52 protein-coding genes (1 of these 52 cut by a window edge) are annotated in these 57472 nt (G+C 53.9%); 6 read left to right on the top strand and 46 right to left on the bottom strand.

From position 1 onward, the window contains the following. The 3 genes from GHO25_RS04225 to GHO25_RS04215 form a co-directional block, all read left to right on the top strand. On the top strand, positions 1–858 hold the 3' portion of the coding sequence (locus GHO25_RS04225; RefSeq protein WP_153389995.1) for a P-loop ATPase, Sll1717 family. Its footprint begins 804 nt before the window's first position; 858 of the gene's 1662 nt are visible here — the last part of the coding sequence; its start codon lies off the left edge, out of view; its stop codon occupies positions 856–858. A gap of 536 nt (positions 859–1394) precedes the next feature. Beyond that, on the top strand, positions 1395–2549 hold the full coding sequence (locus tag GHO25_RS04220; RefSeq protein ID WP_153389994.1) for a hypothetical protein: 1155 nt from the start codon (positions 1395–1397) through the stop codon (positions 2547–2549). A gap of 5 nt (positions 2550–2554) precedes the next feature. Beyond that, complete coding sequence (locus GHO25_RS04215) at positions 2555–3553, top strand: hypothetical protein (protein WP_153389993.1); 999 nt, start codon at positions 2555–2557, stop codon at positions 3551–3553. A 793-nt stretch (positions 3554–4346) separates the two neighbouring features. On the opposite strand, the gene GHO25_RS04210 is transcribed toward GHO25_RS04215, so the two are convergent. The 3 genes from GHO25_RS04210 to GHO25_RS04200 form a co-directional block, all read right to left on the bottom strand. Beyond that, positions 4347–4985 carry a hypothetical protein gene (locus GHO25_RS04210; protein ID WP_153389992.1) on the bottom strand — a complete coding sequence of 213 codons (639 nt, stop codon included), beginning with the start codon at positions 4983–4985 and terminating at the stop codon, positions 4347–4349. 87 nt (positions 4986–5072) lie between these two features. Beyond that, positions 5073–6068, bottom strand: a complete 996-nt coding sequence (locus tag GHO25_RS04205; RefSeq protein ID WP_153389991.1) for a hypothetical protein — start codon at positions 6066–6068, stop codon at positions 5073–5075. A gap of 202 nt (positions 6069–6270) precedes the next feature. After that, on the bottom strand, positions 6271–6963 hold the full coding sequence (locus tag GHO25_RS04200; RefSeq protein WP_153389990.1) for an SOS response-associated peptidase family protein: 693 nt from the start codon (positions 6961–6963) through the stop codon (positions 6271–6273). Positions 6964–7112: 149 nt separating this feature from the next. Here GHO25_RS04200 and GHO25_RS04195 point away from each other — a divergent pair, with 149 nt between their 5' ends. Both GHO25_RS04195 and umuC read left to right on the top strand, forming a co-directional pair. Further along, complete coding sequence (locus GHO25_RS04195) at positions 7113–7541, top strand: LexA family transcriptional regulator (RefSeq protein WP_123749945.1); 429 nt, start codon at positions 7113–7115, stop codon at positions 7539–7541. Continuing rightward, positions 7531–8811 (top strand): translesion error-prone DNA polymerase V subunit UmuC, encoded by a 1281-nt coding sequence (gene umuC / locus GHO25_RS04190; RefSeq protein WP_153389989.1) that lies wholly within the window; start codon positions 7531–7533, stop codon positions 8809–8811. The genes GHO25_RS04195 and umuC overlap by 11 nt, the downstream gene beginning before the upstream one ends. Positions 8812–8876: 65 nt before the next feature. Here umuC and GHO25_RS26080 read toward each other — a convergent pair whose 3' ends face one another. The 43 genes from GHO25_RS26080 to GHO25_RS03975 form a co-directional block, all read right to left on the bottom strand. Then, a complete protein-coding gene (locus tag GHO25_RS26080; protein WP_178109976.1) occupies positions 8877–9149 on the bottom strand; it encodes a DUF3077 domain-containing protein in 273 nt (90 codons plus the stop codon). A gap of 401 nt (positions 9150–9550) precedes the next feature. After that, positions 9551–10465: a hypothetical protein gene (locus GHO25_RS04180; RefSeq protein ID WP_153389988.1), complete on the bottom strand. Its 915-nt coding sequence runs from the start codon at positions 10463–10465 to the stop codon at positions 9551–9553. A 2-nt stretch (positions 10466–10467) separates the two neighbouring features. Continuing rightward, entirely contained in the window at positions 10468–10728 is a 261-nt protein-coding gene (locus tag GHO25_RS04175) for an XRE family transcriptional regulator (protein ID WP_153389987.1), read from the bottom strand. 38 nt (positions 10729–10766) lie between these two features. Then, the gene (locus tag GHO25_RS04170) at positions 10767–11060 is read right to left on the bottom strand and encodes a hypothetical protein (RefSeq protein ID WP_153389986.1); all 294 of its coding nucleotides are present in this window, start codon (positions 11058–11060) and stop codon (positions 10767–10769) included. Next, positions 11057–13978, bottom strand: a complete 2922-nt coding sequence (locus GHO25_RS04165; RefSeq protein ID WP_153389985.1) for a conjugative transfer ATPase — start codon at positions 13976–13978, stop codon at positions 11057–11059. The genes GHO25_RS04170 and GHO25_RS04165 overlap by 4 nt, the downstream gene beginning before the upstream one ends. Beyond that, positions 13978–14409: a TIGR03751 family conjugal transfer lipoprotein gene (locus GHO25_RS04160; protein ID WP_153389984.1), complete on the bottom strand. Its 432-nt coding sequence runs from the start codon at positions 14407–14409 to the stop codon at positions 13978–13980. The genes GHO25_RS04165 and GHO25_RS04160 overlap by 1 nt, the downstream gene beginning before the upstream one ends. After that, complete coding sequence (locus GHO25_RS04155) at positions 14387–15865, bottom strand: TIGR03752 family integrating conjugative element protein (RefSeq protein WP_153389983.1); 1479 nt, start codon at positions 15863–15865, stop codon at positions 14387–14389. The genes GHO25_RS04160 and GHO25_RS04155 overlap by 23 nt, the downstream gene beginning before the upstream one ends. Continuing rightward, positions 15855–16733, bottom strand: coding sequence for a TIGR03749 family integrating conjugative element protein (locus GHO25_RS04150; RefSeq protein ID WP_153389982.1), 879 nt, complete (start codon positions 16731–16733; stop codon positions 15855–15857). The genes GHO25_RS04155 and GHO25_RS04150 overlap by 11 nt, the downstream gene beginning before the upstream one ends. Further along, positions 16730–17383 (bottom strand): PFL_4703 family integrating conjugative element protein, encoded by a 654-nt coding sequence (locus GHO25_RS04145; protein WP_153389981.1) that lies wholly within the window; start codon positions 17381–17383, stop codon positions 16730–16732. Before GHO25_RS04145 ends, GHO25_RS04150 begins: the two co-directional genes overlap by 4 nt. Beyond that, positions 17380–17760: a TIGR03750 family conjugal transfer protein gene (locus GHO25_RS04140; protein WP_153389980.1), complete on the bottom strand. Its 381-nt coding sequence runs from the start codon at positions 17758–17760 to the stop codon at positions 17380–17382. Before GHO25_RS04140 ends, GHO25_RS04145 begins: the two co-directional genes overlap by 4 nt. Before the next feature lie 12 nt (positions 17761–17772). Continuing rightward, entirely contained in the window at positions 17773–18111 is a 339-nt protein-coding gene (locus GHO25_RS04135) for a TIGR03745 family integrating conjugative element membrane protein (RefSeq protein ID WP_153389979.1), read from the bottom strand. A gap of 18 nt (positions 18112–18129) precedes the next feature. Further along, the gene (locus GHO25_RS04130; RefSeq protein WP_123749957.1) at positions 18130–18369 is read right to left on the bottom strand and encodes a TIGR03758 family integrating conjugative element protein; all 240 of its coding nucleotides are present in this window, start codon (positions 18367–18369) and stop codon (positions 18130–18132) included. Beyond that, positions 18366–18680: an RAQPRD family integrative conjugative element protein gene (locus tag GHO25_RS04125; protein WP_372240922.1), complete on the bottom strand. Its 315-nt coding sequence runs from the start codon at positions 18678–18680 to the stop codon at positions 18366–18368. Before GHO25_RS04125 ends, GHO25_RS04130 begins: the two co-directional genes overlap by 4 nt. 222 nt (positions 18681–18902) lie before the next feature. Continuing rightward, complete coding sequence (locus GHO25_RS04120; protein WP_153389978.1) at positions 18903–19559, bottom strand: DUF2931 family protein; 657 nt, start codon at positions 19557–19559, stop codon at positions 18903–18905. Continuing rightward, positions 19556–21181: a DUF2235 domain-containing protein gene (locus GHO25_RS04115; RefSeq protein WP_153389977.1), complete on the bottom strand. Its 1626-nt coding sequence runs from the start codon at positions 21179–21181 to the stop codon at positions 19556–19558. The genes GHO25_RS04120 and GHO25_RS04115 overlap by 4 nt, the downstream gene beginning before the upstream one ends. A 221-nt stretch (positions 21182–21402) precedes the next feature. Beyond that, the gene (locus GHO25_RS04110) at positions 21403–22158 is read right to left on the bottom strand and encodes a TIGR03747 family integrating conjugative element membrane protein (protein ID WP_153389976.1); all 756 of its coding nucleotides are present in this window, start codon (positions 22156–22158) and stop codon (positions 21403–21405) included. A 12-nt stretch (positions 22159–22170) separates the two neighbouring features. Further along, the gene (traD, locus tag GHO25_RS04105; protein WP_153389975.1) at positions 22171–24348 is read right to left on the bottom strand and encodes a type IV conjugative transfer system coupling protein TraD; all 2178 of its coding nucleotides are present in this window, start codon (positions 24346–24348) and stop codon (positions 22171–22173) included. 14 nt (positions 24349–24362) lie between these two features. Further along, positions 24363–24863 (bottom strand): integrating conjugative element protein, encoded by a 501-nt coding sequence (locus GHO25_RS04100; RefSeq protein ID WP_153389974.1) that lies wholly within the window; start codon positions 24861–24863, stop codon positions 24363–24365. Then, entirely contained in the window at positions 24860–25417 is a 558-nt protein-coding gene (locus GHO25_RS04095) for a lytic transglycosylase domain-containing protein (RefSeq protein WP_153389973.1), read from the bottom strand. Before GHO25_RS04095 ends, GHO25_RS04100 begins: the two co-directional genes overlap by 4 nt. Further along, the gene (locus tag GHO25_RS04090; protein ID WP_153390018.1) at positions 25402–26091 is read right to left on the bottom strand and encodes a TIGR03759 family integrating conjugative element protein; all 690 of its coding nucleotides are present in this window, start codon (positions 26089–26091) and stop codon (positions 25402–25404) included. Before GHO25_RS04090 ends, GHO25_RS04095 begins: the two co-directional genes overlap by 16 nt. 90 nt (positions 26092–26181) lie before the next feature. Next, entirely contained in the window at positions 26182–26865 is a 684-nt protein-coding gene (locus GHO25_RS04085) for a methyl-accepting chemotaxis protein (RefSeq protein WP_153389972.1), read from the bottom strand. Between the two features lie 1304 nt (positions 26866–28169). After that, the gene (locus GHO25_RS04080; RefSeq protein WP_153389971.1) at positions 28170–32843 is read right to left on the bottom strand and encodes a hypothetical protein; all 4674 of its coding nucleotides are present in this window, start codon (positions 32841–32843) and stop codon (positions 28170–28172) included. A 192-nt stretch (positions 32844–33035) separates the two neighbouring features. After that, entirely contained in the window at positions 33036–35288 is a 2253-nt protein-coding gene (locus tag GHO25_RS04075; protein ID WP_153389970.1) for an SNF2-related protein, read from the bottom strand. A 103-nt stretch (positions 35289–35391) separates the two neighbouring features. Beyond that, positions 35392–36828 (bottom strand): DUF6094 domain-containing protein, encoded by a 1437-nt coding sequence (locus tag GHO25_RS04070; RefSeq protein ID WP_153389969.1) that lies wholly within the window; start codon positions 36826–36828, stop codon positions 35392–35394. Between the two features lie 23 nt (positions 36829–36851). Further along, positions 36852–37451, bottom strand: coding sequence for a hypothetical protein (locus GHO25_RS04065; RefSeq protein WP_153389968.1), 600 nt, complete (start codon positions 37449–37451; stop codon positions 36852–36854). A 76-nt stretch (positions 37452–37527) separates the two neighbouring features. After that, positions 37528–37809 (bottom strand): hypothetical protein, encoded by a 282-nt coding sequence (locus GHO25_RS04060; RefSeq protein WP_123749971.1) that lies wholly within the window; start codon positions 37807–37809, stop codon positions 37528–37530. A gap of 84 nt (positions 37810–37893) precedes the next feature. Next, positions 37894–38499, bottom strand: coding sequence for a DUF3275 family protein (locus GHO25_RS04055; protein ID WP_153335493.1), 606 nt, complete (start codon positions 38497–38499; stop codon positions 37894–37896). Positions 38500–39027: 528 nt separating this feature from the next. After that, positions 39028–39522, bottom strand: a complete 495-nt coding sequence (locus tag GHO25_RS04050) for an STY4534 family ICE replication protein (RefSeq protein ID WP_153389967.1) — start codon at positions 39520–39522, stop codon at positions 39028–39030. 99 nt (positions 39523–39621) lie between these two features. Beyond that, positions 39622–39873: a hypothetical protein gene (locus GHO25_RS04045; protein WP_153389966.1), complete on the bottom strand. Its 252-nt coding sequence runs from the start codon at positions 39871–39873 to the stop codon at positions 39622–39624. Between the two features lie 311 nt (positions 39874–40184). Beyond that, positions 40185–40490, bottom strand: a complete 306-nt coding sequence (locus tag GHO25_RS04040) for a hypothetical protein (RefSeq protein WP_153389965.1) — start codon at positions 40488–40490, stop codon at positions 40185–40187. Positions 40491–40855: 365 nt separating this feature from the next. Beyond that, positions 40856–41092 (bottom strand): type II toxin-antitoxin system ParD family antitoxin, encoded by a 237-nt coding sequence (locus GHO25_RS04035; RefSeq protein ID WP_123749977.1) that lies wholly within the window; start codon positions 41090–41092, stop codon positions 40856–40858. A gap of 23 nt (positions 41093–41115) precedes the next feature. Continuing rightward, entirely contained in the window at positions 41116–41427 is a 312-nt protein-coding gene (locus tag GHO25_RS04030; RefSeq protein WP_123749978.1) for an addiction module antidote protein, read from the bottom strand. Further along, entirely contained in the window at positions 41424–41723 is a 300-nt protein-coding gene (locus GHO25_RS04025) for a type II toxin-antitoxin system RelE/ParE family toxin (protein WP_123749979.1), read from the bottom strand. The genes GHO25_RS04030 and GHO25_RS04025 overlap by 4 nt, the downstream gene beginning before the upstream one ends. A gap of 705 nt (positions 41724–42428) precedes the next feature. Next, the gene (gene pilM, locus GHO25_RS04020) at positions 42429–42869 is read right to left on the bottom strand and encodes a type IV pilus biogenesis protein PilM (protein ID WP_153389964.1); all 441 of its coding nucleotides are present in this window, start codon (positions 42867–42869) and stop codon (positions 42429–42431) included. 43 nt (positions 42870–42912) lie between these two features. Continuing rightward, positions 42913–44220 carry a shufflon system plasmid conjugative transfer pilus tip adhesin PilV gene (pilV, locus tag GHO25_RS04015; protein ID WP_153389963.1) on the bottom strand — a complete coding sequence of 436 codons (1308 nt, stop codon included), beginning with the start codon at positions 44218–44220 and terminating at the stop codon, positions 42913–42915. Continuing rightward, the gene (locus GHO25_RS04010) at positions 44210–45145 is read right to left on the bottom strand and encodes an ATPase, T2SS/T4P/T4SS family (protein WP_178109975.1); all 936 of its coding nucleotides are present in this window, start codon (positions 45143–45145) and stop codon (positions 44210–44212) included. The genes pilV and GHO25_RS04010 overlap by 11 nt, the downstream gene beginning before the upstream one ends. A gap of 11 nt (positions 45146–45156) precedes the next feature. Continuing rightward, positions 45157–45672, bottom strand: a complete 516-nt coding sequence (locus GHO25_RS04005) for a type 4 pilus major pilin (RefSeq protein WP_178109974.1) — start codon at positions 45670–45672, stop codon at positions 45157–45159. 41 nt (positions 45673–45713) lie between these two features. Then, positions 45714–46853, bottom strand: coding sequence for a type II secretion system F family protein (locus tag GHO25_RS04000; RefSeq protein ID WP_123749984.1), 1140 nt, complete (start codon positions 46851–46853; stop codon positions 45714–45716). Beyond that, positions 46843–48333: a GspE/PulE family protein gene (locus GHO25_RS03995; protein WP_372240921.1), complete on the bottom strand. Its 1491-nt coding sequence runs from the start codon at positions 48331–48333 to the stop codon at positions 46843–46845. The genes GHO25_RS04000 and GHO25_RS03995 overlap by 11 nt, the downstream gene beginning before the upstream one ends. A 71-nt stretch (positions 48334–48404) precedes the next feature. Then, positions 48405–48908 carry a type IV pilus biogenesis protein PilP gene (gene pilP, locus GHO25_RS03990; protein ID WP_256677157.1) on the bottom strand — a complete coding sequence of 168 codons (504 nt, stop codon included), beginning with the start codon at positions 48906–48908 and terminating at the stop codon, positions 48405–48407. A 31-nt stretch (positions 48909–48939) separates the two neighbouring features. Beyond that, positions 48940–50271: a type 4b pilus protein PilO2 gene (gene pilO2 / locus GHO25_RS03985; RefSeq protein ID WP_153389960.1), complete on the bottom strand. Its 1332-nt coding sequence runs from the start codon at positions 50269–50271 to the stop codon at positions 48940–48942. 3 nt (positions 50272–50274) lie between these two features. Continuing rightward, positions 50275–52062, bottom strand: coding sequence for a PilN family type IVB pilus formation outer membrane protein (locus GHO25_RS03980; protein ID WP_153389959.1), 1788 nt, complete (start codon positions 52060–52062; stop codon positions 50275–50277). Next, positions 52062–53126 carry a TcpQ domain-containing protein gene (locus GHO25_RS03975; protein ID WP_153389958.1) on the bottom strand — a complete coding sequence of 355 codons (1065 nt, stop codon included), beginning with the start codon at positions 53124–53126 and terminating at the stop codon, positions 52062–52064. Before GHO25_RS03975 ends, GHO25_RS03980 begins: the two co-directional genes overlap by 1 nt. A gap of 900 nt (positions 53127–54026) precedes the next feature. On the opposite strand from GHO25_RS03975, the gene GHO25_RS03970 reads away from it, so the two are divergent. Continuing rightward, positions 54027–56963: a KAP family NTPase gene (locus GHO25_RS03970; protein WP_153389957.1), complete on the top strand. Its 2937-nt coding sequence runs from the start codon at positions 54027–54029 to the stop codon at positions 56961–56963. Positions 56964–57472 lie beyond the last annotated feature (509 nt).

Below are 57472 nucleotides of genomic sequence, written 5' to 3'. Positions count from 1 at the left end.
GAGGAAATAAAAACCTTTCGAAAAATACGGCAGGCAAAAATTATCGCCGCATTAAGGAAAGACCTTCTAGACCAAGTATTCGATAAGACCAGAGATTCAGGATTCCAACAGGAAAAGTACGAATCCTACCTGATGACACTAAAATGGTCAGTTGATGATCTCTCCAATCTAATCGAAACACGACTTAACGAAGTATTCAAAAGCCAGTATACAAGGCAACGAATAAAATTTACGGATTTATTCCCAAAACCTAGGAGAGGTGGTGGCCAGACCTCCATCGATTTTATTATTGAGAGAACTCTCAGGCGCCCTAGGGATACACTGCAGTTCGTCAATGAATGTTTTGCTATCGCTTATGAACGCGAAAGAATTTCTTGGCGCGCAATGCTAGCCGCTGAAGCTCAATACTCAGAAAAGAGATTGAAATCTCTCAAGGAAGAATGGGGTGACGTATTCCCAAGCTTCGAAGATACTGTAGAGATTCTTCGCAACATCAAGTCCACTTTTACGAGATCGATGATCAAAGACACAACCCTTGAAGATATTATGGTTAATCTTAGTGAGGGAGATTCACGCGACCCGTGCGTAGCCATTGTGCGCAAATACTACGAAACAAATAGCACGGTAAAAGAGTCTGAAATACAGACAATCATGCTTTCATGCCTGTATCGAGTCGGAGTCCTTGGGCTCAAGGTCAGTTCATCAGACACTTATATCTGGTCACACGTAGATCAATCCTCAGTAACCAAGGGGGAAATTAAGCGAGCAGAACATTTTAAAGTTCATAAGATGCTTCATCGTTCTCTAGATATAATTGCAGACCAGCATGATATATTTGACCCTGAAAGCATTGATTAATCTTGTTGAGATACGAAGGCTAGGGGGATGCAGCCCAACATGCAGATAGGAGTGCCTACCAGCGTTGAGCGTCCGTTTCTGGCCGATTGCTGCCTTTCACGAAAGGCTGCAATTGGCCATAGGCAGCCTCTCGAAGGTGTCTACAAGCTTAGGGCTATACAGCAGCTCTGAAATGAAGGATTAGAGAGCACATACCATTATGTGCTGCTCTGTCAGCAAAATTCTTTCGTTATCAGGTAGCACATTAACCGAGTGTGTCACTTTCCCCTCTGCTCTCAGAATTCCGATGTCCACCCTTATATTTCCGAAGCTCGTACTAGCGCAATACTAATTATGCTTGTTTAGTCAGACATATCTATCAAGCAGTTCACCTTGGCTCGCTCACGGTTTATCGTTTAAGTAAGTATTTATTTTTATTGACATACTTAGGCTTTTATCAGACTCTTTCGGTTGCGCGACTGCTTTGCATGGGCCATAATTTAAATTTTCTGCCTTCAGGCAGGGCATAGAAGTAGAGCACGGTCAGGGAGAGGGATATGAGATCAATTACGTGTGCATTATTAGATAAAAAAGTAAATTCTTTAAATATTCAGTTTGTAATTGATATTGGCAGCTATGCCGAGTTGGCTGGCAACATCATAGATAACAATCCATACCAGCGTAACAGGGTAAGTAAAAGCGGCAGCATTTATAATCTGCTGAAGGAAGATATTCTTAAAGAGTGCATAATTCCTCCTATTGTGTTGGCCTCCACATCTACATTAAGACCCGGCAGATCGCACGACGAACTTCTAGATGAGGTTCTAGAAGAAGTTGGAAATCTTAAGATTTTAGATGGCTTGCAAAGATCTCTTTCGATCATTGATGTATATAATAATAATCGAGAGCACTTTGATGGGCTTGATAAAAAGTACATGATCAGAGTCGAGGCTTATCTTTCTATTAGTGATAGTGGTATTCTATATAGGATGCTAACCCTGAATACCGGCCAGACTCCAATGACATTGCGCCACCAGTTGGAAATCTTGTTTTCTAAGTATATAGACGAAGGTGTCGACGGCGTAACAATTCTGCGAGAAGTTGACGATGCAGCTGTTACAACAATCAATGCTTATCGTTTCTCCGACTTGATCGAGGGCTATACTTCATTTTTAGAGCGAAATGAACTGCCAATTGACCGATTCGACATTCTTCAAACAGTTAGAACCATAAAATTTATTTCCGATGAAAGCGCCGAGAGAATAGAGTTTACAGATTTTGTGAACTCCTATCGTGCGCTATCGCTCGCCTTTGATAATCAATTTGCGGGCTGGCGATATCCAGAAGACGTAGATGAAGATTTGCGCACTAATGCCAATCCCTTTGGGCGCGAAGTTTACAAAATATTCAATAAAAGCCAGCCATTAACAGGGTTTGGTGCTGCAATAGCGGAATTGATGGGCTCAGGGGTAATCTCAGGCCTGAATGATATCGACGATTTAGTTCCACGCTTGGTTTTTGGTGATAATGATTTACTTCGATTAAACAAGTATTTGGACGATATTCGTGAAGAGTCAAAAAAGATTGGCAATGGCCAGCGAATTTACTTCAAACTATTCTTCAAGTATCTATTGGATCGCGACGGCAGCTCTTACTTAAACGTATCGGAGTCTTTGGAAAAGGCGAGAAATCGAGCTATTGCAGAGGTCTGATTGTCATGAATGACTTGATCGAGCTATCGGATGCTAATGTGCCGCCTGCTTATTTTCAGGATTCATTACCTGAAGTGCAGACAGAATATGGAGTGAGACTATATACGAAATCCGTGCCGGACGAGAAAGAGATCGCGGAGGTTTTTATATCAGCCAACCCTAAAGATGTTCGAATTGGATGGCTGATACCTGTGCTTTCTATAATATCTTCGGAGCATGATAAATATGAGAACAAGTATTTTAGAAAGCATGTATATGAAGCAATGAAAACGCTGCAAGGCCAAGTTCTTCCCGAAAGCATCTACGTATTAGTTTACAGTAAACGTATTTTAGAAAGCGTCGAAATCCACTGCGATGGAGAGTTGGCCTTAGCATTTTTGTTGTATGGCATATATCCATATTACGAAAAGTGCTCGCTAGCAGGCGTGGATTTTAAATTATCGATTACCTCGAAAATTGTTGTCCGCCAATGCTTCAACGGCGATCTAGCAGCGGGTTTCTTCAAGACGTTACTGGGCGAGGTTCTGCCTTCTGAACAAAACGGCTATGCTAGATTCATGTTTTTTTATCAGATATACGAGCTTGCCATGGAGCTCGTATTTTACAAGAAGGTAAATGAGCTTAAGATTCAGCGAAGCCATCTCGGCATTATAAGGAAGCGAATCGATGAGTATTCATCTGAAAGCAAGCTTATAGGATTGCTATATACAGAAATGCAGCGCGAAGAGAAAGACGCCAACTTATCCGCTGTCGCCAAACTAATATTCGAAGATGTAAAAGATGCCAGCTATTACACCGATACGATGAAGTCTGGCATGCTTTATGATATTAGAAATACGCTTGTGCATAGTTACTATAGATTCAATATTGGCGACAATCTTGTTTACTTAGCCTCATACCTTGAAGATGAAATTTTTTATGTGCTACGGTACCTTCATTCTATCGAGGGAATGAGAGGCGAAATCGAGAATAGCTACTTTGGGGGGGGCAGCCTAATCGGCTAAGCAAGCTCTGCACAAAGCAGACCTCCCTTGCAGGAAGTTTTCGGAGTGACTGCTTTTGGCCGATAGCAGCCTGTCACGAAGGGCGGCTCCCGGCCAGAAGCGGACACAAGCCGATTGCATTCGCCTCGGATTAGCCGGCAGCAAAGATTAGGCCCCCTTCTGCGCAAGCCCGGCGCCTGGGCGCTTCTTGAAAGGCGTTGGCGGTCCGATGTAGTTAGGCACAGACCATCTGCTAGATCGGTGGTTGCTTAGCAGTTTCGTGTTGCAAGGTAGTTCACGTTGGTCGCTCCTTAAAAGACCACTACACTTGAAAAAAGAAGCTCATGGAGGCGCTTCGAAAATTTATGCGAAAGAAAGCGCGAAATACCGGCGAAAAGAATCGAAATCAAGAGCGAGAAAGAAACCCCGCGAAAGAGGAGAAACGACGCGCCCTAGAAGAAGAACGCTCAGATGCGCAGCGTAAAAAAACAGCTGAGCTTCTTCGTAGTGGAAAACTAAAGATAAATAAAAAAAGCCAGAAAAGGAGTCTTTGGCATATTTGCCTCGCTGCATAATCCGCCGACTATTAGAAGAGAGGATGTCGTAATAGACGAATATACCTCCTTAAAAAGGAGCCAAAGCTATACCGGCTCGAGTGAGATAATGGCGGGCAAATAAAAAATTAATTGCCCCGAGAGTTGAGATCATATCAAATTTACAGCCATTCACCGATGTATCGAGAGCCGGTTTTACCCAGGTTAACGAGATTGCCATGCAAGCAATGACGTATGGATTTACTTTGGAACTTCGTCATCTAAAACTTTCTTGTCTCTTTACGAGCCTTTTCAGATAACAAACTTATATCTTCATTGGACATCAACAAAAGAATCAGTTTTCTATACTCTTCCAGAACATCCTCCAATTCGTTCAATTCTAGCTTAATTTTGGTAATATTCAAATCTTCGTTTTCTTGAAGGGTCAAAGTTTTCATCACGAGATCCCTCAGTGACTCGGGGCTTTCTTGGATTGGTAACACGGCCCTAAAAAACAAGCCTGCTCCCAAATTGAACAAACTGAAAACCCTTCCGCGCTTAGCACCTATAATTACGGCTATACGCTTTTGTGCTTGAGGATTTATAATGGCCAAGTCGCTTCGCCCAGAAATGTAATTTTGTATCTCCTGAAGTCTCGCGCCTTGCCGCCTAAGCACTGCATTCCACGTACTCAAACGCATATCTAATGCTTCGCTGCTTGCGATACTTATAAAATCAACTGGATCTGGAGGGGCAAAGTCTAATAATTTGCAACCATCCTCTTGCACATCCTTAATAATAAAATAAATTTTCAACAACTCTAAGTTGTTGTTGTTTTTTCTTGCCGTACTTGCGATTGCGTTAAAGGACTTTGCCGTATCAGCTAGAACTTTTACGATAGCAATTATCTCTTTGATCATTGTGCGCCTCGAACGTTTATAATGACTCCCCCCCCCCCCTAATTCCTGTTCGTCGTGCCAGAAGAGGTTGGCCAATCGGACACATATTTATTTGCCGCGAGCCTCATCGACTAATAGCTGGATATGAGAATCGAGTTGATACTCTGCATCGTTGATACTAGATCTGATCTCCTCGGTCTGATTCAGAAAGTCACAGTATTTTTTCAGTGCTATATGAGGATCCTTTTCAAGTTTTAGCGAATCCAGCCGCTTTAGCCAACCTGGAATTGGATCAGATTTAATGGGCCAAGGATAATTGGAAGAAATCCACTCAACATAATCATGAGTCGTGGATGTAGGTCCTCGGTTCTCAATAGCATATTTTTTACCTGCGTCGGTAAAAGCGAAAGGCCAAGCTTGGCAACTAATAACTATAGCGGTACGATCTTTTTGCTCGCTAAAAACGTTCTCAGTTAAGAAGTCTAAGCTGCTATTCGTGCGATCTATTACCTCCTTCATATCGCTATGAAGGTCTGAAATCATAGAGTCGCTCATAGTATCCGCTACTTGTCGGAGCCTTTCCCATGCAGCGTCGAAGGCGGACTTCGGCGCCATGAAACCTATTTTACCTAAGTACTTCGCAGCTCGATGGGAAACTCGATCTCTACTACCTGAAGACCAAACCATAGGGGAGTGATTGGCTAGAACCATACACGCATTTTTGAAATAAAAAAGAGCAAGAGAATGGAGTATTCCATCATGACGGAGGCCACGGTGATAGGCCGTATTCCTAAAGGAGTGAAGATATTGGATGCTGTTGCAGACTGCGTCAGACAGGAATTTTGTTGATCTAGCTAATTTGATTTTTGAATCAAAACGCTGACCAAGTGCGGCAGCTATTAGCTTCGGGTCGTTCCGAGGCTCTGATAATCGTCCCCTCATATCATTTTCATATGAGCGGTCTTTGGCATAGTTGTGAAGGGACAGCTCAACAACGTTATCGATCAGCATGAGCGCGAAACGATCAAAATTACGATCATGCATCGCTAGCTGGTCAAGGGCCAAATCCATTTGATCAATTTGGTCAGCGAAAAACTGCATCATTTTCGTATGCTGCCTGCAATAAGAAAGAATGGTGACAGCATAGCCCCAATAGGGAGCAACCGAAAAATCTCCGTGAATGAGGCAACTTTTGAGCTAGAGAGGCATTGGCATTAATGCCATTTTTTACGGGGATGCGGTGAGACTGCACATGTGAATGGCAGCTTTTGGCCTATACCGGCCTATCACCCAAACCATCCGCCACTTATCCCCACACCGCCAAAATCAACCCAGCCCCATCATTCCTAACATTCCCCACCTCTTTCCCAACCCGAAACCACTCAAACGCCTCAGTAGCCTGGCACCCGCCTAAAGCCAACTCCTCAGCCCTCCCAACATCCAAATCAGCCTCAACCCAGTCCCGCGCATACTCCGGCGCAAACACCAGCGGCCGCCGATCATGAATATCCACCATCCCCTGATCACTCGCTGCGGTGATGATCACAAAGCCATCCCCATCATGAGGTTCTAACCCCGGATGCACTTGTGCAAGCGCTGCAAAAAACATCGGCGCCTGGCTTTTCAAGCGTATGAAGTAGGGCTGTTTCATTTTCGGATCGTCCGGATCTTTGACCCACTCGTACCATCCATCTGCCATGACCAAAGCACGGCCATTGGGCCACAGTTGTTTGAAGAATTTACCGGTGGTGACGGTTTCTACGCGTGCGTTGATCGGATCCGGCCGTTTGCCTTTTGCCCAGAAGGGGGCCCAGCCCCAGTGCATGGGATCAATCCGTAACCCGTCTTCCACGCTATGAAGAATGTTGACGCGGGTACTGGGGGCGATGTTGTAGCGGCCAATGGGGTGGTTGTCATACCCGCTGACGATCTTTCTGTCGCTGGCCAATACGTCCAGGTAATCAGCGATGCCTCGGTACTGCACAAATCGTCCGCACATGGCGAGGGCCTCATGGCTGTAGCGACTGCAGGGAGCGTAGACGCATTAAACGGGATGTTCCTCTCGTCTAAATCTCATTCGGACGTATTGCTCAGATCTGTCCTACGCGGTTAACTGTATATTCATACAGTTAATGAAAGGCGCGCGTCATGAGCTTCACTCTTTTAGGTCCTCTCGTGGAGGGCGGAGTTCCTATACCGCTGTGTTTGTTCAAGATTCCGGCCGGGTTTCCGTCACCGGCGGCGGATCATATCGAGCAGGCGATTTCTTTGGATGAAGTGCTCAATGTGCGCGCACCGCATGTTTATCTGGCGTCTATCGATGGCGACAGCATGCAGGGGATCGGGATTTTTTCAGGGGATTTGGCGGTGATCGATCGCTCGGTCGAGCCCATTCATGGCCACATTGTGGTGGCGCTGCTCAACAACGACCCCATCTGCAAGCGCCTTTGTATGCGAGGCAAAGACATCATCCTTAAGTCCGAGAATTCCAAATACCCGGACCGGCACGTAATGGAAGGGGATGATCTGTCTATTTGGGGTGTGGTGACACACAGTGTGCGCAGTCATGGTCGCTAAGCCCAGTCCGGTTTTCGCGCTGATCGACTGCAACAGCTTCTATGCCAGTTGCGAGCGGGTGTTCAGGCCGGATTTGGCCAAAGTCCCCATCGTGGTGCTCAGCAATAACGATGGCTGTGTGATTGCCCGCAGTTATGACGCCAAGCCGTTTGTGAAAATGGGCGAGCCGTATTTTCAGATCAAGCAGCGGTTGGAGCAGCACGGCATTATTGCGTTCTCTTCGAACTATGCGCTGTATGGCGACATGAGCGAGCGGGTCATGAGCCTGATTGAGTCGATGGTGCCAGCGGCGGAGGTCTACAGCATTGATGAGTCGTTCGCCGACTTTACGGGCCTTCCGGACGCCACTGCGATGGGGCGGGCGTTGCGCGCCAGGATCCTTAAGTGCACGGGTATCCCTGTCGGGGTGGGGATCGGCCCCTCCAAGACGTTGGCCAAGCTGGCCAATCACACCGCCAAGCGCCTGCAGGCGCACACCGGCGGCGTGGTCAATCTGTGTGGGGACTTTGAGCGCGCCTGGGTGCTGCGAAATACGGCTGTATCTGAGGTCTGGGGAGTAGGGCGACGTATGACCGCGCACCTCGAAGGCATGGGCATCAAAACCGCGATGGACCTGTCCAAGGCTGATCCGTGGACGTTGCGCAAAAAATTCAGTGTGGTGATTGAGAAGACCGCTCGCGAACTGGCCGGCACGCCCTGCCTGGAACTCGATGAGCCGGACCCTCCCAAGCAGGAAATCTGTTGCAGCCGCATGTTCGGCAAAAGGCTGACTGAACTGGCGCCGATCAAAGAAGCCGTGGCCACCTACATGATGCGCGCGTCGGAAAAGCTGCGGGCGCAAAAATCCTACTGCAAGAAAGTCAGGGTCAGCATTCGCACCGGCATGTTCAATCCGGATGAAGCGAAGTACGCCAAGGGCGTGATCGTGACGCTGCCATACCCGACTGATGATGTTCGCCTGTTGACCAAGGCGGCGGTCGAAGCGCTCACCCATGTTTTTCAGCCCGGGTTCAAATACAGCAAGGCTGAGGTGTTGCTCATGGATCTACGGCAACCGGGCGAGTTCTCGGATGATCTGTTTGCGGTTAATCAGCCCGCAGAGGCGACCAGGGTGATGGCCGTTCTGGATCAAATTAACGCGCGATGGGGCCGGGGCACGCTACGGGCTGCCAGTGTGCCCAGCAAGCCGGATTGGGGCATGCGCAGGGAAATGATGAGTCAAAGCTATACGACCCGGCTGGATCAATTGTGGCGACTGTCGTGTCATTAGCCGCAGGACACAACCCCACCCGGTAGCGATGGGGCTGCCCATGGGCTGACGCTAAACCCATACCGCTACGGTACGTCTTGCAGCCCCAAGGTCACGTCGTCAATGATCGCTTTCGCCATCTCGCTGAGGTAGTGCGACGCCCAGCGCATGGTGTCGTGGCCATCGTCCATGGCGCCCAGGTACGAGAGCGTGTTGACGCAGTTCAACAGCAAAGAGGCATGCTGCAGGGCTTCTTCACCTGAGACTCCGGCAATGACACTGAACAGGCGCTGGTTCTCTGCGTTGCAGGTGCCAAAGGTGGCGCCGCCAACGGTTTTGATCAGAGGTGAGACATTCATAGGGCACCTCGTTTTGCATCGAGGAGTTGAACGTTGGGCAGGGCGACAGTTCGCGTCTGGCATTTTTTGAGCGGATTGAGAGCGTGCATCTGGCATTACTCCTGTATGTGAGGAGCTGCCACGGTTCGCCGTCAAACGAATTAAAGGTGGCAGCTGTGCGCAGGTTGACGGACCGGGCATACAGGACCCCGGCAGACCCGAAGGTCTCCCACGCACAGCCGCCATAAACAGATAAGCGGGCACAAAAAAGCGCCTGCTATCGCAATGGTGGGCGCTGTGCGCCTGTATGTGCTCGGGCCGTCAAACCCGTTCGCTGATGTGCAGCGACGTCGAAAGGGTAACGCTGGGGTACTTAAAGTGCAACCGCGTATGGGTGTGCAACTCCAAGCCAATGCCGCCACCTACGATTTACCACCCAGAATTTTTTGGGCCATGGCAACCAGCTCATTTTTACGAGGGCGATAAGCTCGGTCTTCTGACACGTTAATAAGCGCCAGGAAGTGGTCGGGATCAAAGGTGATCACCTGCTCATACAGCTCCACGTTGACTTTTTTGCGCTGGGTGAAAACGACCATTTTCATGGTCTCGGTGATTACATTGTCGGTACTGGTGATGGTGTGGTGGATGTAGCTCACATTGATGTTCAGGAAGTCTTTATCGTTTCTCGGTCTTAAGACGCCTTTCTGGCCACCCTCGGCATCTATCTGCGCTTCAGGCAGGTGTTCACGCAATGCCTTCAGCAGAGCTGGATTGTTATGAACCCGCTGCCGGGTGATGGATTTGGCATTGGCCATGTAGGCGAAAATCCACGGGACGTTGAGCAGGGTCGCGGCTTTGTAGAGATGCCCTTGATGATCGCGGTAACTGTTCAACATACGTTCGGCAAAGGCGTTGCCGATTTTTATCCCTGTCGATTCTTCGATCATGTAAATCACTTGGTCAAAGTGATTGATCAGCAGATTTAAAATACTGATAGCGATCTTAGAGCCCGGCGTTCTCCGGCCATCGCGGTCAGGATTGCGGTCGGGGTTGGAGTAAGGGCAAAACTCATACGACTCATGATCGTATTCGGCCAGGTAAGTCACTGACTTTGAGTAGTGCTTGGCGTAGGGATCTGGTGTATGGGCCAGCTTTTTGTAGAGGCCGAGGATCTGGATAGGATTCTCGCAGGCCGGGCACACCGCAAAGTGTAATGACCCTTTCCCGGGCTTGCCTGCCTGGTAGTAGGGTGCTTCTTTCAGTGTGTCGCGCTCAAAGTTTGTCACCGTAATTTTTGTATGGGTTGTTTGGCCCACCTTGGTTTTATACACATCCATCTTCAGATCCTCAGCTTGAGTTCGTAGCGCTGATGCAATTGCACCCACCATTCGACGGGCAGCGTGGGAACGCCTCCATGGTGTTCTGCGAGCTGCAGGCACTGCAACAGGGTGGTAAGTGGCAATGAAAACTCGTGATGAGCGTCTTTAAGCGCAAAAAACATCTCTTCTTCGCACGTGGGGCAGGCTGATTTATCAGGGGTTTCAGCGTTTTTTTGAACGATCGAATTCAAGCATTGAGTCGGGTTTTTGGGGCCTTTCATGGGGCTTTCTCCTGAACGCTATTTGGTTAAAAACTATTTCAAACCGAAGCATCGCCGCGCGCGCCCACCAAACCATGTCTGCTCAGCGCTTCAAACAACGCGATCTGCGCGCCTGATGCTTGCGGATGCTCTCTCAGCCAACTTTCAAGCACGGCCCGTAATTGGCCTTGAATATCGCGACGGTCAACGGCCCGGTTGAGTACTTCCTGCAATTGTTCGATCAGCACGGGGGCGCAGACTTCGAGGGTGTGCAAAGCGTCTTCACCCGGTTGTTGAAGCAACTGTGTGAGGCTTTCGATCAAGTTCTGGGTCAGGGTGTTGAGTGTTCTCATACCGGAGGCTCCAAGGCCGTGGTGGGGGCGGGGAAGGTGATGCTGTGAGGTTCGATGCCGCGCAGCCGGTCGATGCGGGCGGCAATGTGGATTGCGGCGTCCAGTTCATTGAGCCCAAGGCTTTGCATCACGTCGTAGCGTTCTTTCTTTTCTTCGGGCTCGGTCATGGCCAGCGCTAAATAGAGGCTGGGCGGCACCGCGCGGAACAGCACTTCCATGCTTTTGGACAGGAGTACGCCCTCGGTGTATTTGCCGCTCTCCTTGCGTGCCGACAGCATCAGGGCTTTTTGCGCGGGACTCAGTTCGCGGAATTTGGAGATTTTTTCCACTTCATCCGGCGGCATGTTCAGGCAGATCCACCACTCGATCATGTTCAGCATCGGTGCGGCCGCAGGCGGCAGGTCATCGACGTTCTGGGTGGCCAGCCAGAACCAGGCGCCCAGCTTTCGCCACATTTTGGTGATCTTGACCACGTAGGGTGAGAGCAGCGGGTTTTTAGTGATGATGTGGCCCTCATCCGTCAGTTTGACGATGGGGCGGCCTTTGTATTGGTCGCGCTCGGCCAGGTTGTTGATGGTGTTGAGCAGCGAGATGTAAGCGATCGACAGTTGCGCGTTGTAGCCCTCGCGCGCATAGGTCGCCAAGTCGACAATGGTGATGTCGGCCTCGGGCCAGGGTGTCCCTTCGCGGTTGAAAATGTCGCCATCGGCGCCCATGCAAAACAGGTCCATGGACTCGGCCATTTCTTGCATGCGATTGCGCCGGGTTTCAGGTGAGTCTTCAACCTGTGCGGCGGCTTTGAGTGCGTCGCGAATGTCTTGGGTCAGCACCGAACGGCCAGCATGGGCGCAGGTTTTGGCCGCCGCCAGAATGCTGTGGCGGATGGCGCTGCGGTCGGCGCGGGTCAGGCGTTCTTCTTCCTTGGGCTCGCCGCCGGTAATCATCAGGCGAGCAGCGATTTCCAGTTCGCCCAGAATGTCGCGTTGCTCATCCTGGCTGCTGGTGTGGGCGTCAGACGACTCGACATCGTCAGGTGCCAATACCTTGATCGGGTCTGAGCTTTGCACCAGACGTATGGCATCAGCAAAGGGCGCCAGGCTGACCCCGGAACCCGGACTCAGCTTTACCCGATTCACCGTCAGCCCCAGGCGCTTGGCCAGATCGCCGATAAGCCCGAAGCTGTTACCGGCTTCGACAATAAACAAGCGCGGGCGGTACATCGCAATCAGTTGGCTGATGAGGCTGCACAAGGTCGCTGATTTACCGGCGCCGGTTGGGCCGAACACGAACAGATGGGCGTTCATTTGCCGATCGAGCTTGTTCAGCGGGTCAAAGGTCAGCGGAGCGCCGCCCCGATTGAAAAAGGCCAGGCCGGGATGGCCGGTACCGGTGGCGCGCCCCCACACAGGGGCCAGATTGGCAATGTGCTGGGCGAACATCAGTTGCGTGTACCAGTCCAGCGCGCGGCGTTGGTTGGGGTCGAAATTGCCGGGCAGCCAGCGCAAATAGGTGTTCAGCGGTGCCACCTCATCGCGGGGTTCAACCGGCTCCATGCCGGCGCCCAGCAGGGCGGTGCTGAGCTGCAGGCTGCGCTCTTGCAGTTGTGCGTGGTCGCGACCGCGCAGGTAGAACGCCACGGTGCCCCGGTAGAGCTTGTGTTTACGGCCAAGTAATTGGCGGGCGGTGCCTACATCCTCACGGGTCATGATGGAGGCTTGTGTGTCGCCCACGGCTTTGCGCGAGAGTTTTTCCAGATGACTTTCCAGCGTGTCCTGCGGCGTGATCACCAAGGTCATGCACAGAATGGTGTCCTCCGGCATTTTGTCGAACAGGGCGTTCAGTGCATCGCCGCCCTTGCGGGTTTCGCCGGTGAGGTGCCCGGTCTTTGGGGCATCGCGCAAACGATCGAGGATGATCACGCGGTGGGGCATGCCGTCGAAGTACCACAAGCCCTTGTCGGTATCGGACAGCGGCTCGCGATAGAACAGGTTTTGCGAGAAGTCGGTGCCGCTGGCCAGCGGCAATTCGTCTTCCGTCAATCCGGGCACGGGTTGGCAGACCATGTCGAAAAAACGACGAATATCAGCATCGCTGGGCCCCAGATGGTCAGGGCGAGGGTTGAACCAGTGAATCAGCCAGTGGCGGATCGCGTGTGCATCCATACGATGGCTTTGAATGCCCGCGTTGGCCAAGCCGCCCGTCAGGCGATCGCAGATGATTTTGAGATACGGGCCGGGTGCTTGGCCGCGCACGTCTGTATCTGCGCCTTGAATTCGGCGATACACCACCAGCCGCACGCGGCGTTGCTGGCCTCTCCAGGGCAGCATGCTGACCGTGGTGTCTTCGAACAGGCCACCGGGTTTGGAGATGGCGTCCAGGTGTTGTTGCATCAACTGCAGATAAAGATCGGTGAATGCCATGCCCTTGGCGCGCGGGCGAACATAGTCGTGCAGTTGTTGTAAATAATCGTCCCAGTTGGTTTCGTCCTGAGCGTAGAGCTGGACGACCCATGGCGAGGTTTCCAGCTCGTCAAAAGAGTCCTGCAGCGCGTTTTCCAGCGCATCACGGACTTTGCGCAGCCATTGCGGGTCGCGGCCCTCGGTGCCGATTGGGGTTAACTCGAAGAACGCGGCGCGAGAGACGCCGTCTTCCAGCAGCATGGCTTTTTCTGCGGGCAAGTAGTCCACCCAGGGCAGCAGGTCGACGAAGGAGTCATTGACCTCGTACAGCTTGGCCACGTCGGCGGTGGTGGCCGGTGTTTGCTTGGGGTTGCGCCAGTCGTCCGGCGAAGGAATGCCCGCTGCGGCGAGGCGCTCGAAGTAGCGTGCAGTTGCGGCTTCGCAGGCCTCGGAGGTGTTGGCATCGTTAAGGTCAAGCTCTGAGCCTTGGCGCGCTTTAAAACGTTCCCAAAGTCCCATCAATAGTCCTCCGTCCGTTCGCCGGGCATGGCGTATTGCACCCGCTGATACAGCGGGAACACGGTGGAATAGCCTGGAATGGGCGCCGGGTCGGAGCCGGCCAGGTGGGGGAAGACATACATCACCAAATCAGGGTTCGGCAGGCGCTTGAACTGGCTGTAGATCTCGTTTTGAACGGAACGGGTGAAGCGGGATGTGTCTGCCGGGTTAGCCTCCAGAGGTCTGCGCAGGCTTTGTCGGGCATCGGTCAATAGTCGGCCCGTGGTGCTGGTGCTTGATCCGCTGGTGCCTTGTTCCCACACGTCCATCATAGTGTTGTCGCCATGGGGCAGCAGCTCGTCCTTGCTGGTGGAGCAGGCTGAGACGAGCAGGGTAAAGGCAAGGCCAATTCCCCATTTCAACGAGATGTTAATCAAGCGCAGTCGAGACATGGCGGGCTCCTGAGCGATAGTCGACCTTGCGGCCCTTGAGTTCATAATCGAGGGTCAATTGCTGGTCCAGGTGCACCGCGACCTTGGCACCGGGCTGTACGTACACGGCGGCAAACGCTTGCCCGTAGAGTTTGTTGACCCAGCCGGAAACGTCGCTGACGCCTTGGCCGATGATCTTGCTCATCGCCTCACTGCCCGATATCCCGACGGTGCCGACCGTCCCGGTTTGAGGGTTCACAAATGAGCTGGTGTTGCCGTCCGACTTGATGAGGGAGGCGGCCCCGGCACCTGCAGCAGTGATCAATACCTGTGAGCCGATGTACTGCGAGGCGTTGCTTTTGCGTTCGCCGCTGATGCAGGGAATGCCATAGGCATCGCTGATCCAGCCCAAGCCGCCCTGAATACTGCTCTGGCTGCTGTTATTACTGTTCTGGTTGCCTGTCGCTTCATCTTGCGGTGCCGGCAATGTGCGCACGGTGCCGTCGTTGAACACAAAGGTCAGGCTTTTGATTTGCCCGCGTACGCAGGACAACGTCCAATCGCCTGAGGCTGTGCCGCTGGCCACCGCACCGGCCACGTCGGGCAGGTCGATACCATTGGCGGTGAGGTTATCCGGGCCGATCAACACCTTGAACGGGTAGGGGTCGTTGACCGTGCCATCGATGGGCACCCGGCCGATCAAGGCAGACATGGCCACCGAGCCCATCAGGGTTGAGTTTTGCGGCAGGGTGTAGACCTTACGCACGTGTTTACGGGCGTCTTGCGATGAGGGCTCGCCCGTCACGGCTTGGGCCCCGGCGTTTAATGCGTGTTGGCCCCGGTCCAGGGTTTCGCCAAATGAAGTCGGAAAGCTGAAACCATTGGCTTTCTGGTTTGAGCCTGCAGCAATGGGTTTGCCATTGAGGTCCACGGGCGTTGCGTCTTGCGGATCAATCCAGACCACGTCTAACCCCGGTGCGCCTTGATAGGCTTGGCCATCACCCGGATGGACACCGAAGCCGATCGGCAAATCAGAAGCAGAACTGCTGGCATCCGGTTTTTTACTCAGGGTGTTGTATTGCTGTTGCAGGGTGTCAAAGAAGGTTTGGTTTTGCCGCTGCGACTCCTGCTTCAGAACTTCCTGCGCATTTTGCAGTTTGGTTTCGACTTTTTTATCGATGTTTTGCAGGAGTTTTTGCAGCTCCAGATTTTGCTGGTTGAGTGAGTCATTGTTCTTCAATGCATTGCTGACCTGGTCTTTGAGTTGTCGGCTTTCGGCAACAATCGTGCGCAGCGTGTCGCCAGGCGTATCACCGTCGACGCCAAGTTTCTTGGCCTCGCCCGGATTAAGCGTGAGCGTGCCGGCGCCTTGATCACCCGGTTGAGAACCACCGCCGCTGGCCAGCTTGGCCAGGACAATAACCGCCAGAATCGCGAACGGAATGACCAGAAACTTGATCAGCGGATTATTCTTCATGGCGCGCTCCTTTCGGATCGATCTGACCGAGGGTGACGGGCAACAACGATTCGGCCAAGCCATGGCCACGGGTCACCAGGTATACCGTTGTGGTGTCACTGGCATTGCCCTTGGCACCCAGATAGGGATGCTGAAAAGTGGCGGTGACGAAATCGCCCATCAGGTCACGCGGGTCGAGCGCCAAATGCTGGGTGCTGGTGTTGCGCAGCTTCACGGCGGTCACCCAGAACTCGTCGAGCCGCCAAGCCCCCAAGGTTGAGGCTTCAACGGGTAAAACGGGAAGTAGGGTAGTGAGGTCCAGCTGACGTTTGAGGTTGACCTGGGCAATGCCTGCCACCGGCTCAACGGTGCGCAAAGGCGTGTAGAGCATCTGGGCGGCATAGCGCGTCATGACCACGGGCAGTGGGGTTTCGCGCGGGGCAGGTGGCGAGTGTTCTTCGGTGTTCTGCGCGGCGGCGTGAGTTATTTCGGGCCGGGAGCTGGCCTGTGCATAACGCTTGGCCGGAGTTTCACCGGCCACAATCTTCATCGGTTCCAGTGCGGGCTGGTCTGGCTGGCCTGTCGTCGCGATGATGTCCACCAGCATGATTTCACCGGTGGTCATGTCCTGCAGTTGCAGGCGGGTCGGTTCAATAGGCTCTTTGGCCAGTAAGTACAGGGTGCCACCGGTACTTTGTACGCGTAGCTTGTCGACCAGATGACGGGGCAGGCCCACCCGAACGTTTTGATCGACAAAGACAATGCGCTCCTGGCTGACGATTAACGGCAAGGCCAGCGGGATACGTTCCCAGCGCTGGATTTCAACCGCATGGCTGAACCCACTGAAACTCCCCAGCAAGATGGCCATTAGCAGCAAGCGCTTCATCATTGGCCTCCGGTTTGAGTGGTATTTTCGGTCACCTCGATCCGCTGCGGATTGCCGCTGTAGCAGTCCCATGCGAGTCCGAAGGGGTTGGTTTCAGGGTCAATGTCTGAGCGAATGATGTGCAGCGGGTATCGCGCAAAAGCCCGCTTGACCCGCTCGCCGCCGTAATGCTCATCGGCGGTGATGGCCAGGTTCACGGTCCAGTCATTAAGGGTGTTCTGCTGCACATGGGGTTCTTTCTTGTCATCGATCCCGCGCCCGGGAATTTCGAAAACCCCGCGCTCGCGTTTGCGTAATTCGCCACTGTTGCGGCGTAGTTCAAAATCTTTCTGAAGGTAGGCTTTGCAACTCGGTGTCAGATAACCGCCCAGGCGCACAATGTTGTCTGCGTAATCGGTCTCTCCGTCTGTGGGCCAACGGTTCATCTGCTGAAAGATGTACAGCCCGAAGGCATACACTGACTCCGGCGGTATGTCCCACCACAGTCGTGTGCTGCCAGAGCGAAGGTCGGGGGGGACGTGGATGGTCAGGTCGCGAGGCGCGCTCTGCCAGCCATAAGCCATGTACAGCCCGAGCGCGATCAGCAGGCTAATGATCAGGCGCAGGCTGACGATATGGGCCCGTTGAGCATCCACGCGTTTGCGATACGTCATTTGACCTCCGAGCGATGGCACGTCCAGGCACCTGTGCGCGTGATCAAGCGAGCGTTGCTCCAGGCAGGGACATGCCGGACGAGTGCCAATTGCATCTGACGGTAAACCCACGTGTCCGGGCGCCCACGTTTCATGCGCCGCAGTACCCGGCTGGCAATGCCCAGGCCGAGCACCGCACCGAGCATGGCTCCGGCAATGATCAACGCCCAGATTTGCGTCAAGAGCGCGGCGGGAATTCCCACCACCAGCCCGGCCGCGATGCTGAGCACTAACGTGGTCCACATCTCATCGGCGGTCAGGCCGCCCATGATCACGGGCTGGCTGTTCAGCCTGCCGGGCAGGAACACTAACGTGCCGTCATCTAAAAGCTCGGTCATGGCCCGTACCTGTTAAAGAATGGCGGTGGCCTTGGTCACCAGGAAGATGGCCACACCCAGAATCGCCACCCCGACAGCGGCGGTCCCCCCGAGGTCCATCCACTTTTTCTTGCCGAGTTGAATCTCGTGATAAGTGCCGAAGGCATGCCAGGCAACGCCGCAAAAAATCACCGCGCAGATGATCAGGCCCAGCAGAAGAAAGCCGTCATAGGCGTAGTTCTGCATCGTCTGAATCATGTTGACGCCCTCGCCACGCGAAGGCGGTTGAGCTGCAGGCAGACCAGCTATGGCTAATGAGGGCAGGGCGATTGCACCCATTGCTATGTAGGGCGCTGTAGAGAGACGAAGCATGTCCTAACTCCAATACGGTCAACTGAGAACAAAAATGGTGAGAATCATGCAGAGCAAAATGATGCGAGCCGCCGACGGCGCCGCAATAGAGCGATCCAGATTCCCCGTGGCCCAACCCCGGTAGCAGCTCCACAAAGCCCAGGCTCCCCACAGAAAACTGATCGCCACGGTGAAACCAACGAACAACAAATAGCTGGTGGATGCCGGAAACCCACCCGCAGCCTGAAAGGCCGCTGCCTGAGCGCCGCTCATGCTCATGGCTTGCGCCCCTCTGCCGAGTAACTCCCTGAAAGCTCAACTGGATCGCGTGGCTGGGCACGGCTGGGCGTCAGATAGTTTTCAAGGCCGTGGCGGATACGCTCGATGTCAGCAGCCAAACGCGGATAGTCAAAGAAGTAGCGCTGGCCCGGCTCGTCAGCCACTTGGGCACTGCGCCGAGCGGTGTCTTCCAGAGCGTTGAGCTGGCGAATCATGATGGCTAGGTTGGAGTGTTCAGAGGCAGAGGTCGCCAAAGCATGAGCGATCGGCAGGCCGCACCCGCAAGCTGCGATGAGGCCTGTCAGCAAAATGCGGCAGATGAGAAATGTAGGGCGCGGAAACTGGATCACGGCTGATCTCTGGTAATTCGTGTTGCAGCCAGAGTGCCGATTTCAGTCAGGTGCGTGCCGCAAGAAAAGCATATTCAGAGCGGTAGGGATTTCTTCGCAGGGGAATGCTTCAGTTCTTTGTTCTGGGTGAGTCGTTTGAAATGCAACACTATGGGTATTGGCCACGCAGCGCTTCAAGAGGCATTACCAACTGCCATACGGGATGCCATAGCGTTCGACATAACGTTTCGAAGGTTCTTCTTGCGGACGGTATTTTCCATTTGATTTGCCTTGGTACGGGCCCAACGGCTCAATCTCTGCTTGGGCGTTGGAGACCAAGACCCTGCCCAAGCAGTTGTCCTTCACCCAAGCCTTGATAACGCCTCCTGGCGCCACGCCAATTATTGCCAATGCCGAGTAGTTCGCTGCATCATTTGGCCAGTCAGGGCAACGACGCGCAGTGGAGCCGCGCATGATGCTTCGGGCGTTTTCAGGAATTTCGATCCAGCCTTTATAGGTTTTCTGCTCAACGACGGATTGCCAACGCACGAAGATACGTTTGGGCAAATCAGCACCCGTAATAGGGTAAAAGTTACCTCCTATAGTGCCCCAACCCCGGGCGTATTCTCTGCCCAGCCCTGGGTCACCAGACCCAAGCGACCCTCCAGGCCCTCTGAACCATCGACCTTTCATATCCTCGACAGTGATCTGCTCAACCCAGCCAGACATATAAGAAGGGCCAATGTAATCAAGATTCCAAGAATCGTCCTTGGGGTCGTTTGCACCCGACAGTGGGTCGCGGCTGCAGCCGAGGATTATCAAAAAAACCAACAGTGCGCCTGAGATTCTTAAGTGTTTCATAACTGCCACCGGGGTACATGAACATGCGGGTGGCGAACACGAACGCCGTCCTCCATAGGGGAGTTGAGGTACAGCAGCGTGATGGTTCTACCTTTGGCATTACCCCAAGGGTGGTTCCAGTGAGCCGAGGTATGGATATAGCGGCGCCGCAGCAATGTGTCTTCGGCGGGGCTAATGCTGTAATCACCTGCAATGAACTTGTCGCATAACGGCTGGAGTTCAGTTGGGAGGGCAAAGTCAGAATCACTCGGATCAAGGTCTAGAAATGGCACTTTCTTAGCCGTTGCCAGCGTGTGCATCACCCGCAAGTACACCCTTGATAGCTCCCCCCTTACGTGACGTCTGATCTGTAAACCTGCATAAACCCTTTTACTTTCGGGCGTCATCCAGTCTTGGTTGTCGTAGGGAAGGCGCTCGGCTTCAGGGGTCACAATGTGCAGCATATCTTCAGGCCAACCTTCGGCGACCCAGCGGGCTTTTGCCTCCATAGCATCGCGGTAAATGGATGTCTCCAGGATGTTCTGGTCAATTGGCACATCTAGAGTCTGCATGGGTGTCAGCATTAGTGTTTCTTGCGACTGAGGCAGATAACCGCCACCGATGTCCGAGTGCACCCCTGGCAGGTTGATTTCCAGATGGTCCGGGCCGACCTCACTTAAGGCAAAGTTAAAGCGTTTCTCGTCTCTGGCGGTTAATTGCACTACGTTTTGTATAGCGTTTGGATTTAAATAAAGTTCCAACCGAGGGATGTGACGACTGCTTAAATTACCCAGGTTATCCCATCCGACAATTGAGGCAACGGTGTCAAACAACCCGACAAATCCCATATCGATACAGCTGGAGTTGGGAACAAAAGAGTGGCTGAATTTGAGTTTTGTTCTGCGAAGTGATTCGCCCAAGAAACCATTTGAGCCCTTGGTAACATGATTGGCGAAATGTCGAGCAGCAGCGGCTCCCCGACTAAAACCAAAAATATCGAAGGTTATGAATCTGAGTTCAGCATCCGGGTGTTTTTGATATAAATCATTCATTACGGCAAGGATTTTCTGAAACGCTTGGCCAACACGCTCCTCAACGCCTGTCCCGCCGCGTCCTGCTCCAGAACCCAACAAGCTGTCTTTCTCTGCAACCTGGGTGCCTATACCTTCGAGATAGAGTTTGCGGTAGGCGTTTTTATGTTTATCGTGACCTGCCAGCTCGAGGCTTGGGGTGTACAACCTAAACAACTTGGCCACGTTGCTTAGATCATTCCCATAGCTTATCTCAGAGTCGGCCATGTAGGGCTTACAGCTACCGTCCAGATCTTCAGCTCGTACGGGATGGTGGGCACCGCAGCGTATACCGTCGAAGACGTTGCTGGCGTTGTTGCCGGTGCCGTCGAAGAACACACCGATGCGCAGGCTCAGATCGAATTTTTTGGCGCGCTCTTCCTGTTGTTGCTGCTCGTAGTACTCGAAACCTTTTTGGTAGCGGGCTGCATCGGCTTGCGCAATATGATCGTAGCTGCGGTGTTCAGCCTCTTGATCGGCCAGTTCTTTGGCGGTCATGTCGTCGAGATATTTATGACCTCCCTCACCCCCCACATGGCGCCAGATTTTATTGGGTACGTCTTCATTCGCCATCTGAGTACTTTCGCTTTTCAAAAGCGTGAACTTTATGTGGCTGAGGCGAACATGGATGTAGGAGGGATCAGGTAGATAGCGAAGGAAAAAATCGTTATTTGCGTAGGTGCTGAAGGGTGCGGTCTTTTGAAAAACGGTTGTGTCATTGATGCCTGTTTACCGGAGATATCCGCTTGTTCGGTTCGCAGCAGGAGAAGGTGGTTGTGCTCAACGGGATTGAGTTAAAGATACTTTTTGAAGCTTGAGACGGTGATATAGACGGACACGCCTAATAAAACCGCACAAGGCCCCAAAATCAGCAACGGACTGACACTCACGGGCAGCGCCAGATAAACCGTCCACGGCACTACCGTCAGCGGAACAATCGTTGCCCGGGCCTTGTGGTACAGGTAACTCGATTCACGGCCTGAGCCAAATTTGCGCAAATCCCGCCGCACCAACCCGTCGACTAATCCGGTAAACCCAGCCAGTACAAACAACGGAATGGTCAGTGTCAGGATGACGATCCGTACGCAGAATGTGAGCACGGTGTAGAGCGCGGCCAGGCCGTAGTCTTGCAGTTTGATCATCACTCGGCCGATTTCGTAGCGCAGATCGAAGTTCGCGATCTGTTGGGGTGAGGCATTGCGGGTGTATTGGGTCAGTGCGTTGAGGGTGTCCTGCAGGCCGGTTTTGATCATCAGCCAGTCGTAGACGGTATGGGCTAGCAAAGTGGCAGTTCGCCCGGGTTCTTTGATGACGATGCTGTTGAGCATGTCTTGTGACAGCCAGCCCAGTTCATGCTCAAACATTTGCTGAGCATGTCTCCAGCCCACCTCGGGCCAGAAGAAATACAGGCACAGCCATTCGACAAGGATGGCGGCCAGTAGTGAGCCGAACATCACACCCAGGAAGTGAAAGGGAGCGGAGAGCAGGATGCCGAGAAAGGTTTTCTGGCCTTCCTGCTGCTGTTGGGCTCTCTCGGCGATGTCAGCCATGGTTTAACGCCCTCAGGCTTGATCGCTGGGTTTTTCGTGGGTGATGTGCTGAAAGTTGTCCATCAAGTCATCTGGAAGCGACTCGCTCAGTACGTGATACCCCGGTGCTTGCCACCACTCGCTGTTGCCGTTCGCACCCTTGCGCATGCCTTCAGCCAGCGCCTGGAGGTCTTTGGGCATGACTTCATCGGGATCGCTTGCGGGTAACGGCATGCGAATTTTCCACAGGTTGCCGCCTTCAATCAGTGCAAAGCATTGCCCTTTGGGCAGGCTCACAACATGCGCCGGTTCGATCATCGGCACGCTGACGCTTTGGATCTGGTCGTGGGTGGTGGAGGTGAAGGCAGCCTTACCGGCGATTGCATCGTTGGCGCTGCTGGCGGTGGTGCTGGTGAACACCTGAACCTTGGGTAATTGGTTGGTCAGCAGCTCTGCCGTGGCGGTTTCGCGCACTCGCAGCATAAAGAGGTTGTTGAAGTTACCGATGACTTGGCCAGCCTTGGCGCGGCTGCCGATTTTGGCTTCAATGTCGCTCATGGTCTGGGTGTAAGCGGTTACTTGCATGCCTGCGCCGCCGCCTTTGTTGATCATGGGGATGAACTCGTCGCCCATCAGTTCGTTGAATTCGTCGGCATGCACGTTGATCGCGACCTTGCCGCTGGTGGCGCCGGGCAAGCCGTCATCGATGCCGAATTTGTAGATGTGGCCGGCAACGGACACCAGGTCGCTGAACATCGAGTTGCCGACGGCGGCAGCGACTTCGGTATCGGACAAGGCATCAAGGCCCACGTACACCACTGCGCGTTTTCGGATGACTTGCATCCAGTCAAAGATCGGCCGTGGGTCATTGAGGTCCATGTAGTCCGGTGAGAGCAGTTCGGCGATGCGTCCGGTGGTGAGTTTTTCCAGCAGGGGCAGCAGGCTGGCGACGATCTTGTCGAAGTAGGTTTTGTCATAGCGTACGGCTGAGCGCAGGCCGTCCATGACGGGGTCCGACAGGCGTTGTTGGGTGAGGTAGATGTCGAGTGCGACCACGCGCAGCGGGCGATCTTTCATGGCGAAGCTGAGGTTTTTACGATCGATCTTGCCTTCAATTTCGACAATGGTTTGCCAGGCTTTGGGGTCATGCTCTGCGAAGTAGCTCTTGGCGTACTCCTCGAACAGCGCGTCGATGTTGATCACATGTTTGAGGATTTGCTCGTAGTCGGGTCGACGGCCGAGGGCGACCAAGGCGCGGGCGATGATATTGACGAACCGCCAGGCAAACTCGCGAAATGCTGCAGAGTTGCCTTCCCCTGATAACTGCCCGGCAATTCGGGTTGCGACTTCGGAGATCCGGCCGAAACGGCCTACGGCGTTATAGCGGGCCGAGTAATCTGGCCAGCCCAGATGGAACACATAGAACTCGTCGAGTCGGCCAGCGCGTTTGCATTCGATGTACATGCGCTTTAACAGGTCGGCGTCGCCCTTGGGGTCGAAGACAATCACCACCTCGCGATCGAGGTTTTGCTGGGCAGGGACCTTTGCCTTTGAAGGCCGGGTTCGCCGAATATCCTGGGTGATAAACAGCTCGGCCAAGCGCGTTTTGCCCACGCGTGTGGTGCCCAATACCAAGGAATGACCCACCCGTTCACCCAAGGGCAGGCTGACATCGCCCTCGTGCGGCTCTATGCCGTGTAAGCGGGGCAGGCCGCCAACTGGAGGCAGCGGGCGCACCGGGTTGAGTGCGATGTTTAACGCCGTGGCCTTGGCCAGCAGCTTGAGTGGAAAGGGCGCAAACTCCAATCGCTCCTCGATGCGGCGAGCCCACTGATACAGCGCAGTGGGTTCGACATACTCAGCGTACTTGGGCAGATAGGTATCCATCAGCCGCTGGGTATGTTTTTGCGTCCAGCGAAAGCCTTTGCCGATGAACAGGCGTTCGTTGCTGACCGGCATGTCTTTGCTGGTCATGGTGTAGTGCGGCAGGCGGCGGATGTTGCGTCGATACCTCAGCACCACAAGTGCCTGTTGCAGGCGAACAAAGCCCAAACCTGAAAACCCGGCTGCTGCGACCATGCCGAACAGCGGTGTCAGGGCAAATGCCCACGGCGCGAATACACACAGCAAGGCAGCGATCACGCACACAAGCACGGTGTAGAGCTCAACAGCGGGCCGCAGCAGCGATTCAATGGTAAAGGTGCTGGCCATGGTTTATGCCCTGGTTACTGTTGTAGCGTGGTGGCGGTGATAAGCAGCGGGTAATGGCGGATCCCTAGGCGTTGAGCCAGGTCATCTGCTTGAACCGGGGCAATTTGAAGGCCCGCGGCCCAGCGTTGAACTTCAGCCAGGCGTTCTGCGCTGGCCACGTTGGTGACCAGCCCAACAGCATTCAACGCCTGAAGTTGTTGGCGACGCTGCAGCAACCACGCTTTTGATTGCTCGTCGTCACCCACCAAAAACATGGGTTGAAGCCCTGGCGCGTTGATCACTCGACCTTGTTCCTGGCCCGGAGAAAGTAAGGCTGAACGTACGGGAAACGCTCCAGCATCCCGAATCCCGATTGAAGGGGGCGATGGCACACGATCGGAGGGTTCTGGTACCAGGTCCTGGTAGTAGGGCAGGGCTGAAACACCGCCACGGTCCTCCACCACAATCAATGAGCTGGCGTGCAGTGTCTGGCACAGGCCGGTGATTAAAAGTAAGAGAGCAAAGCGTCGATTCATGGGGTTGTCGCCATCAGGTTGATGCCGGTGACACGGCTGAGGTGTTTGGCAAAATCACGGCGATAGCGGGCAGCGGGCTTACCCCCGGCCGGGCGGTGATAGCGTCCGGCAGCAGTGATCCAGTCGCCACCTTTGGATTTTTGCTCCGCCAGAATCTGGGCCGTGACCGAAAGGTTTTTGTACGGATCAAGCCCTTCGCACGGCGAGCTATAACGATGGCCATTCGCGCCAATATTGGTTTGGCCCAACCCCACGTCGACCCGGTGGGGGCCAGCCGTATTGATCGCTGTAATCAAGGCTGTGCAGGCATCGCTGCGGGTTGCAAAGCGATAGCCAGCCCCCGCGACATTCAGTGTCCAGGGCCATGGCACGAGTTGCCCCCTTAAACGGGTGCCGCTTTCCTGCAGGGCAACGGAGTACAGCACCTCGGACGGAACCCCTGCCGGCAACGCAATCAGTTGATACGCCGGTGGTGGTACTTCGGCGCTGAGTGCATTGACTGAACTCAGCAGCAGACCGCAGAACAGCAGTGCGCGAGCTACTGACGTTGCCATTGACCATTCACCTTACGTACTACAGCTGGAAGCGCCCCGTTCAATCCAAGGCCCTGCCATCGACCCTCATCGTGATTGAGGGTTATTTGCCGGTTACGCACACTGCTGGCGTCGACTCCCGCGAGAATGGCCCAACGCCGGATTTTTTCGTCATCTCCCTGACTGCCAACGTAGTAAAGGTCAAAGGGTTGCCTCTGTGCTTGAAGGCTTCTGACGCGGGCGATGCAGGGCGTGCAGTCGTCTTCAACAAAGAGTGCCAATCGACCCCCGCTTTCCAGCATTGAAGGGCTGCTGCTCATCGGTGATGCGGGGCTGGAAGAGAGCTGGATGATCTTTTCATCCGGGTACATGCGTTTAAAGGCCTGGTCATAGGCCTGCTGGTAGGCCAGTTCCTTATCAACCCGCTGGCGCTCGGCCTTAACCTGCAACTCGGCATAGCGCTGACGATCTTCAGCCGACTCGGCTTCAACGCCTAACGCTGTGAGCGGATCCAGCCCCGGAGAGTAAATACCGCGTGGGCCAGCCATCACCGTCTGGTAATGTCGCCACTCATCGGCCGTCAGCCCCCATTCACGTGCCAACTCAACCTGGGTTGATTCACGGGCAGGGCTGATAGCTTCAACGACATCTTTTTGCGTGGTCGCAACCGTTGCAGCATTAGCGCATTGAGACATGACCGATACAGCCAGGCCTGAAAGCACTAGCCCTGCAATTGCCAACCTGTAGGGATTGGAGTGCGTTTTTGAATGCGTCACTGTGACCTCCTAAGGCGAAACAGTCAGGATTTTAGGGAGTCCAGCCACATCGAAATGGGCCAATTGCTGGTCCAGCGCCTTGAGCCGCCAAGCCGTGCCAGCAACCCCATCACCGGGCCGGATCAGATTGACCTGACTCAACTGCGTGCTCTCCTGCGGAGCAACCGACAAAAAGCGCTCGCCACCGCGATATTCGATGCCAATCACCGTGAAGGGTGGTGGGTGGGGTGGGGGAGGTTTCTTGCGCGGGGAGGGTTTGGCTGGTGGCGCAACTTGCGGCAATGACGCTTGAGATTTGCTCAATTCTTCGAGCTTGCCATCGATCAGTTCGATACTCGCCTTGAGCTGCAGCACCTGCTGCTCGGCAGCCATCAGACTGCGTGAGAGCTCCTCAGTCGATCCCGCCGCTTGTTTGGCATATGCCTGAACAGCATCAATGCGATTGGACAGCGCTTGCTGACTGGAGCGGAAGTCATCGTTGGACACAAGGTGTTTACCGTCCACGGTATCCAGCCGCTCATCCACCTTGGCCAGGCGTATCAGCAACGCATCAAGTGAATCCTTGTCGGCGGTGGCTGCCAGGCTGTTGGTCAGCTTGGTGAGATGGTGGTGCTCATAGCCCAGTGTGCCTGCCAGAAGGGTCAGGCACAGGCTGAGAATCAGCGTGGTACGGGTAGGGCGTGGAAGGTTCATGGGCGGCCTCGCGTGAGAACGAGGACAGGGTGTCAGGAGGGTTGTGGTGGGGCACCAGGAAATAGATTTTTGGGGCGAATTGCTTTTATGGTCCTGAGCCGTATTTTGAGATATCCGTACTTAAACTTTTGAAGTACGTCACCTGCCCCATATGTGGATAGCACAATGTGCAAGACTGAAGCAGATATAGTCTTCGTCTATCACATGCTGATCCAAAGACAGTTCAGCTAAGGCGATTTCTAAGCTGATTAGCTATGTAATCATTGTTTTCAATAGAGACGGCCGAAAGCTGTCAGCACTATTTGGGGCTGATTGACATGCGTTTGAGCCGCAACTAGTTCCCCGAAATATAGTTACAGATGGCTAGGATCCGGGGGGAGGTATCCCTCCCCTCGTCAACCTAGGAAGAAAATCTATCTAAAAGACCACCAGCAATAAATGCTAGCGCCCAAAGATTTATTTCCACCTGTACTACTTTTGTCCGCAACTTAAACATGGCAATAGCCCGGCTAAGTGCTGACAGCGCTGCCAACTTTTTAAGGGTTGGTTATTTATAAAGCGCCTTGCCGGGCGCTTGCTTTTGGTTTACCGCGAATAGCCGCAAGCATCAGCTCAAGTGTTTGAGGTGTCCGCTCGGCATCCACCGGGAACCGGCTCATTCACCATCACCTTAAGCGGCCTGACTGGGCCGCAGTCGGAAGAGTCACCCCCCTAAGCTGTCCTGACTTTATGAGGATCGCCCTGACTCAATCCTAACCTATGATCATGAGTTAGAACGCAAGATTTTCCAAAAGCTTGTCAAAAAAGCATGAGCACGTGCACATCACACAGATTCCCTCTAGCGTACTTCGCAGATGGGCGCGAGCTTGAAGACCTTGATTCGCAACTTCTCAATCTGCTGCCGGTGGGTTGCGAACTTTTTCGCTCAGCACTCAACTCTTTGCGTTTGCATCGCGGGTAGCGCGCCCTTGAGTAATGCGTACCGTCTATCCAATAACCAAATAGTGATTATTGACTTGGGCCGTCGATATGCCTGCTTCGCGAGCTACAGCGGCAAAAGCTGTTTTAGTTACCCCGGCACGGGCACGACCTTTCTGAAATCGAATGGGAACTAACTTCAGCTCCTTCGATCTTCCGCCGGCTTGTAGTTGGCAACCGTTTGCGTGGATGTCATGCAACGAAGCCCTCGGGATCAATGCCCATAACTGACGACTGCGCCTTAGGTTCCGCTCAGCGCGTTGGGGGCTGCGAATAGCCGCTCGAGCACCGGCTCCTTCCCCGCAATGACGGCGCGAGCCAGCCTGTCAGACGGCGTATGCCCAAGGTCCGATATGCCGGCCGATGCTTCTTCCCAAGAACTTACTAACCAGATCCTTTTCACGTTTCTTCATCATTGCTTTGAGCTGATCCAGGTTCAGGTTCATATGAATTAGGCGGCGAGCGCGCTCCCTAGGAGGCAGGTTATGCCCTATCTGTTCCACGTTCATCCATGCATAGATCCTGCTGTCGGCCGATGCGCAGAACAGATTCCAGGCTAAATAAGCAGACGTCGAGCAATCTTCTTCCCAGTAAGCGTTCCACCAATAGCGTGCACAGGCCTCATGATGTCGAAGCAATGTGCTTTCCGTTGCCCGTGATGTGGGGGAGTCCTGAACACCGATTGGCCAGTCAACATCTATCGGAAGCTGATTTCCACAGATAAAACCTTGCAATCGAATACCGCGCTGCCGTTGCCAGGTTATTTCGGACGCCAGATCTCTTTCAATTATAGCGTCTAACCAATCTTGACGACCGTTGACGAAAGCGCAGATAGAAATCTCTAGCAGCGTGGAGTCGGTATGGGTCTCACTCAGTGACAACAGATTGTCCAGCATTGTGTCGACAACCAAGCAACATGGCACGCGGAACAGCATATGGGTCAGTTCGGAGATCTCTGCAATACCATTGAATTTCGTGGCCATGCCGCTGCGTAGGTGACTCCATAAGGTTTTCGCGCGGTCCGGTTCTGTATGGAACAATGCTTCACACAAAGCCAAATAGAATCCTTCAGCAAAACGCAGGCGACGACGAAAATCCAAAGAATTCTCAGCCGCACCTCTCAGCCATTGATCAACCGCAGCCGGGTTATGGGTAAGCACTTCCTTGAAGTCGGCGGCCGCGAAATCCTGCAGATGGAACAGCGCGCCATTTTGACGAGCCTCTTTCACCCTCTTGACGGCAGTATCGACAGCTCGTTGTCGGGCTACATCCTGCTCCTCGGTCCCGAACGCCAAAAACTGTGCGAGAGGGTCTCCTTCGGAGTCGAGAATGGGGGTCACCGAAAAACAGCTGGGCGAGCGTGCACGATCCTTAAGTCGTACGGAAATTTCGGAACCTGGCACCGGTATTTCAGGGATAGGCGCATCGATTACCGCTCCAAGGTAATCAACGCATAGTTGAATGTCTGTCGCAGAAACCTCACGTATTGCCAACGATTTCAGCAACAACCATGGTGCGACCTGCTCACAAACCTGCTCGAAAGGCCATCCTGAGGATGCCTCGATAAGCCCAAGAGAGCCCCAATGTGCAGCTTCGATGGCCTCCTCATTGAGCCAGCTCCAGCTGCTTTTCGACAATAACTGACCAAGGCGAACAGGATCTGATTGATAGCAGACGCGGAGCACAGCTGCACGCATGCCGGCAGAGGCGACCGCGAGTTGATGTTCAAGCCAGGGCCAAACTTCTGCGCCCAGGGACTGTTGCATGGCCATAATGTCCAAAAGGTCCGCAGTTGCTTTTTCATCACTCATCCCAAAGCGAGTAATCAGCTCTTGCAGGTCATTCGTTGACAACGGTTGAATCGTTTCCAGCAGATCAAGATAGAGAATAGGTGGTGCAGCATCGATAATCGTAACTGCCTGCTGGAAAGGTGACTGTAACGCTGTCTCCATTATCAGAAGATCATTTGTAATAGCTGCCTCATCGCCAACCTCAGCGCCCTGGACTGGCTGTGACTGTTTTCGGGCCAAGCGGACGCTGCGCGCAGATTCTGCGCCGTCGGTATCGAACAAAAGAAACTCTCTACAGAATCTTGCCGAAGCGATCGCGGTCGTCTCACTCGGTCGCTTTGGCAGTGAGATATGCTTCTCACGAAGCATGTCGATTAGTGTTTTTGGCGCTGCCCTTGCCATTGCTGGCAGAGACTGCTCAAAAAAGTGATCGGCAGGCACCGGCGCACGCTGACTATCCAGTAGTAACACGTCGATTTTGCGCAAGTAAGCGGCGCTTTCCTGCGTAAATGCCTCTGGTGGTACAAACGCTGGGTCAGTCCAGTACAAGCGGGTGCGATCGACACGAGAGCGCCAAGGCAAATCAGCGTTGGAGAGCACTTGGTCGGCATGTCGACGCTCAAGACGATAAAAGCTGCGGCCGGGGTCGTTAAGGTAGTCCTTTTTGTAGTCGCCTCTGTCTAGAGGTGGATTGCAAGCAGAGGCGCTGACTTCGTTAGACTCATCCCCAGAAAGCCAGAGCAGCAAAGCCGAACTTCGAGCGGCAAGCTGTGGATTGATGCCGGACTCGGGTACGCAGTAAAGTATCTGATTAGCCTTGATCTTGATGGCGTGGGCCGTCTCATCAAAGTCCACCGTGTTGAAAAGGCACATCCACTTTAAGTCATCCCATAACTCGTTTCGGCCGCGGATCGCTAGGGTAACGGCGGCTAGCTCGAAAATTGGCAGCGCTGGTGCGAGCGGATAGCCTTCAAGCAGCAGCGGGATTAGCGCTTCGTGGTGAGTCTGCTTGCTATGCACCAACTCAATAGGGACTCCTAGCACGGTGCGGTGCCCATCGTCATCAACGCCTATACGCTGGATTAGCCGGGAGGAACGGGCCTTGTCCTGCTCCTCATGCTGCCGATTTGGATGCTCCGCGTCGCGTGAGATGGTCTTCAGCCAGACAATTGCTCGAGCGATAACTTCCGCACGAATATCTTCGTCTTTACGTGAAGTTGAGCGGAGGGCTTTTACTGCCCAGAGCCGCGCAGTTCGCTGAGCAACGCTCCCCTCAATTTCAATGGTGCCCAGCAGGGGTGTAGCCAAGAAGCAGGCGAGCCTCATCAGTTCAGACGCGTGTTGCTCAGGGATGTTCTGTGAAGAAAGCCACTCCGACACCAACGCGGTAGAGACTGAGGAGTTCGTATCGACTCCGCGTTCTACCATGATTGATACCGCCGCGCGAAGGATCTCGGCTCGCTGATCCATTCCAGATATCGGATCGAGCCATGCGTGAAGGTCCTGCATCAGGGTTTCCTCGCGCTCCTCCACAAGCTCATCCAGATGATGAAGTAGTGCCATGCCGAGCGCATGATTAACCAAGGTGCTCGACAACTTCATGGAGGTCGCCGAAGCGGCTTGAATGAATTGCGAATCGATAATATCGCTGAGGCGTCTGGCAACCTCTGTGTGACTCAGATCTGCTCGCTCAGTCGTCTGCGCCAATTCCTTCAAGCTATACCGACGAATCCCTCCGAGGTGCTGCTCAGCCATACCTTGCAACCATTGACGCCATTCTAATTCGCTGAAAGACTTTCCCGCTCTCTCCCCGAAGCTGTCCCGTCCGTATTCCCAAAGGAGACGATGTACTGTCACTTGTCCTGCATTTACCAAGCGCTCTCCAAACTGAACTACCAAGTTAAAGAGCCGGGGCGTTCTTGCCAGAGGGATTAGGTCCTCGTGCAGGTCTTGACGAACCATATTCTCAGCGGCCAGTCGCAGGTCCAGTTCAGAGCCGGGAGTGTCATCGTACTGACCGATTACAATGCGCTCAGGGCGGTTGATCAAGTTTCGTAAGCTGCTCAGGCGCTGTTCAAAATGGTGTTGTCGAGTAGTCAGGATGACACGCACTCGACCGGAGAAGGGCTCGGTTTGCAGTCGCGCAAGAAGGGAAGGCCAATCAACGGACGGCTCCTGATTAACGCCATCGAAAAAGATCAGCAGCACTGGCCCCTCGGCAATGGGCTGCTTGAACAGGCGGTTGACGCGGCGATACCAGTGTTCGCTGTCGCGGGCCTGCGTGGCCTCACATAGCCGTTCGGCGATCATGCGCTTGATAGCACCTTCTGAAACCTCGCCGAAACCGGACATGGCGTTAGACGGAACTACCAAGCTCAGGGGCAGTCGAGAAACCATGTTTACCAGCCAGTCTAGGGTAGCCCAAGTTTTACCCATACCCTCCAACCCCATTACCACAATTGGGGCATCAGTCGCGGGCGGAGTGGTCCACCATTGGGATAACGCTGTATAACTGGCGAGTCTTCGGATCGTGGACTGGCGCGATCCTCCTGCAGCATTCTGCCCCAACGTCGCTGCCGATAACGCTGGAGACGTCCAAAGCTGCTGTAGTCTGTCATTGGCGATCGCGCGCAGTCGCTCAAAGCCCGCCCCCCAACTGGACAGATCCCGTACTAGCCTATCAAGCGCCTCTTTAGCTCCCGTCTTCAGTGCTTCGCAGATATTGCCAGCTTCGGTTCCGACCAAATCACGTACGATTGAGGGTGAGGAGGAACAAAGCGCTGCCAACGCTGGAACGCTGTTGGATTTCCAGTCGATGATGATGATTGGAACGCCTGTTTCGTCCGCTTTTCGCATCAACTTCAACTCTAGCTGTTCGGGTACTTCGCGAGTCGCTGCGAGTATCCAAATCTCCAACGCAGGATCGATAGTTAAAGCGTCGTCAACCTCTCCAAGTAGTTCACGATCACTCAGGCTCGTACTGTCGGCATAGCGTTTGGTCTCTATACGGAATCTTCGCCCCTGTCGGCCGGAAGGGCCGGCGTCACCGCCATGCTGAAAACCAGTTTTGGCTACTGCGATTCCCACTCCAGTCAAACTACTGATCAGGGCGGCGACCAACTTCTCGAATTCGGCGGGTCGTATGTCATCCTGCAAAATAGTACGTAACCGCTCTAGCTTGGTCTGCAGATTTGTGGGGCTGGCCGACATGGAGCATCCTTGAAAATGGGCGACAGATCGAGACGCAAGTAAAAAAACTCCCGGCGGCTTGCGCCGGCTGGGAGTAGTATAGCTAATGGTACATGTACTAAAAATTATGTGGCCCCATACATGATGGTTCTCATAGGCCCTAGCGAATTAGTACATTCATCTGCTGTCAAGAGAGTGGGGGTGGCCATCCACCTACATCCCAATCAACTGCCTCGCCAACGCCATTTCCACCGAATCCCCATCCTGATTCAGCGAGTCCAGCCCTGACTCGGGCACATCTCCTGACGTGCTTTGCGCTACCGCAATCTTCTTGGCCATCAACTGCAGGCAAGTCATCTGCGAGCTGCCGGCATAGCCGAAGAAGATCACTCGCACCGGATGCTTTTGACCAATCCGCCATGACCTTCGCGCCGCCTGTTGCAACGTGTAGACGTTGTAGCCGGTCTGCAGAAAGGCGATGGTGGGAAAGTCGAGCAGGTCCAGCCCGGTCTTTACCAGCTCCGGGTTGGTGATCAGCGCGTCGATCCCTCGGTCTACCTGGTCGAGTATCCAATCCTCGCGCCTGGCGGTATCCACTGACGCCCTCAGCACCGCTACCTTCAAACCGGCCTGTTCCAGCAACCGTTTCAGGCGTTCGGTGGTGTCGCGGGTGCCGCTGTACACGGTGTAGGCCAGGACCTTGCGGCCTTTGGCTTTTTCCGTGAGGCAGAGGTCGAGCAACGCCTGTTCTTTGGGCATCTTTTCTTCATCTGCAAATATCGCAGGCACAAAGGCTAACGTGTCTTTGCTGCGTGGATGTTTGACGATTTCCGGTCGGAAGCAGCAGTCTGGCCAGGCCAGGAGTACGTTGAGTACCACGCCCAGAAGGGTGGTGTCTCGACGGGCCAGTGCCTGACGAAGTTCTGCGGTGAGTTTGCCTGCCAGTTGCTGGTAGGCCGAGGCCTGTGTTGTCGACATGGCGATGTCGATGAATTCCTCCTGGTAGGTCGGCAGGATGTTGCCACCAATGTCTTTGAGTTTGAGAAAGACGGTGAAGGGGAGCACGTAGCGGTGAATGCCTTTGGGGCCGAAGCCGGGGGCTTTTACCGTGCGTACCGAGAGTTTTTTGCCTTTGGCGGTTTTGTGCGATTGGTTGTCTCGCTCGGTGTAGATGTCTTTCAACACCCCGTGGTCGCGCATAAATGACATGGCCGAGGGGGCCATGCTGCCGCGTGCGTTAGGTTTGTAGCCGTCCTCGATCATGCTGCGTGTGAGGATGCGGAACAGGAGGTAGAACAGGTCGTCGGCGTAGCCGCCCATCAAGGTGCCGGTCAGCAAGACGGTTTTACGCGCTTTGGCTGCCAATACGCCCATGGCCTGGCCTTGGGCCGAGCCACTGTTTTTGTACTCGTGCCCTTCGTCTACGACCAGCAGGTCGAAGTAGCCATCAGGCAGGTAGCGCTTGATGAACTCGGTGGGTTGGTAACCGCCCTCGCCAAAACCGAATTCGATGTTGGCCATGGCGCGCTCCATGCGCTTGGCTTGGCGGTCGCTAAAGACGAAATTGCCTTGAGCATCCATCAGGTTGATGAACTCGCTGACATTGTCGATGAGCATCGAGGCGAGAAAGTCCTCCCCGAAGTCGTTCAGCAAGCGGTCGGCGCGTATCGGGCCAATGGTCGGTATGCGGCACATTGATTTATGAATGGTTGATCGGCGAGTACCGCTCTCAGCTTTGCCCGGGCGCATCAGCGTCCAAAGCGGGCTTTGGCAATGAGGGCAGTTTCGTCGGCGTTCTTCTTGGATAAATACTTCGACAGTGATCCGATTGCTGTCTTGGTCTTTAAGCATGTGGCCGCAGTTGGGGCAGCTTGCAAAGCGATGGCCACCGCCAGAACGACGTGGCCAACAGACTGGGCGCCAGTGAAATCCCATCCGCATGCGCACGCGCCCCAGGATGAAGAACTCTTGTCGTCCGTCGTAGGCATCGCCCAGTTGATCGCGCAAGGTGAGGAGTTTGACCAGGGTATCGGGCCCATTCAGTACCCAAACCCGAGCATCCGGAAGGGTTTCAAGGATCTCGCGTCGCCACTTGTAGACCAGGTGCGGAGGCGCGATGACCAACGTGCGGCGATAACCCTCGCTGTGCATAACGGCTGCAGCGGCGATGGCCATCATGGTTTTGCCAGTGCCCATTTCGGCGTTGATGATGGCTGCCTGCTCATTGCGATCGAGCAGCAAGGCAGTCACGGCTTGAACGACCTCGGCCTGTGCGGGAAACGGTTGGCGTTTGAGGCCGTCCATTATCCGTTGGCGTGCCGTGTTCAAGTGTCCGGCGTAGACCGGCGGGTTGGATCGATTGAGAGAGTCGAGTAGTTCATCGCCGAACTCGTTGATAAATTGAGTCAGTCCAATGGACAGGGTTGAGAGAGGGGCTTGGGTGAAGCCTTGGGACAAGTCGTTCATGGGTGTTTCTCCGGGAAGGATGAAACAGGGCATGCACGACACCCCGACGGGTATGGTGAATACCCTGTGGGTTGGTGTGGAAGCGCCGGATTGGCGTGGTGGGTCAGTATTCCGATGGCAGCAACACGGTGGTTGCGCTTCGGTCGGCTTCGGTGATGATCCAGAGTTCAGGCTCGATGTCATCGTCGAGGGTGTATCTGGAGAGCAAGCGGTCCCCATTAGTCAGTGCGTGTTGGTTACTGGTCTGGTCGTAATATTCGATCTCGCCCCAGTCGCCCGCAAAGTGCCGTTTGAGATAGTGGGTTACGTCGAGAATGTCGTTGTCCACCAGATCAGCTATGCCCTGGGTGATGACCAAGCGTCCCGGTGTAAAGAGCGAGGGCGTCGGGTGTGGCTCATCAGGCTTGGCTGATGTATCAGCCGAGGAACTGATGGTGATGACACGTCCGAGATCGGGTGAGCCTGGCGTCATATCCCATGCCCGGATAATGGGCACGAAACGATCCGTCAGAATGCTGACCTCGGAGACGTTGCCGTCCTGGTCTTCGGTAAACTCGGTCTTGCGGACCTTGTCTTTGTAGGTGTCGCCCTTGAGCACTAATACGCGCCCATTTTTTGAGGTAACAACACCCGATATCGCTCCGGCAGCTAAGGCCAATGCCAGATGCCAGCTCGACAATTTCCGAACAGGCGGTCGTGGTTGTATGCCGTTTTGACCGAAGTGCAGGGTGAAGTCCGGCCACAGGCCGCGCAGTCGTTTGACCTCTTGGCTGAATTGCTCCGGTTCCAGTGTGATGCGGTAGAAGTGTTCCTGCTCTGTGGTCGCCGACAAGACTCTGTAGGGCTCCCACGGCCAGCTTTCGGGTAGCGCTTCTGCTGTTAATGTCCCGGCGCCGATAGCCTGAAGGCGTGCGCGTAGGTGTTTGACGTCTTGTGGTTGAGCCAGATCCTGGCGTCGAATCCTGATGCCGAAAATCACAACCTGTTTGAATGTCGGATCAGACGCGCTGTATATCCTCAGCTCAGTGAAGTGGTTGCACAGCCATCCGCACAGTTCGTCGTCCAGCACATAGTGCGGAACAATAAACACCAGTACGCCGCCGTATTGCAGCAGAGGAAGCGCTCGTTGATAGAACGCTTTCTCCAGGCGTTGGCGACCGCTGCCTTGGTACTGTGAAGCGCCGGAATGGTCGCTGACCAAATCTCCGTACGGTGGGTTGAGCCACAGCAGTCCAAAAGACTGGCGGCTGATCAGGGTGTCCATCAGGTCGCCGTGCAGCACGCGATCAAGCAGTGTTTTGCAGTGTTCAGCACGCTCCTGGTCGTACTCGACCGCGTAAGCCTCTACGCGATCACGGCCCAGTGCATGGGCGGTTTCGGCCAGTGCAGCGCCTTCGCCGGCACACGGATCAAAGATCCGCATTTTGCCGTTGGGTGAGGGTGCCAAAGCGAGTAGCGCGCGTTCCAGTGTGGTTTCGTCTGTGGGGTAGTAACCGTTGCGGGCGAAGTTGTGCGCCAGGCGCGGAAACATCAAAGCCATGATGAGGCTCCTTGTTTGAAGGCTCAGGATTGAGCGTGAGTGGTGAGGTGGCCCACGCGAATCAAATCGCCCAAGGCAGGTTCAAGCACGTCGAGCTGCAGCGATAAACGCCAGGCTGTGATGGGGCCTAACGTCCCCGGAAGGGGCAGCAACATGTCGTGTTGGGTGAGTACGTCCAGGACCGGTTCACGCCAGTGCGGCAGAAGCGGCAACGGGCAGGTTTCAGTGATCAGCGGCCAAAGCCGTTGATCAGGTGATTGCCCGTTTTCAAGCAGGGCGTAGGCCAAGTGATTGGCTCGATCGGGCTGGGCGCAGCGTCGATCGAACAGCCAGATATGCAGCAGGCTGCCGAACAAGGTGCCGCGAAATTGTCGCGTTGTGCGCTTTTCCAGTAAGTCGGCGTTAGGAAAGACCGGAAGGCTGCGCCCCTCAGCAACGATGTGAAATTGCTCCAGGCCGTTTTCGGATGAGCCGAGCGTGAGCCTGGCCAAGAACTCCTGCAGCGCGGTATCGCGGCCCCAGGCAGAGAGAAAGACCAGATTGCGCTGCTCATCGCAGGCGCAGGCGTCGACAAATAGGTCAGGGCACTCCTCAATGTAGAAGAGCGGGGTAGGGTTGGGCATGTGAACCTCCAGTGTGGAGGGTTTCACCGCCCTGAAGGGCTATGAAGCCCTCAGGGTTTTGGTGGTGAGTGGGGTGTTAGTACGGCGCAGTGAGTGGTGCGTCGGATTTGAACGATTTGTCGTTCGGGTCAAACCAGACGGCGATTTCTTGAAACAAAGGGCTGTGCCTTTTCAGAAATGTTCGCACCCAGTATTGAGCGCGAAGTTCCACGGCGGCATCGGCCTGTTCGGCTGTTAAGTCCAGGTCCTCTATAAACAGGTCCCACAGCTCTTCATCTGTCGACACCTGGTTGTTCGCTAGGTGATCGTCGATGTGGTCCAGCGTCTTGGTGGTCAGGTTGCTGAAAATCGGGTTCAAGGTGAGCTCCTGGTGTGAAGAGGAGCGCCCAAGAGGGAGTTCCTCATGGGTGTGCCGATTGGCTTGGTTGAGTGGCGGGCTTTGTCAGGTGTTGGACATGTTCCAGACCTGCAATTTGAAGTCATGCAGGTAGCCAAGGTCTGAGAGCCGACGACACTGTTGGCGTAATTGCTGACGGTCAACGGTGGTGTCTAGCCTGACTGTGTCGCCAAGTGGCCAGAGGGTGCCAAACAGCAAAGCATCTGCGTCTGGGTTTGTTGTTGTGTCAGGCGGTGACATTCCAAACGGGGCATCGGTTTTTGATACCTGTTTGGTGCTGGCTGTTACGGGTCGCTCAGTTTGCCGATGTTCTGGCTTTGACTGGGGAGCAGTTAACTCTTCATCAATGGGATCAGGTTCGTTAGGCGAGAGCTTGTCGGTGTCCTCTGAGGTCAAATTGTCCACGTCGTCGAGGCTCATGCTGTCCAGCTTTGCACGAATCTCAACGACCAAACGACCTGCAGTGGAGTAATACGAAGGGCGGATTTCCGTTATCAGAAAGTCGCCTCTGTATTTGCCTTCGTCGTATTGGTCGAGGAGGGCGTCTTTGATGACGAACTCACCGATTGAGGTGGATAGTCGACCCACGTTGAAGTCGCCATTGCGACCGCTGATGGTACGGATGGCCAGTTGGCCAGGGATGTTAATCATGCTGAGCTCCGGACAACGGTCTGTCGGGATGACAGGCGTGTTGCTGGCAAGAGGAGAGGCCCTGTTTGCTTGGGCTTGATCGGGGGAGTTGTAATGCGGCGTCAGAAGGGCGGACTCTCCGAACTGAGCGAAATACACAAGTAAGAAGCGGCGTCTGGTGGTTCAACGCAGGTGATTTTGAGCTCAAGGTGCCTATTCTTTAACACAGAGATCTGGACAATACGCGGGTAGTAACAGAGCAGTGTTTCAGGTTGCCCCGGGTTTAGATGCAGTTCCCGGTACACCTTGAGTAACAAGGTACATAGGCGCAGTACGGTCACTTCAGCGCCGTTGGGCTCGTCCCATTGGACGGCTAACTCCCAGGCTTTAGGGGTTAAAACCACGGGAAGTTTGAGTAGGTGAGAGGTGAAAGCGGTGGGGTGGTCCATGGCATTTCTCCGGGTACGAGAAAGCACCAGGCCCGGCCGGGAGGTGATTTCCCGGTGGCGAATGTTGGAAAAGGCACCCGTAAGGGCGCCTTGATTTCAATCAAGCAGACTGACGTTGTTCTTCATCAGTCGGTTGTGGTGCACTCCCCGAATCGGGCTCAGAATTGTCCTCAAGAGGTTCAACCGAGTCTTTCGGTTTGGCTTCGTAGACGGTATCGCCATCCACTTTGATCCAGCCGATAAACAACAGGCGCCCTTTGAGACTGGCTCCCGGTTGGCCTTGTTTATTGCCTTTCTCGTAGGTAAATGCATCAGTCCAGATGTCACCGATACGAAAGCTCGCAATCACTTTCTTACCGGCTTCAACGGCTTCTTGGCAGCGACGAATCAGCATTTCAGCTTCGGTGCCAACGACGTTGCAGTCGATATAGGAATACTCGACTTCATCGGATGAACCGCGCAATGCAGCAATGGTGACTGCCATAAAAGGCTTGCCTTTGCCACGAGGTTTGACTTCACGGATACGGTTCAGATAACCAATACCAGTGGTGTGCAGGTCGAAGAATTTGCTTACGTTGGTGCGAGAGGTGCTCATGGTGATTCTCCAGTTTCAAAGATGCAGAAAGCGGAGAAACACTTCGCCCTTGGGGGAAAGTATTCCCCGCGAAGGTGGGTAGAGCTGGTGAAGCGGTGTTTAGAGCATCAGTTTTATTGCAGCAAGCATGACTCCAGCGGTTGCTGACAGCATCAGGCCCATGCGGATGGTGAGTTTGACTTCAAGCTGAGCCAAATCGGCTTTAAGTTCTGCGTGAAGGGCGGCCAGATCTGCTTTGGTTGCCATCAGTGAATACATATCCGACTCCAAAGCTTCAATGACTGCATTAGCTTTCTGCTCGGGAACGTTAATCGAGATCAACGCTTGATAGAGAGCCAGTTCGGTTTTCATCAGACCTCCAAAAATAATCGAGAGGCCTGCCCTGACGGGGGAGGCCCGTCATGGGTGGGTAAGTAAGATGCTTCCATCAACTTGCGTCGATTGATCGCGCTACCGGAAGCTGTGGCGATCTTGGGCGTGGATCAATGCGGTAAACCGCACCGTAGTCTTGAAGATCCTGACTACTGGGCATGTTGCTGACGACGTCAGCGGTACATGAGCACAGAATGTGAACGTGATTGTTGATTGTCAAGAGCTTTCAGTAAAAAACTGACAGAGAGCCTTCCCGGCGGGAAGTATCCCTAGTAGTGAGTGCGACCGATTCAATGAATCGTCTGGCTCAGAGCGTGAACGTTTTCCTGAGTACGAGATTCAGTCGGCTTGCTGTCGCAGATCCGAGTGTTGGTGACATACCAAAAGTTCAAGTCGATAGCGTTAACACGAACAATGGCGGGCAGTTGATCCATTTCACGAATCACGTTGTCAGGCACGCAGGGAGGAGGAAAAGTTCTCTGTCGAGTTGATTGATGTTGTGCGACGGCTAAAGCGTTGGCTTTTTTCACGGCATACAGGAATTCCCGAATGACAGTGCCAAGTGTAAAACCAAGGTTATAAGTAAGTTTGGACATGGTGCTTTTCCTGCAGATTGATGCGGAGAAAGCACTGGCCCTGTCGGGGAAGTGAATCCCCGCGAGGTGATTTGCATTAGGTGCTTCTATCGACGGCGTCGATTGACCGCGCTACCAGAAGCTCAGCGGTCTTGGGCGGATCGGCACGTTTACCGTGTCGCAGTCTTAAAGATCCGGACTGCCTGGGCATGATGCTGACGACGTCAGCGATGCATGTGCTTAGAATGAGAATGGCTTAAATTTTTTTCAATATTTGTTACGTTTAAAGTTTGAGTGAATGTTTCTGTGAGGGCTGAATTACAGTGCAGAACTGTGTAGCGAGAAATATTTTCTAGATTGGACTTTGCTGCAACTTAAGACGAAGCTCAGCCATGCGAAGTCAACATCCTTTGCTTGAGCGACTCATAGTCAAATGCGTGAGGTTCGCCGCTGTTTTCTCCTTGATGCAAGGCATCACGGATCGCCTCAACTTCGACGCTGGGCTTTTGCTCTCGTCGGATCAGATCACGAATGCACTCGTTGTCATTGGTGTCGAGGCCTGCATCGATTTGAGACTTGATCCAGTCGGCTTGCTGGTCTGTCACTGTGATGATTTTGCGCATGGTTGGCTGAGCCCTATTAAGTTTTACTTCAAATGGGCGTGTTCATGTTGTGCATGCGGTCTAGCAGTCAAATCAACCCCCAGCGCTCGCATCACTAGCAGCATGGTTTTCAGTGTAGGGTTCCCGTGTTCGCTGAACGACTTGTAAAGTTGCTCTCTAGCCAGCCCCGTTTCCTTGGCCAGCTCTGTCATGCCCTTCGCGCGCGCAACCACTCCCATAGCCTTAGCGATATAGGCCGCGTCTCCAGTGTCCAGGGCGTCCGCGAGGAACACGGCTATAGCCTCCGGGCCGTCCAGCGCTTGCGCGGGGTCGTAGTCATAAATGGGTTCGATCATTGCGGTCTCCAATCATTTGCTAGGCGTTTCGCTGTTTCTATGTCTTTGGTCTGGCTGCTTTTGTCTCCACCACATAGCAGGATGACAATTTCCGTCCCGCGTTGCTGGAAGTAAACCCGATAACCAGGGCCATAGTGAATCCTCAGCTCGCTCACTCCCTGACCGACAGGTGATACGTCGCCGGGTAGGCCATTGGCCAAGCGAAAGATGCGGGCGGCAATTGCGGCCTTTGCCCGCAGATCCTTTAGCTTGCTTTCCCAAGTCATGAAAGTGGCAGTTTGTTTAATTTCAATCATAGGTCGACTGTACTTTATAAATTACATAGATTCAATCTGTCTCGGCTTAACGTACTTTAAGTTCCTATTCTTGAAAGAGTCATGCCAAAACCCCAAACGAAAAGCCACCGAGAGCAACTGACCAACACTGCTCTCGGCTACGGTCCACGCAATTTCTGAAAAGCATGCCACCTGCAAGTCTTGAGCGTCTTGAACCTCTGGGCGGTGATCGTGACGGTTCAATTTCGCCTGGCCGATTATCGTGGCTGGGGCCAGCAAACATAAGGCACGCATCCGCGCACAAAGGGAGCCCTGTGTTTCGCCGGCGGGCCACCGGCAAGGACAAGCCGCTACCAAAGGGTAGCCTGATGATCTTTCACAAGATGATCAGGCTACCCTTCGGGTGAGCTTTAAAAAGAGTGAGCCGCAACACCAGTGCGGCTCTTGGATGACAGTGCTTCGAACCTCAAGAAAACCCTATGTGCCTTTGGACTCGCTATTCACGAGTTGACGGCTGCGTGTCTGGCTTGGAACAGGGAGACACAGGGAGAGCTTTCGACCAGATCCGCACGCGCTTCCCGGAGCTCAGCGTGCTTTGGGGTGGTGATGGGTAAACCGCATCACCGGGCGCTACTGATGACCGCCAGTAGCCAGCGAGGTGAAAACATTGACGCGTCCATTATGTGAGGGCTCCCATGTATGTGCAACCCGGCGGACTGTAACGAATTAATTGACTGCGACGACGGCACCTTCGGGTATGGATGCAGGAATGCTGATGCCTGTAGACCCCATTGAAGGCGAGATGAGAATACCTGTTCGATTTACCCCTATAGCGATGGATTGAGTGAGATCAACCAGTGCCGACGGCAGGCCTGGCGGGTTAGCGCCATGAACGTAGGTGTATGCCGTCCCTGCTTCAAGGTAAGACGCAACACCGTCAGGTTTAATAAACCATGGCGGAAGGCTAAAAGACGCGTCGTCAGGCACACCGTTGAAACCCGGATTCGATTTGGCAAACTCAGCGACTGCCGCTCGATAGACCAGCATGTTGCGGCTTAGTGAATCCAGTGCTGCCCGTTCAGATGTTCGCTGCGCTTGCTGTTGAGCGTCAATAAACAGCCCGGTGGCCATGAGCAGTATCGTGATAACGAGCCAGTGCATCGTCATCGTCAAGGCTCCTTGTATAAGGGGACGTGCAGGTCTCTAGCGTTCAGTTGCATGCGATAACGTAGCTACAGACGCCCCCGGCAATGAAGGTTCCATAGTCGTAGAAGCCACACGTCACCACGCGATTGGAGTCTGCATAGGCATAATTGCCCCCTGCATAGTCCGGCCGGGGAGCTGGATGCGGGTTGGCAGCGTCAGAGGCTGACCAGGTGCACTGTCCGGCGGTGCTGCCGCTGGGAAGGGGTATTTGTTGGTTGTGTGAGATGAAGCCAGTGAGCACTTTTGAGCCGCCGCCTGAACGCCAAACGCCGGACTGGCAAGAGAGCGCGACACCTATCGCGTTTTTTGCCATCAGTGTGTGATCGCCACACGCAGTGCCTTCAACCGCTAAACCACCAATGGAGACATACTCACCGGTCGAGAGTCTGCCAGTGGCTGTGATCGAACCAAGAGACGTGATTTGCCCACCCATCAGTGGGCCATTGGTTGACAGACCTTTGTCGTTATAAATCCGCACCCAGTCAGGATCCGTCTGATAGATCCCGCCGCCCCATTTTTCGCTGTACCAGCCCGTGTCGCCTCGTGTTCTGAACCAGCCGCCGGTATAGGTCTCACCGGAGATAGTGGCGGTGGCACCACTCAATTCGGCAGCGGAAGACACATTGCCCGCTGCGGTGATTGTTCCAGCGTCGTTGATGTTGTTGCCGCCCATCCCAAGGTCAGTATTCATTGTGTTGAGTTCGGGGCGACCAGGCACGGCATTGCGATACAAGTAGTCGTTGGCCAAGGTCCCATCCATCAAAAACAGCGCGCTTGCGGTATGACCAGGGCCGGGAGAAATGGCGTAGTTACTCAGTGCAACCTGCCAGCCACCTCGGACCCCCTGGACAACATCAGGATCGATTTTAGAGATGAATCCACCTGGGCCGCCCAGGTGTTCAGCTATGGTGCGAATACCCATTTCCGGAATAGGTTGCCCGCCTGTGGTGATCACAATCACTTCCAGTTGGTTGGGATTTGGTTTGCGGGCAAGGCCAAGGATGGTCTGCCCAAAGACATTGGTGGCGCTGAAACCTGCAGGTAGATAGTGGGTGTTGATCAGCATCGGTACCGTGATCTGTACCGGTACGGTTGGCGTAGCGTTGGCCAGTACGGTCGCGAAGTTGTCCTTCAAATAGTTGACCTGGGCCTGCGCGATGGTTTTTTGTTGATCGGCCGCTATCCGGTAGTCCTGGGCGTCCATTTGTTTGAACTGCCACAACGTAGCCAGGGTGATGACGATGGAAAGCACCATCAGCCCTATGGCCATGTCCAGACTCAAAAAGCCTTGTTGGTTATTGTTATTGATCATTCCAAAGGCTCCTCGATGACTGATTGACGATGTCCTGATCGAGCAACGAGACCTTACCTGCGCGGACTTTTTCCCGGATGCCTGGCCCGTCTGCTCCGGTGAAAAGCAGGGTTTGCAGTGTCAGGCGGCGACTGGCGTCATTGTTTTTCGACAGGGACTGTTGAATAACCGCCACCAGCCCTTCGGAGAGCAATTCCCGGGCATTACTCAGTAAGGGGTGAGCCAGCGCACATATGCGCTCAATGCCTTGAATGACGCTGCCAGCGTGACCCGTGCTGATAATCAGATGGCCATTGATCGAGGCCTTGATCACTTGCGCGGCGGTGGCGCTGTCGCGTATTTCGCCGACAAACAACAAGTCGGCTCGGGTGCGTAGCGCCAGAATCAGGGCCTCCTCGTAACCGCCCAAGCGCCGGGACACGGGCACCTGAATGCAGCGGCCCTGGCCATGCAGACCATGTAAAAAAGGCTCCGGTGGATCCTCTACCGCCAGGCACAAGCCACCCCACGTCTCCAGGCGGGCTTTAACCAGCGAGGCCGCGCTCGACGTCTTGCCGGTGCCCATTTCTCCGCAGATAAAAATCAGGCCGCGCACGGTGTCGGTCATCAGCGCATTTTGCAGTGTGTCCGGCAGGCCGAGCATGTCCAATGGACGAATCTGAACCGACGATTTGCTCAGGACAAACACGGGTTTGCCGTTCAAATCCAGCAACTGCGTGACCCTTAGCACCACACCATCTTCGATTAAGGCGAACTCCGGGTCGGCAGCGTGTTTGTCGATGCACTGCATCCGCAAGCGTTCAAGGTCTGCCCGCCAATCGCAGGGAGCTTCAACGCGGCGCGCAGACCCCGGCAGGCCTTTGACGTCTGCGAATCCGTCACCCAAGTACAGGTCAACGAATTCTGCTTCGGAGATGACGCTCACAGACGACTCCTTCAATAAGAGGTCCAGGCGATCGTGTTGGCATCCGATGAACAACTGGTCGAAGCAGCCACCGCAGTGATTTCACCTGCTACAGCGGTACCGCCGTTAATGGCCGTGGTGGTCTGCTTGTCTTTGGCCATATTGGAGGCGAGGGTGATACAGGCATTTTTAGGCAGCTTGGTTTCAGTCACGGTGAAGGTCATGCCATTACTGACAACAGTGACGGCTCCGTTCCAGCGATTGGTGAGCGTCGTGCCACTGATGCCCATGCCGCCTGTGCCTTCGAGGTTTATCAGCGGCGGCACGAGGTTGGTGCCGGACGTGGCGTATCCCGTCGTACTTTTCAGGCGTTTGGTATTGGTCATCAGCGTGCCGAGGTTGCTCTGCTCAATGGTGACATCTGAGTTGCCGAATGTTCGGTAGCCCATGTACACAATGAATCCGAGCGCCACAGCTATCAGCATCAGCCAGAACATGCCATCCAGTGACAGAAATCCCCGTTGAGAATTGCGAGTGTGTGCGGGCATCTTTCGTACCTCATATCAGGTTGGGTTGCGTGGGTGAGTCCTTAAAGTGATTCCGTCACGGTACTGGCCAACTGGAAAATCCCGACCACGACCAACATCATCATGATGCCCATGGCCATGGAGGACACGCCGATAAGGGACTTGGCAATGGCCTCAACCTTCTGCAGCGTTTGCTCCAGCCAACGGTTGGAAAAGCGCTCCATCGACTCGGCAAAACCCTTGCGTGTCGCGAGCACTTCCAGAAAGTGCATGGCCATTGCATCAGGGAATTCGTGGCCGGCGAGTTTGAGCGCGGTACCGAAATTCTTGCCGGCACTGACGCCGTAATGGATGGCGCTGAGCCGTTCTTTCAACCACGGCGACGCGTTACGTTGCAGGGTGTTGAGCGCATCGAGCTGGTTGATGCCGGAGCGCAACATCACGGCCATATTCAGCAGAAAGATTGAGCCGTGAAGGGCTTTGTATACCGACCAGGGCGGCAGCTTTTCAGCTCGCACGCGCATTGTCTGAAAGAGTCGGGTCAGTTGCAGCTTCCACGCAGGGCTGCTGGCTGTGACCGGCAGCCCGCAAAACACGGGCAGGGTGGCAACAGAGACCAGGATAAAAGTCACCACGCCGATCAGTGTTACCAGCCCGTAATGGCTCACGAAGTTCGACACGGCGTAGAGCAGGGCCGGGATCCCCGTCCAGGCCTCGGGATTGGAGCGTTGCGCCATTGAGGGCACCATCCACATGGCGATGACGTACAGCAACGCGGCCATCACGCTCCAGACCACCGAAGGAAACACCGTGGCCGAGGCGATAAGGCGGCCTATGCGTTGGCGTATTTCAATGATGCGCACGCAATCCCTGAAGGCCTGAACCAGATTTCCGGTTTCTTCCCCAGACGCGATCAGAGAGTTTTCGTCATAGGGCACCCAGCGATCACAGGAAATGGTTAACGACTTTCCTCCCTTCACTTTTTGGGCGATATCGCGGCAGGCGAGGGACACCGGGTGCAACTTCAGACCGTTATCGCTGAAGGCTTTGGCCACGGTCAGCAAGGCCTCCTCAAGCGGCACGCCGTCTTCGAGAATGCCCATCAGGCTTTCATAGAACTGGATGCGTTCGTTCTTGCCAAATTGTTTGGCGTAGAACGCTTCAGCCCACCGATTAAGCATCTCCCTGAAGTCAGTCAGCATGATCGACCTCCAGGATCTGCCGGTCGAAGTCGAGCGGGCCAATCATCATTTCCGCTTGCCGTGGATCTACCACACCCTCTTTCAGTTTGATGATCGTGTGCGCAGTCTTGGTAATACCGCCCATTTCCTTGACCCAATGCCGCCGCGCGGCACTGGCGCCCTGAGCGTTAAATACGTGCATAAACTTGAGGTCTGGCAGCAGGGTTTCGGCCACCACTGTCCGTCCGGTGATGCCCAGGCCTTTGCAATTCGGGCATCCGGATCCTTTGAGGTAGGCCAGGGCGAGCGCGTCCAGATCGTTAAGGCGTTGTAAAAGGGCCGGGTTGAGTTGATCAAGATGCAGCGAAGCCGGGATGCGGCACTGAGAGCACAGCACGGGCAGCAGGGATTGATTGATCACACCGGTCATCAGTGCCGGATCCGTGACCAAATGCCGGTCGACACCCATGTCGATCAATCGCTGTAACCCGGCAACCGCATTGTTAGTGTGTAGAGTGGACAGCACCAGGTGACCGGTCATCCCACCCCGGAACGCTGCTTGGGCTGAAGCAAGGTCGCGGATTTCTCCGTACATGAGAATGTCCGGATCCAGGCGCATGGTGTTGGTAATCCCGTCATTCCAGGTTTCGCCTGCGCCCAGCGGTGACTGATTGGCGAGCAGCGGATACTCGGGAGGATCTTCCATCGTCAGAATGTGTTTGGTGCCACCACACTCTTCATACAGGCAATTGAGGTTCACTTGCAGAGACTTGGACTTGCCAGAGCCAGTAGGGCCGGTGATCAAATTGACGCCATAGGGCAAGCTGCGGATGCGATTGAAGGCCTCAATTTGTTGAGGCAGAAAGCCAAGGTCCTCAAGTGACATTTTGGTTTTGTCGTCATACAGAAGGCGCAACACCATGAGCGGGCCATCCACCAGTGGCCGACTGGCCACGCGAGCCCCGAACAAACCGAGCTGCTCGACGTATTTGCGTTTGATCCGGGCGTCTTGACTGATCTGCGGTTGGAAATGCTCTTTGGCAACGTCGCACATGCTGTTATAGAGCGATGAACACAGCTCCATGCCGACCTGGCTTTGATGCTGTTCGGCTTCCCACAAAAGCCCGTGGATACGAAAAAACACCCGGGTAATGTCGTGGCCCACGACAAAGTGCACGTCGCTCGCATTGCGCCGATGTGCCTCTCCCAACAGGTGAACCACTTGCGCTTGGCGTTCGGTCTCAGTCGCTGAAAGGGCTGTGCCTTTCACCTCTTCGTCGGACTGGTACAGGGCCTTGATATCGCTCATCGAGCAGACCTTGACCTCGTAGGGATGGTTTTCGTGTTCGAGCTGGTCCTCAAACGCCATCACATACGCATCGGTCTGGTGTTGCGCCGACACATACAAAATGCCGTCGCGGGTCAGTGCGCACAGTTGGCGCAACTCAGGTTTTAACTCCAAGGGGCCGCCACTACCCGTTAGCAGGGTTTGATGCGGCATCGCGACCGCTACAGAAAATGGTTCTGAGCAACGCTCGATGGCGTCTTCGGGACCAGCAGTCATCTGCGTCATCAGCGTTGACCCGGAATCAAGCCAGGCAGGATGGGCAACGCCTGAGTGCTTCCAGAGGTTGGCCTGTTCACATCGCTTGAGTGCGTTGGGGATTGATGTGAAAAGCCCAAGGGGAAACGTTTACCGTCACGCTCAACGACCACGTTGTCGACAGTCAGGGTGACTACGCGGTAGCCCCCGGGCAGTTCTTGTGAAGTCGAGCCCGCATCGATTTCAAAGCCGCTGCTGTAGAGCAGGGTGGCGCGCAGGCGCTTGCCGGACCCGAATACAGCTTTAACAACGGGTAAGTCCGACTGGCTGTTAGTGCCGCGAAGGGTGGCTGACAACGGTTGGAAAGGATTCGCAGTGGACGGCAGGGTGACTTCGCCCAGGATGGACTGCTCCGCCTTGGCGCGCTCAGCCTGAGCTTTGAAGAGAATCGTCTGGCTCTGCACAATGGCCAATTCGCCAACGTTCAGTCCGGCCAGGTTGCCCTCTGCAGCCCAGCCAAGGGAGGGAAGCAAAGTGATTGCTGAGCACAAAACCCACAGCGCTTTATTTCGCATAGAGATCACCTGTCACTGACCACAAGAGATGGCCCGCCTGATATTCGGTACTGATTTCGCGCAGCCGAAGGCCTTGGGCTGGCACCCCTGTCAGTGAGTCCAGCGGCGTAATGCCTGTAGCGAAGCGCAACTCAAATTGTTTCCACTGAGGGGGCGGGGGAGGCGGTGGTGCAGGTTGACCCGGTATCGCCGGTTCAATTGGCACCACGACCGGTACTTCTTTGAGGGTTGGTGCTTGCGAGAAGCTGTGCAGCCAGGAAGACAGGTTTGCCAGGATGTCGATTGCGTCCATCAGCGGTTCGTCCCCGGCTGCGGGGATCGAAATATCGAACTTCAACGTGGCTGAATTACCTTCGTCAAAAAAGGCCGGGTGATCCGAGAAGTAGCCCTTGGTCGCGGCAATTAGATCATCGGCCGTGCTGTTACCCGTGCGTTTGTATGAGGAGAGCACGTGCACGCCATCGCACTGAGCATTCGAAAACTGCCAGCCCTGAATGGAAAGGGGCAGTTGGTAAAAGACCTTGCTGCAATGCGCAACGAAGTCAGCCACCGATGGGCGCTTGGCCCAAGGATGTTCCAGGGCTTGAGGCGACTGCTCTTTGCCCGAGTCTTTTTGAAGCCGGGCCAGCTCGTCTAAACGTTTTTTTTCAGCTTGAAAAGCCGCTTCCCTGGCAATCTGGTCCTGATGACTCTGCCATTGCGCCCAGCCTATAGCGCCCGCTGTGATCAAGAGCCCGAGCATCACACACTGCAGCAGCTCGGCTTTGGATAGCCCAAACACCAGAGGGCGCAGTCGATACTCACGTTTTAACCGTGAAGGTTGAAGCAGGTCTTCAATGTCGATGGGTTGCCCGCCCATTTCAAACTCTACGGGCAGGTATTCATGGGTGAAGTGGATACCACGGCTGCGTTGCTGTGCCACCCGGCGACGCACCTCAGCGCCAGTGCCGATCATGTCGCAACCGGAAATCACCCCGCCTTGGTACACCGCCACCAGGGCATATTGATCGAGGTCCGGGGCCGTTTTCCAAGCCGCAATCCACGAGTCGCCGAGTTGTCCGGCCAAGGTAGCGGCTAACGAATACATGCCCTTGATAACGCCATCACTGCGCGCCACAAATCCTGCCTGAATGATGGCAGGTGTTCTTCGAATGGCGACTATGTCCAACTGGTGCTCGCGCCCGTATTGCCGCGCTTCTTTCATATGGCCGGTGACACCGCCCAGAGGATGCCAGCGCAGGCCCGTGACGAATGATTTGCCACGATGCTGCAGTATCTGCACCCGGGGAGCGCGCGGGATTTTGGCGGTTTCGTCGGCCATGGCTTACCCCTTTAGTCCGGCGCAAAGCGTGACGGGGCTGGGGCAAGTGCGAGGGCTATGCAGTGCGCTGGGACTGTCTATTTCGCTATCGACCACTGGCGTGATCAGCACCACCAAAATGTTGTGGCCAGTGCTACGGATCTGGCTGCCGCCCAACCCGAAGAAGCCAGGGTCCCCCACACCTGATTTGGTTGCGTTCTCGCTGTTCTCCTCGAAACCAGTCAGTACCAGTGTCTGGCCGCTGCGCAATTTGACCTTGGGTGACAGGTTCTTGGTGTCGTAGTCGGCTGTCTGCACGCTGGCGCCATTGCTTTCAAAGGTTTGAAAGGTGGGCTTGCTGCTCATGCTCAGGGAAATCATCAGCAACAGGTTGTCCTGGTCGATGATGCGCGGCAGCAACATCATGTTGAAGCCGCTGGTGATGGTGGCCGGGGAGAGCGAAGTGGATGAGCCTACCGACGGTGTGGTGGTGGTTGTGCTTGAGGCCACATAGCTTTTAACGTTGCCGATCTGGATGGGGGCTGGCTGCAAATTCAGGGTGGTGACAGAGGGCGAGCGGACGTTGGAAATTCGCCCCTGCTCTGACAACGCTTGCATGATGATGTTAGAGCCTGCCCAGGGCGACCCGGAGGTGTCCAAAATACTGATGGAGCCTGAAACCGCGTCGCTGCTAATTCCCGTCGCGGTGTTCTTCAGGGAAAAGCCCCATTTGTTGGAGAGCGAGGTGTAGACCGCTGTCCAGTTCAGGGCGGTTTGGTCTTTGTCGTTGAGGCTCACCTCGAAAATCTTGACGTTGAACAGCACTTGGCGGGTGATGCTGCGGTTAATCGAGTTCAAGTACTTGGCGATAGTCGACAGCACTTCCGGTCGGTCGCTGACCGTCAGCGTGCCGGTGGAGCGGGAGAGAAACATGCGGCCAGCAGGTTGCTGGCTCAGCATGGTCTTGATGTTCTTTTCAATGTCGTCAACCAGCGACGTCTTGATCGTAACGGTCGTGCTCTGGTTGCTTCCGGATTCACCCGAAGCCCCCGTTGTCGATGAACCACCGCCCGAGCCGCTTCCACCTCCGGTCGACGTGACCAACCCGGACTTCACCGTGCTTTCAATCACCTGGTCATCACCAAAGGCCCAGACATCGAAGGTTTTAGTGTCGAAATAAGTGATTCGGACACTGCGATCGTCCGAGGAATAATTCCAGGCCAGGCCCAGTCGTGCAGTGACTTGGTTCAACAAGCCTGAGAGCTTCCCGCTGAACTTAATCGGCAAGGTGCTGTGCGCGGACAAGACCGTCGCATTCAGGGATTTGGCATTGCCGGGCAAACTGCCAATAACCCCGGCCGGCATGAAGCTGGAAAGATTGTCGGCAGCGTTCAGGGCCGATGGCGCCATGGGTCCTGAGCTGCCTTGAGTCGCACTGGACAACACGCTCGGGTCAAGGGCGTCTGGCGCCACTATCACGGCAACCCCGCATTCACGGGTGATGGCATGCGCAACCTCTGCAATCCCAACGTTATAGGAGGGGCTGTAAGTGATGTCGCAATCCATACTCAGCGGCAAACCGCGCTTGGCGAGCATTGGCTGTTTAGAAACCCACGGCTTATCGCTGAACACCACCGTGTCACGGGCTGGCTCCTGCTGTTGATTACGCAAGAAGCGGCTGTACTGCGAGGCCGTGGCCGCCTCTTGCTCGGCACGCTTGACGGACTCATTGACCCGCTGCACGGAGCAGGAGCTGACCAGAGCGACCATGGCTGAAAGGGCAACGCCCTGAGCCCAGAAATGCATAGCCATCAGGGTTTCCTCTCAGCGATATAAATCAGCCGCTGCGACGAACTGCCATCGACAACAAAAGACCGGGGAGCGGCGTCATACAGCGGGAAAATCTGCTTGATCGCCTCTTGAAAACTGCCTTCGAATCGCAGCGGCGCATCAATGGGGTAATCCAGATCATCGACCTTCCAGATCAGCCGCCAGTTGGCTGTAGCCGCCCAGCCTTCGACGGTTTGACGGAGGGTAGAGCCAGTTGAAGCCGCCCATGTCTGGGCCAGCGGCTTAGGGATGGCCGCCACTGTGGCGGCGGGTTTGGGGGGCGTAATCACGGCGGGTGTCGCGGTGACGGGTTTTGTTTTGCTCGCAGCGCTTGTGGGAGGCGGCGAGTTGAGAAGGGGAACTGACTTCGGCTGATCAAGAGCTGGCAAAGAAACGGTACCCGTTACGGGGACAGACGGCGGGGCAGTTGCCACCAGCACTTTAGAGGCCGCACTGCTGCTTGCAGCGCTTGCCGGAACAGGCTGCACTGAAATCGGAAGATTAGCCTGCGCAACTTGCGTTAACGCAGATCGTGTTGAATCCGGAAGCTGATAACCAGGGCGCAGGACATAACAGACCTGGCGGTTCACCTCATCGACCTTCACCTGCCATGCGGGCCCGGCTAGTACTTGAAGGGTGTTGCGCAACGTCATCGGCCCCAACTTGTACTGCGCTGCAGGCAATTGCCGCGTGTAAAGAATATTCACATGGCCAGAGTCAGCCGAGCACAGCGAATAACCTGAGCGATCCATAACGTACTGCATGGCGTCACGCAGATTCGGCTTCATATGGGCCGGGATAGAGACGTCGATAATCTGCGCCATCAGATCCCGCTGCCCTGACTCGGGCAGCGTGCTCACCAGGGTGTACCGCCCATAGCGAACGACCGGTTCTTTAGAAGCAACGGCCCCGCCAGGGTACAAATCCGGGGCGAGCAAATCGGGATTGCGACTGCTGTCGAATGCAGGCGTGGGCGCCGGAGCATTTTGGCTCGTGCAACTGGCGACAAGCGCGAGCAGGGATAGAGTGGTGAAGTGCCTGATCATATGCCGAAAGGCCCCCTTTGATGATGGGGGCACGTTGGCAGGTCAGTGCGGTGGGGGCATTAGGAAATAGGTTTTTGGGGGGGGGCTGGATTTTCGTTCGGGTGAGTTTTGGTGGGTAAATCGCTATTCCAATAGCGTGAGCAGCCCTAAGCGACAGACTGCAATCGGATGATTCTGTTGAAAAAGTCGGTCCTCCCAGATAGCCGAAGAACTGACTGCGGAAAACGCCTTTCTTGCGCGCTGCTACGCAAGATCTGATGCTGGAAGCCTATGCTAAACGTGAAGGTTTTAATCTCAGGTGCGTACTTTTTGCCGTGGAAACCATGGCCGGCTTTTTCAATAGAATCGGTCAATAGCTGCCCGGAACTCGACCCAGATCGGCCATTGTCGAGCGAGTCTTTCGATTTGACGTTGCCAGACGGTATCGTGCAGTAACCTCTTCGACATCTACGTGGAGGGGGCGATTTGATTAGGGTTATTTCGCCGTCTCGGTTGACGAGCTGACTGAGGGTAGGTGATCGAAGCCAAGCCTAACTGGCAGACTTAGGCTTAGCCTCTTTGCTGCACTATCTCACCGATGGGCTGGGTGGCCCTATGCTTGAACGAACTGAGCTTGGCAAGTGCCTCCCATGCACAGATCCGATTTCACAAATTCTTGGTACGTAGTAGCATTTTTGCACTCGTGAGGGTGGGCAGAATGCTGAGAGTCGACATTGAGTGAACCTGCTGTGAAGTAATCGGAAGGAAATTCTAACTTTCCACAGTTGCTGCGTGATGTCAGAGGGAGTTCTCATGTCCATATGAGTATTTCTTTTGGAAGATTGATTGACAATATGCAGCTCTAATTGAGTAAAACACTTCAATAGTATGAAATCTGAAACCAACATTAAGAGTGAAAAAATGGCCAAGGTGACGCCAGAGATGAAAATGCCAGAACTCATGGTGCTTTTTCGCACATTAGCGGTTGGATTTCTGGCAGCAGAAGTCTGGAGAGTGGCATCCTATCTAGGCAAAAATTTTTCCCCTGAATTTATCAATGTTAATTTTTGGGTTCAACTATCAGTAATCTTAATTATTATAACCCTCTGCTGCTATTACGTTCTCAACCGAGGTGCTATATCAGATGCCGCTCGTATAATACGTAGCTGTCGGATCGATCTACTCCTTGCAGTAGTCGTCGGAGTATGGGTCAATTCTCTTTTGGCACCGAATCTCAAAAAAATTCACGATATAATTCAGAATATCGACCCCTACTGGACACCTGCAATACTGGCAATCTTATGCATTATGTTGATATCGCCGATATTTCAAAATTTACGAGCACGACTAAGAAAAGATATGCCTCAGCTATATTTCTTATCAGATGATGAAATAAAGCAAGGTAAAGAGGATGCATTAGATTGCGGATTCCAAGCTGAATCATTCGCGAGAACAGTATTGGCTAGCAACGCACACCCAGGCTTGGTGTTCGGTATCGATGGGCCTTGGGGCGTAGGTAAAACCAGCTTCATAAACCTCGCAGCTCGTCATTGGGAAAAACACCCTAAAGAAATCATTGTCTGCCGCTTCGAACCCCTTCGCTTTGCTTCTGAGCCTGATCTGACAGACAGGTTGATCAAAGAACTGTCGGCCACTATTCAACGAGAAGTCTACGCGCCCGAATTTCGACCAGTTGCTAATCGCTATTCGCGCCTGATTAAAGGCAAAGCAGACATATCGTTTCTGGGCTTCAAGCTCGCAGTCGAGCCTTCGCAAGAAACCCTAGATGAGCTTTTAGATGACATTGACGATGTGCTCCGCCGTATTGGCAAACGCGTTGTCATCGTTATAGATGATCTCGATAGATTGGATGCCAAGACAGCCAACTCGGTCCTATTTGCTTCACGCAGAACGTTCAGGCTGTCTCAGGCAACTTTCATACTCTGCTATGACACAGAAATTCTAGCTGGCATTCAAGAGGAAACCTCGCGCGCACGTGAGTTCCTCGAAAAATTTGTTACTGTAAAACTCAGCTTGTTTGTCGACACCTCCTCAATACGAAACTTCCTGACAAGGGACTGGCACAATGAGGAGCAGAGACTTACATCGGTACCTTCAGACACGATGGTACGGCTCGGTGAAGTACTTAGCGAGGTTGCGGAAATTGTTGGCGGAGATAAAGCCGCAAGCTATTTGCCGTATGTTGGAGATCTTCGAAAGGTAAAACGTTTCGTAAATGCCCTTCTTATTCTACAAATGGAACGAAGCGACCTGTCACGAACAGACTTCAATAAGGTTGACCTGATCAATCTCATATTACTACACCTATTCTACCCAGGCACCTTCAGGCTAATTTATGCAGAGGAGACTGAAGGTAGATCTGGTCGGTTCTCTCTGAAGATAAATCCTGATGCTGACAATTTTATGAACTCACCAGCGTTCTCAGGGTATTTGGATAATGCGCCAGCTCAAGCTTTCCTGCTACGTCAACTCTTCGACGCAAAAACTCTTGAACTGCCCCCACGCGCAGATATAGAACAGTCAGTTAGAGTTAGCCGCGCGTGCTTTAACCATGGAAACTCTCGAAACCTAGAAAGCTACCTAAAACTCATTGTAAGATTTGTCACGCCTGAGCCCCAAGATACCTTCGTTATGTATCAGAAAGCTGTTGAAGAAGTTGTGAAAGGTAAAAAAATCGATATTATTCTGTCTTCAGAGAACTTCGATCTGGCTGTCCACGAGCAAGCCCATGATCAATTCTGGAGACTGCTAGTCAATAGCTCTTCCAGCTTCAATCATGTTGCAGCTGAGGATGCCATTAACACCTTGGTCGAATACCTACCCCGCTACGCAAGTATCGGTCGGTGCGACGGAAGCTTGCGCCATAGATCGATCTTCTCACTTTTGAGACTTCTTGATCGAGCCGGTTGGGGGAGGACGAATAACAAGCGCCTCGAAAACTCCAAAGAAAATGTGATAGAAATCGCTAGACGCATTTTTGGCACTGAAGAGTACAAAAATATGGGGCTGCTTGGCCGACTTGCCTGCGTTGAGCGGGGCGCTTTGGGTTGGAATGACTTAATGCTATTTAGGCTTCAATGCTCAGCAGATCGCAGAGGCCAACTGTATAACCTTCAAACAGCACTCATAGTATTTGATCATCCGAATGCCAAAACATCTGGAGTAGTGACTGGGTTGGCAATTATGGGAATGAGAAGGATCTCCCAAGAGGTGTTCGCCAAATTCAAAACTGACTACATTGATAAAGAAGTAAACTTTTACTCTGCGGTCGATGCAATTCCGGTCGAGAGCTTTGATACTCTTGGGCTTTTGATTACCCATAAAGATGACCCTAAAATTAAAAATGAAGTCGTCAGTAGCATATTTGCCAGCCGGTTAGGCGTAAAAAACTTTGTGATATACCAGTTAAGCAATAGCAAAGAGGCTAATGGCTCTGGAGTCGGCTGTGGTTATTATGATGAGTCAGGGGTTGAGGATAATCACGGTATTTCAATACTGATGGATCATTACGTATTCGGGTTTTGCTTCAATCCTGATGTTGATGAAAATAATGTCTACCATTTCCTTGACTATTGCCTTGCTAGTCTCACCAATTCATATTTTGAGGTGGTATCAGATGATGGCTTCGTGGCCTCCAAAGATAGTTTGATAGGGCACTTCGATATTGAGAGAATTGCCTTATACTGGAAAGAGTATGGATCTTTTGTCCGTGCAAAAGCCGAAGAAGTCCCCGGCCGGAAGGTGGTGACGTCTAATTACATCGCTACCTATGCCGAAGATTTAGATGGAGTATTCAAAGTGCTTGATGAAATTGTGAACGAAAGAGAACCAGCATAACTAACAATCAGCATGGCAAAATGTCTGCCCTGAGTGCGAGAAACATTGTCCGCTTTTGGCCGATAACTGCCTGTTATGAACGACTGCAGTCGGCCGACTCTCTTTAAAATGTCGTCCATGGTTTCCACGGTTGAAAAGTTCGTGTTTGAGATTAATTACTTTATTTTGAACGGAGGGTTCAGGGCTCAAATTTGGGGTGTCTGTATACAAAAAAGTCGTTTTCTGCTGTTAGTACGTGGGCAGCATCTTGGAAGGGCCGGCTTCTCAACAGAGTCGGTCAATAGTAGACATTGTTCAAATCATCCAAGATCGATTACTCACTGTAAGAGCTGCGCCTGTAACGTGCCTGGCTGCGTGATCGGGACTGTATGAATCTCGACCAACGCAGATGGTCGGAGGAAACAGGCTGGATCGTGCATGCGTTGTTCGTAAGCGTCCGGCCAAGTCACCTTCCGAACTCCAGCATTAAGGGCGATGGTGTCCGCGTATTTTTAAGCGGACGCAATCAC

It is taken from the genome of Pseudomonas sp. FSL R10-1350 (genome assembly GCF_009600525.1).
Classification (GTDB): Bacteria; Pseudomonadota; Gammaproteobacteria; order Pseudomonadales; family Pseudomonadaceae; genus Aquipseudomonas; species Aquipseudomonas helleri.
The sequence above is the reverse complement of the archived record's forward strand: the minus strand, read 5'-3'. Positions and strand labels throughout refer to the sequence as shown.

What these genes read in the sequence shown, in the direction of transcription:
- GHO25_RS04070 (WP_153389969.1), bottom strand. Translation starts at nt 36,828, where the DNA reads ATGGCTTTGATGTTTCCGCGCCTGGCGCACAACTTCGCCCGCAACGGT.
- GHO25_RS04115 (WP_153389977.1), bottom strand. Translation starts at nt 21,181, where the DNA reads ATGGCGAATGAAGACGTACCCAATAAAATCTGGCGCCATGTGGGGGGT.
- GHO25_RS04100 (WP_153389974.1), bottom strand. Translation starts at nt 24,863, where the DNA reads ATGAATCGACGCTTTGCTCTCTTACTTTTAATCACCGGCCTGTGCCAG.
- pilO2 (WP_153389960.1), bottom strand. Translation starts at nt 50,271, where the DNA reads ATGGCCGACGAAACCGCCAAAATCCCGCGCGCTCCCCGGGTGCAGATA.
- GHO25_RS04145 (WP_153389981.1), bottom strand. Translation starts at nt 17,383, where the DNA reads ATGACGTATCGCAAACGCGTGGATGCTCAACGGGCCCATATCGTCAGC.
- GHO25_RS04065 (WP_153389968.1), bottom strand. Translation starts at nt 37,451, where the DNA reads ATGCCCAACCCTACCCCGCTCTTCTACATTGAGGAGTGCCCTGACCTA.
- GHO25_RS04210 (WP_153389992.1), bottom strand. Translation starts at nt 4,985, where the DNA reads ATGATCAAAGAGATAATTGCTATCGTAAAAGTTCTAGCTGATACGGCA.
- GHO25_RS04085 (WP_153389972.1), bottom strand. Translation starts at nt 26,865, where the DNA reads ATGAACCTTCCACGCCCTACCCGTACCACGCTGATTCTCAGCCTGTGC.
- GHO25_RS04180 (WP_153389988.1), bottom strand. Translation starts at nt 10,465, where the DNA reads ATGGATGTGTATAAAACCAAGGTGGGCCAAACAACCCATACAAAAATT.
- GHO25_RS04140 (WP_153389980.1), bottom strand. Translation starts at nt 17,760, where the DNA reads ATGACCGAGCTTTTAGATGACGGCACGTTAGTGTTCCTGCCCGGCAGG.
- pilV (WP_153389963.1), bottom strand. Translation starts at nt 44,220, where the DNA reads ATGATCAATAACAATAACCAACAAGGCTTTTTGAGTCTGGACATGGCC.
- GHO25_RS04150 (WP_153389982.1), bottom strand. Translation starts at nt 16,733, where the DNA reads ATGATGAAGCGCTTGCTGCTAATGGCCATCTTGCTGGGGAGTTTCAGT.
- GHO25_RS04090 (WP_153390018.1), bottom strand. Translation starts at nt 26,091, where the DNA reads ATGTCTCAATGCGCTAATGCTGCAACGGTTGCGACCACGCAAAAAGAT.
- GHO25_RS04095 (WP_153389973.1), bottom strand. Translation starts at nt 25,417, where the DNA reads ATGGCAACGTCAGTAGCTCGCGCACTGCTGTTCTGCGGTCTGCTGCTG.
- GHO25_RS04120 (WP_153389978.1), bottom strand. Translation starts at nt 19,559, where the DNA reads ATGAAACACTTAAGAATCTCAGGCGCACTGTTGGTTTTTTTGATAATC.
- GHO25_RS03995 (WP_372240921.1), bottom strand. Translation starts at nt 48,333, where the DNA reads ATGCCGCATCAAACCCTGCTAACGGGTAGTGGCGGCCCCTTGGAGTTA.
- GHO25_RS04160 (WP_153389984.1), bottom strand. Translation starts at nt 14,409, where the DNA reads ATGTCTCGACTGCGCTTGATTAACATCTCGTTGAAATGGGGAATTGGC.
- GHO25_RS03970 (WP_153389957.1), top strand. Translation starts at nt 54,027, where the DNA reads ATGGCCAAGGTGACGCCAGAGATGAAAATGCCAGAACTCATGGTGCTT.
- GHO25_RS04215 (WP_153389993.1), top strand. Translation starts at nt 2,555, where the DNA reads ATGAATGACTTGATCGAGCTATCGGATGCTAATGTGCCGCCTGCTTAT.
- pilM (WP_153389964.1), bottom strand. Translation starts at nt 42,869, where the DNA reads ATGACGATGCACTGGCTCGTTATCACGATACTGCTCATGGCCACCGGG.
- GHO25_RS04220 (WP_153389994.1), top strand. Translation starts at nt 1,395, where the DNA reads ATGAGATCAATTACGTGTGCATTATTAGATAAAAAAGTAAATTCTTTA.
- GHO25_RS04110 (WP_153389976.1), bottom strand. Translation starts at nt 22,158, where the DNA reads ATGGCTGACATCGCCGAGAGAGCCCAACAGCAGCAGGAAGGCCAGAAA.
- GHO25_RS04195 (WP_123749945.1), top strand. Translation starts at nt 7,113, where the DNA reads ATGAGCTTCACTCTTTTAGGTCCTCTCGTGGAGGGCGGAGTTCCTATA.
- umuC (WP_153389989.1), top strand. Translation starts at nt 7,531, where the DNA reads ATGGTCGCTAAGCCCAGTCCGGTTTTCGCGCTGATCGACTGCAACAGC.
- GHO25_RS03980 (WP_153389959.1), bottom strand. Translation starts at nt 52,062, where the DNA reads ATGGCTATGCATTTCTGGGCTCAGGGCGTTGCCCTTTCAGCCATGGTC.
- GHO25_RS04080 (WP_153389971.1), bottom strand. Translation starts at nt 32,843, where the DNA reads ATGTCGGCCAGCCCCACAAATCTGCAGACCAAGCTAGAGCGGTTACGT.
- GHO25_RS04130 (WP_123749957.1), bottom strand. Translation starts at nt 18,369, where the DNA reads ATGAGCATGAGCGGCGCTCAGGCAGCGGCCTTTCAGGCTGCGGGTGGG.
- GHO25_RS04135 (WP_153389979.1), bottom strand. Translation starts at nt 18,111, where the DNA reads ATGCTTCGTCTCTCTACAGCGCCCTACATAGCAATGGGTGCAATCGCC.
- GHO25_RS04030 (WP_123749978.1), bottom strand. Translation starts at nt 41,427, where the DNA reads ATGATCGAACCCATTTATGACTACGACCCCGCGCAAGCGCTGGACGGC.
- GHO25_RS04000 (WP_123749984.1), bottom strand. Translation starts at nt 46,853, where the DNA reads ATGCTGACTGACTTCAGGGAGATGCTTAATCGGTGGGCTGAAGCGTTC.
- GHO25_RS04155 (WP_153389983.1), bottom strand. Translation starts at nt 15,865, where the DNA reads ATGAAGAATAATCCGCTGATCAAGTTTCTGGTCATTCCGTTCGCGATT.
- GHO25_RS04170 (WP_153389986.1), bottom strand. Translation starts at nt 11,060, where the DNA reads ATGAGAACACTCAACACCCTGACCCAGAACTTGATCGAAAGCCTCACA.
- GHO25_RS26080 (WP_178109976.1), bottom strand. Translation starts at nt 9,149, where the DNA reads ATGAATGTCTCACCTCTGATCAAAACCGTTGGCGGCGCCACCTTTGGC.
- GHO25_RS04200 (WP_153389990.1), bottom strand. Translation starts at nt 6,963, where the DNA reads ATGTGCGGACGATTTGTGCAGTACCGAGGCATCGCTGATTACCTGGAC.
- GHO25_RS04040 (WP_153389965.1), bottom strand. Translation starts at nt 40,490, where the DNA reads ATGTCCAAACTTACTTATAACCTTGGTTTTACACTTGGCACTGTCATT.
- GHO25_RS04005 (WP_178109974.1), bottom strand. Translation starts at nt 45,672, where the DNA reads ATGCCCGCACACACTCGCAATTCTCAACGGGGATTTCTGTCACTGGAT.
- GHO25_RS04050 (WP_153389967.1), bottom strand. Translation starts at nt 39,522, where the DNA reads ATGAGCACCTCTCGCACCAACGTAAGCAAATTCTTCGACCTGCACACC.
- GHO25_RS04055 (WP_153335493.1), bottom strand. Translation starts at nt 38,499, where the DNA reads ATGATTAACATCCCTGGCCAACTGGCCATCCGTACCATCAGCGGTCGC.
- traD (WP_153389975.1), bottom strand. Translation starts at nt 24,348, where the DNA reads ATGGCCAGCACCTTTACCATTGAATCGCTGCTGCGGCCCGCTGTTGAG.
- GHO25_RS04165 (WP_153389985.1), bottom strand. Translation starts at nt 13,978, where the DNA reads ATGGGACTTTGGGAACGTTTTAAAGCGCGCCAAGGCTCAGAGCTTGAC.
- GHO25_RS04075 (WP_153389970.1), bottom strand. Translation starts at nt 35,288, where the DNA reads ATGAACGACTTGTCCCAAGGCTTCACCCAAGCCCCTCTCTCAACCCTG.
- GHO25_RS03975 (WP_153389958.1), bottom strand. Translation starts at nt 53,126, where the DNA reads ATGATCAGGCACTTCACCACTCTATCCCTGCTCGCGCTTGTCGCCAGT.
- GHO25_RS04035 (WP_123749977.1), bottom strand. Translation starts at nt 41,092, where the DNA reads ATGCGCAAAATCATCACAGTGACAGACCAGCAAGCCGACTGGATCAAG.
- GHO25_RS04205 (WP_153389991.1), bottom strand. Translation starts at nt 6,068, where the DNA reads ATGATGCAGTTTTTCGCTGACCAAATTGATCAAATGGATTTGGCCCTT.
- GHO25_RS04175 (WP_153389987.1), bottom strand. Translation starts at nt 10,728, where the DNA reads ATGAAAGGCCCCAAAAACCCGACTCAATGCTTGAATTCGATCGTTCAA.
- GHO25_RS04045 (WP_153389966.1), bottom strand. Translation starts at nt 39,873, where the DNA reads ATGAAAACCGAACTGGCTCTCTATCAAGCGTTGATCTCGATTAACGTT.
- GHO25_RS04025 (WP_123749979.1), bottom strand. Translation starts at nt 41,723, where the DNA reads ATGATTGAAATTAAACAAACTGCCACTTTCATGACTTGGGAAAGCAAG.